The 57,671-nt window shown below is 35.4% G+C and carries 58 protein-coding genes, 1 other RNA gene and 2 other annotated features (2 of these 61 only partly in view); of the genes, 50 read left to right on the top strand and 9 right to left on the bottom strand.

Features of this window, described 5'->3' with window-relative positions; translation table 11 throughout:
- The 4 genes from recJ to dtd all read left to right on the top strand — a co-directional run.
- Positions 1 to 1,096, top strand: the 3' portion of a protein-coding gene (recJ, locus tag GMB29_RS20240) for a single-stranded-DNA-specific exonuclease RecJ (RefSeq protein ID WP_136351904.1). Its footprint begins 1,262 nt before the window's first position; the window shows 1,096 of its 2,358 coding nt (coding positions 1,263-2,358); its start codon lies off the left edge, out of view; its stop codon occupies positions 1,094 to 1,096.
- Between the two features lie 16 nt (positions 1,097 to 1,112).
- Complete coding sequence (locus GMB29_RS20235; protein WP_136351903.1) at positions 1,113 to 1,625, top strand: adenine phosphoribosyltransferase; 513 nt, start codon at positions 1,113 to 1,115, stop codon at positions 1,623 to 1,625.
- A 337-nt stretch (positions 1,626 to 1,962) separates the two neighbouring features.
- The gene (locus tag GMB29_RS20230) at positions 1,963 to 4,170 is read left to right on the top strand and encodes a RelA/SpoT family protein (RefSeq protein ID WP_136351902.1); all 2,208 of its coding nucleotides are present in this window, start codon (positions 1,963 to 1,965) and stop codon (positions 4,168 to 4,170) included.
- A 13-nt stretch (positions 4,171 to 4,183) separates the two neighbouring features.
- A complete protein-coding gene (dtd, locus tag GMB29_RS20225; protein ID WP_136351901.1) occupies positions 4,184 to 4,624 on the top strand; it encodes a D-aminoacyl-tRNA deacylase in 441 nt (146 codons plus the stop codon).
- 351 nt (positions 4,625 to 4,975) lie between these two features.
- Here the strand turns inward: dtd and GMB29_RS20220 are convergent, their stop codons facing one another.
- On the bottom strand, positions 4,976 to 6,757 hold the full coding sequence (locus GMB29_RS20220; RefSeq protein WP_136351900.1) for an N-acetylmuramoyl-L-alanine amidase family protein: 1,782 nt from the start codon (positions 6,755 to 6,757) through the stop codon (positions 4,976 to 4,978).
- 137 nt (positions 6,758 to 6,894) lie between these two features.
- Here GMB29_RS20220 and GMB29_RS27115 point away from each other — a divergent pair, with 137 nt between their 5' ends.
- From GMB29_RS27115 to GMB29_RS20200, 5 genes are all read left to right on the top strand, one after another.
- Positions 6,895 to 7,068 (top strand): hypothetical protein, encoded by a 174-nt coding sequence (locus GMB29_RS27115; RefSeq protein ID WP_168733775.1) that lies wholly within the window; start codon positions 6,895 to 6,897, stop codon positions 7,066 to 7,068.
- A gap of 75 nt (positions 7,069 to 7,143) precedes the next feature.
- Positions 7,144 to 7,377: a binding site (T-box leader), on the top strand.
- Positions 7,378 to 7,538: 161 nt separating this feature from the next.
- The gene (gene hisS / locus GMB29_RS20215) at positions 7,539 to 8,810 is read left to right on the top strand and encodes a histidine--tRNA ligase (RefSeq protein ID WP_136351899.1); all 1,272 of its coding nucleotides are present in this window, start codon (positions 7,539 to 7,541) and stop codon (positions 8,808 to 8,810) included.
- A 22-nt stretch (positions 8,811 to 8,832) separates the two neighbouring features.
- Positions 8,833 to 10,599: an aspartate--tRNA ligase gene (gene aspS / locus GMB29_RS20210; RefSeq protein WP_136351898.1), complete on the top strand. Its 1,767-nt coding sequence runs from the start codon at positions 8,833 to 8,835 to the stop codon at positions 10,597 to 10,599.
- A gap of 195 nt (positions 10,600 to 10,794) precedes the next feature.
- Positions 10,795 to 10,983: non-coding RNA, 6S RNA (gene ssrS / locus GMB29_RS20205), on the top strand.
- 172 nt (positions 10,984 to 11,155) lie between these two features.
- Positions 11,156 to 11,923, top strand: coding sequence for a tRNA threonylcarbamoyladenosine dehydratase (locus GMB29_RS20200; RefSeq protein WP_136351897.1), 768 nt, complete (start codon positions 11,156 to 11,158; stop codon positions 11,921 to 11,923).
- A 329-nt stretch (positions 11,924 to 12,252) separates the two neighbouring features.
- Here GMB29_RS20200 and GMB29_RS20195 read toward each other — a convergent pair whose 3' ends face one another.
- Together GMB29_RS20195 and GMB29_RS20190 are read right to left on the bottom strand one after the other, a co-directional pair.
- Positions 12,253 to 12,873 (bottom strand): RsfA family transcriptional regulator, encoded by a 621-nt coding sequence (locus tag GMB29_RS20195; RefSeq protein WP_136351896.1) that lies wholly within the window; start codon positions 12,871 to 12,873, stop codon positions 12,253 to 12,255.
- Between the two features lie 275 nt (positions 12,874 to 13,148).
- On the bottom strand, positions 13,149 to 14,399 hold the full coding sequence (locus GMB29_RS20190; RefSeq protein WP_168733789.1) for a replication-associated recombination protein A: 1,251 nt from the start codon (positions 14,397 to 14,399) through the stop codon (positions 13,149 to 13,151).
- A gap of 272 nt (positions 14,400 to 14,671) precedes the next feature.
- On the opposite strand from GMB29_RS20190, the gene GMB29_RS20185 reads away from it, so the two are divergent.
- The 20 genes from GMB29_RS20185 (at position 14,672) to GMB29_RS20090 (ending at position 34,929) form a co-directional block, all read left to right on the top strand.
- Positions 14,672 to 15,355: a YczE/YyaS/YitT family protein gene (locus GMB29_RS20185; protein WP_136351895.1), complete on the top strand. Its 684-nt coding sequence runs from the start codon at positions 14,672 to 14,674 to the stop codon at positions 15,353 to 15,355.
- 10 nt (positions 15,356 to 15,365) lie between these two features.
- Positions 15,366 to 15,785 (top strand): cysteine metabolism transcriptional regulator CymR, encoded by a 420-nt coding sequence (gene cymR, locus GMB29_RS20180; protein WP_136351894.1) that lies wholly within the window; start codon positions 15,366 to 15,368, stop codon positions 15,783 to 15,785.
- Positions 15,786 to 16,118: 333 nt separating this feature from the next.
- Positions 16,119 to 17,258, top strand: coding sequence for a cysteine desulfurase family protein (locus tag GMB29_RS20175; protein WP_136351893.1), 1,140 nt, complete (start codon positions 16,119 to 16,121; stop codon positions 17,256 to 17,258).
- A gap of 21 nt (positions 17,259 to 17,279) precedes the next feature.
- Positions 17,280 to 18,392, top strand: coding sequence for a tRNA 2-thiouridine(34) synthase MnmA (gene mnmA / locus GMB29_RS20170; protein ID WP_136351892.1), 1,113 nt, complete (start codon positions 17,280 to 17,282; stop codon positions 18,390 to 18,392).
- A gap of 106 nt (positions 18,393 to 18,498) precedes the next feature.
- Positions 18,499 to 19,155, top strand: coding sequence for a tetratricopeptide repeat protein (locus GMB29_RS20165; protein WP_136351891.1), 657 nt, complete (start codon positions 18,499 to 18,501; stop codon positions 19,153 to 19,155).
- Positions 19,156 to 19,194: 39 nt separating this feature from the next.
- Entirely contained in the window at positions 19,195 to 21,573 is a 2,379-nt protein-coding gene (recD2, locus tag GMB29_RS20160) for an SF1B family DNA helicase RecD2 (RefSeq protein ID WP_136351890.1), read from the top strand.
- A 188-nt stretch (positions 21,574 to 21,761) separates the two neighbouring features.
- The gene (locus GMB29_RS20155; RefSeq protein WP_136351889.1) at positions 21,762 to 22,235 is read left to right on the top strand and encodes a PRC-barrel domain-containing protein; all 474 of its coding nucleotides are present in this window, start codon (positions 21,762 to 21,764) and stop codon (positions 22,233 to 22,235) included.
- A 21-nt stretch (positions 22,236 to 22,256) separates the two neighbouring features.
- Positions 22,257 to 22,448 (top strand): hypothetical protein, encoded by a 192-nt coding sequence (locus tag GMB29_RS20150; RefSeq protein ID WP_066334501.1) that lies wholly within the window; start codon positions 22,257 to 22,259, stop codon positions 22,446 to 22,448.
- Between the two features lie 14 nt (positions 22,449 to 22,462).
- Positions 22,463 to 22,594: a YrzQ family protein gene (locus GMB29_RS20145; protein ID WP_136351888.1), complete on the top strand. Its 132-nt coding sequence runs from the start codon at positions 22,463 to 22,465 to the stop codon at positions 22,592 to 22,594.
- 179 nt (positions 22,595 to 22,773) lie between these two features.
- Complete coding sequence (locus GMB29_RS20140; RefSeq protein ID WP_136351887.1) at positions 22,774 to 23,835, top strand: AI-2E family transporter; 1,062 nt, start codon at positions 22,774 to 22,776, stop codon at positions 23,833 to 23,835.
- Positions 23,836 to 23,874: 39 nt separating this feature from the next.
- Positions 23,875 to 24,112, top strand: a binding site (T-box leader).
- 178 nt (positions 24,113 to 24,290) lie between these two features.
- Positions 24,291 to 26,930: an alanine--tRNA ligase gene (gene alaS, locus GMB29_RS20135; protein WP_136351886.1), complete on the top strand. Its 2,640-nt coding sequence runs from the start codon at positions 24,291 to 24,293 to the stop codon at positions 26,928 to 26,930.
- A 76-nt stretch (positions 26,931 to 27,006) separates the two neighbouring features.
- Positions 27,007 to 27,270, top strand: a complete 264-nt coding sequence (locus tag GMB29_RS20130; RefSeq protein ID WP_136351885.1) for an IreB family regulatory phosphoprotein — start codon at positions 27,007 to 27,009, stop codon at positions 27,268 to 27,270.
- Between the two features lie 181 nt (positions 27,271 to 27,451).
- Positions 27,452 to 27,868 carry a Holliday junction resolvase RuvX gene (gene ruvX, locus GMB29_RS20125; protein ID WP_136351884.1) on the top strand — a complete coding sequence of 139 codons (417 nt, stop codon included), beginning with the start codon at positions 27,452 to 27,454 and terminating at the stop codon, positions 27,866 to 27,868.
- Between the two features lie 78 nt (positions 27,869 to 27,946).
- Entirely contained in the window at positions 27,947 to 28,234 is a 288-nt protein-coding gene (locus GMB29_RS20120) for a DUF1292 domain-containing protein (protein ID WP_136351883.1), read from the top strand.
- A 486-nt stretch (positions 28,235 to 28,720) separates the two neighbouring features.
- Positions 28,721 to 29,845, top strand: coding sequence for an endolytic transglycosylase MltG (mltG, locus tag GMB29_RS20115; protein WP_136351882.1), 1,125 nt, complete (start codon positions 28,721 to 28,723; stop codon positions 29,843 to 29,845).
- Positions 29,846 to 30,057: 212 nt separating this feature from the next.
- Positions 30,058 to 30,702 (top strand): O-methyltransferase, encoded by a 645-nt coding sequence (locus GMB29_RS20110; protein ID WP_136351881.1) that lies wholly within the window; start codon positions 30,058 to 30,060, stop codon positions 30,700 to 30,702.
- Positions 30,703 to 30,777: 75 nt separating this feature from the next.
- Positions 30,778 to 31,413 carry a uridine kinase gene (gene udk / locus GMB29_RS20105; protein WP_136351880.1) on the top strand — a complete coding sequence of 212 codons (636 nt, stop codon included), beginning with the start codon at positions 30,778 to 30,780 and terminating at the stop codon, positions 31,411 to 31,413.
- Positions 31,414 to 31,725: 312 nt separating this feature from the next.
- Positions 31,726 to 32,199: a transcription elongation factor GreA gene (gene greA / locus GMB29_RS20100; RefSeq protein WP_136351879.1), complete on the top strand. Its 474-nt coding sequence runs from the start codon at positions 31,726 to 31,728 to the stop codon at positions 32,197 to 32,199.
- A gap of 53 nt (positions 32,200 to 32,252) precedes the next feature.
- Positions 32,253 to 34,001, top strand: coding sequence for a peptidoglycan D,D-transpeptidase FtsI family protein (locus tag GMB29_RS20095; protein ID WP_136351878.1), 1,749 nt, complete (start codon positions 32,253 to 32,255; stop codon positions 33,999 to 34,001).
- Positions 34,002 to 34,260: 259 nt separating this feature from the next.
- Positions 34,261 to 34,929 carry a YrrS family protein gene (locus GMB29_RS20090; protein WP_136351877.1) on the top strand — a complete coding sequence of 223 codons (669 nt, stop codon included), beginning with the start codon at positions 34,261 to 34,263 and terminating at the stop codon, positions 34,927 to 34,929.
- Between the two features lie 191 nt (positions 34,930 to 35,120).
- Here the strand turns inward: GMB29_RS20090 and GMB29_RS20085 are convergent, their stop codons facing one another.
- A complete protein-coding gene (locus GMB29_RS20085; RefSeq protein ID WP_136351876.1) occupies positions 35,121 to 35,327 on the bottom strand; it encodes a DUF2536 family protein in 207 nt (68 codons plus the stop codon).
- A gap of 1,004 nt (positions 35,328 to 36,331) precedes the next feature.
- Here GMB29_RS20085 and mtnN point away from each other — a divergent pair.
- The 3 genes from mtnN to GMB29_RS20070 all read left to right on the top strand — a co-directional run bounded on the left by mtnN (position 36,332) and on the right by GMB29_RS20070 (position 38,026).
- Positions 36,332 to 37,024: a 5'-methylthioadenosine/S-adenosylhomocysteine nucleosidase gene (mtnN, locus tag GMB29_RS20080; protein WP_136353353.1), complete on the top strand. Its 693-nt coding sequence runs from the start codon at positions 36,332 to 36,334 to the stop codon at positions 37,022 to 37,024.
- Between the two features lie 161 nt (positions 37,025 to 37,185).
- On the top strand, positions 37,186 to 37,416 hold the full coding sequence (locus GMB29_RS20075; RefSeq protein WP_136353352.1) for a YrhC family protein: 231 nt from the start codon (positions 37,186 to 37,188) through the stop codon (positions 37,414 to 37,416).
- Positions 37,417 to 37,879: 463 nt separating this feature from the next.
- Positions 37,880 to 38,026, top strand: coding sequence for a YrzI family small protein (locus GMB29_RS20070; RefSeq protein ID WP_136353351.1), 147 nt, complete (start codon positions 37,880 to 37,882; stop codon positions 38,024 to 38,026).
- Between the two features lie 152 nt (positions 38,027 to 38,178).
- Here GMB29_RS20070 and sigK read toward each other — a convergent pair whose 3' ends face one another.
- Positions 38,179 to 38,901 (bottom strand): RNA polymerase sporulation sigma factor SigK, encoded by a 723-nt coding sequence (gene sigK / locus GMB29_RS20065; RefSeq protein WP_136353350.1) that lies wholly within the window; start codon positions 38,899 to 38,901, stop codon positions 38,179 to 38,181.
- Between the two features lie 215 nt (positions 38,902 to 39,116).
- Between sigK and GMB29_RS27110 the strand changes: the two genes are divergently transcribed.
- Positions 39,117 to 39,272, top strand: a complete 156-nt coding sequence (locus tag GMB29_RS27110) for a hypothetical protein (protein WP_168733830.1) — start codon at positions 39,117 to 39,119, stop codon at positions 39,270 to 39,272.
- Positions 39,273 to 39,463: 191 nt separating this feature from the next.
- Here GMB29_RS27110 and GMB29_RS20060 read toward each other — a convergent pair whose 3' ends face one another.
- Positions 39,464 to 39,604, bottom strand: coding sequence for a sporulation histidine kinase inhibitor Sda (locus GMB29_RS20060; RefSeq protein WP_136353391.1), 141 nt, complete (start codon positions 39,602 to 39,604; stop codon positions 39,464 to 39,466).
- 366 nt (positions 39,605 to 39,970) lie between these two features.
- Between GMB29_RS20060 and GMB29_RS20055 the strand changes: the two genes are divergently transcribed.
- Genes GMB29_RS20055 through GMB29_RS20020 form a run of 8 tightly spaced genes read left to right on the top strand, consistent with a single transcriptional unit; the run spans position 39,971 to position 45,005 of the window.
- Positions 39,971 to 40,486 (top strand): YqeG family HAD IIIA-type phosphatase, encoded by a 516-nt coding sequence (locus GMB29_RS20055; protein WP_136353349.1) that lies wholly within the window; start codon positions 39,971 to 39,973, stop codon positions 40,484 to 40,486.
- 4 nt (positions 40,487 to 40,490) lie between these two features.
- The gene (yqeH, locus tag GMB29_RS20050; protein WP_136353347.1) at positions 40,491 to 41,597 is read left to right on the top strand and encodes a ribosome biogenesis GTPase YqeH; all 1,107 of its coding nucleotides are present in this window, start codon (positions 40,491 to 40,493) and stop codon (positions 41,595 to 41,597) included.
- A gap of 19 nt (positions 41,598 to 41,616) precedes the next feature.
- Positions 41,617 to 42,459, top strand: coding sequence for a shikimate dehydrogenase (gene aroE / locus GMB29_RS20045; protein ID WP_136353345.1), 843 nt, complete (start codon positions 41,617 to 41,619; stop codon positions 42,457 to 42,459).
- The gene (gene yhbY, locus GMB29_RS20040; protein ID WP_136353343.1) at positions 42,453 to 42,746 is read left to right on the top strand and encodes a ribosome assembly RNA-binding protein YhbY; all 294 of its coding nucleotides are present in this window, start codon (positions 42,453 to 42,455) and stop codon (positions 42,744 to 42,746) included. The genes aroE and yhbY overlap by 7 nt, the downstream gene beginning before the upstream one ends.
- 19 nt (positions 42,747 to 42,765) lie before the next feature.
- On the top strand, positions 42,766 to 43,338 hold the full coding sequence (locus GMB29_RS20035; protein ID WP_136353341.1) for a nicotinate-nucleotide adenylyltransferase: 573 nt from the start codon (positions 42,766 to 42,768) through the stop codon (positions 43,336 to 43,338).
- Positions 43,328 to 43,900: a bis(5'-nucleosyl)-tetraphosphatase (symmetrical) YqeK gene (yqeK, locus tag GMB29_RS20030; protein WP_136353339.1), complete on the top strand. Its 573-nt coding sequence runs from the start codon at positions 43,328 to 43,330 to the stop codon at positions 43,898 to 43,900. The genes GMB29_RS20035 and yqeK overlap by 11 nt, the downstream gene beginning before the upstream one ends.
- Positions 43,900 to 44,256: a ribosome silencing factor gene (gene rsfS, locus GMB29_RS20025; RefSeq protein WP_136353337.1), complete on the top strand. Its 357-nt coding sequence runs from the start codon at positions 43,900 to 43,902 to the stop codon at positions 44,254 to 44,256. The genes yqeK and rsfS overlap by 1 nt, the downstream gene beginning before the upstream one ends.
- Positions 44,253 to 45,005 carry a class I SAM-dependent DNA methyltransferase gene (locus GMB29_RS20020; protein WP_136353335.1) on the top strand — a complete coding sequence of 251 codons (753 nt, stop codon included), beginning with the start codon at positions 44,253 to 44,255 and terminating at the stop codon, positions 45,003 to 45,005. The genes rsfS and GMB29_RS20020 overlap by 4 nt, the downstream gene beginning before the upstream one ends.
- A 120-nt stretch (positions 45,006 to 45,125) precedes the next feature.
- On the opposite strand, the gene comER is transcribed toward GMB29_RS20020, so the two are convergent.
- Entirely contained in the window at positions 45,126 to 45,959 is an 834-nt protein-coding gene (gene comER, locus GMB29_RS20015) for a late competence protein ComER (RefSeq protein WP_136353333.1), read from the bottom strand.
- Positions 45,960 to 46,048: 89 nt separating this feature from the next.
- Here comER and GMB29_RS20010 point away from each other — a divergent pair, with 89 nt between their 5' ends.
- From GMB29_RS20010 to GMB29_RS20000, 3 genes are all read left to right on the top strand, one after another.
- On the top strand, positions 46,049 to 46,684 hold the full coding sequence (locus GMB29_RS20010) for a helix-hairpin-helix domain-containing protein (RefSeq protein ID WP_136353331.1): 636 nt from the start codon (positions 46,049 to 46,051) through the stop codon (positions 46,682 to 46,684).
- 240 nt (positions 46,685 to 46,924) lie between these two features.
- The gene (locus GMB29_RS20005) at positions 46,925 to 47,476 is read left to right on the top strand and encodes a ComE operon protein 2 (RefSeq protein WP_136353329.1); all 552 of its coding nucleotides are present in this window, start codon (positions 46,925 to 46,927) and stop codon (positions 47,474 to 47,476) included.
- Between the two features lie 317 nt (positions 47,477 to 47,793).
- Positions 47,794 to 50,112 (top strand): DNA internalization-related competence protein ComEC/Rec2, encoded by a 2,319-nt coding sequence (locus tag GMB29_RS20000; RefSeq protein ID WP_136353327.1) that lies wholly within the window; start codon positions 47,794 to 47,796, stop codon positions 50,110 to 50,112.
- Positions 50,113 to 50,229: 117 nt separating this feature from the next.
- Here the strand turns inward: GMB29_RS20000 and GMB29_RS19995 are convergent, their stop codons facing one another.
- Positions 50,230 to 50,364, bottom strand: a complete 135-nt coding sequence (locus tag GMB29_RS19995; RefSeq protein ID WP_136353325.1) for a YqzM family protein — start codon at positions 50,362 to 50,364, stop codon at positions 50,230 to 50,232.
- 391 nt (positions 50,365 to 50,755) lie between these two features.
- Here GMB29_RS19995 and holA point away from each other — a divergent pair, with 391 nt between their 5' ends.
- Positions 50,756 to 51,775, top strand: a complete 1,020-nt coding sequence (gene holA, locus GMB29_RS19990) for a DNA polymerase III subunit delta (protein ID WP_136353323.1) — start codon at positions 50,756 to 50,758, stop codon at positions 51,773 to 51,775.
- A gap of 31 nt (positions 51,776 to 51,806) precedes the next feature.
- Here the strand turns inward: holA and rpsT are convergent, their stop codons facing one another.
- Positions 51,807 to 52,073 (bottom strand): 30S ribosomal protein S20, encoded by a 267-nt coding sequence (gene rpsT, locus GMB29_RS19985; protein ID WP_136353321.1) that lies wholly within the window; start codon positions 52,071 to 52,073, stop codon positions 51,807 to 51,809.
- 316 nt (positions 52,074 to 52,389) lie between these two features.
- Between rpsT and gpr the strand changes: the two genes are divergently transcribed.
- The 5 genes from gpr to hemW all read left to right on the top strand — a co-directional run.
- A complete protein-coding gene (gene gpr, locus GMB29_RS19980; protein ID WP_136353319.1) occupies positions 52,390 to 53,508 on the top strand; it encodes a GPR endopeptidase in 1,119 nt (372 codons plus the stop codon).
- Positions 53,509 to 53,609: 101 nt separating this feature from the next.
- Complete coding sequence (gene spoIIP / locus GMB29_RS19975) at positions 53,610 to 54,809, top strand: stage II sporulation protein P (protein WP_136353317.1); 1,200 nt, start codon at positions 53,610 to 53,612, stop codon at positions 54,807 to 54,809.
- A gap of 21 nt (positions 54,810 to 54,830) precedes the next feature.
- Complete coding sequence (locus tag GMB29_RS19970) at positions 54,831 to 55,178, top strand: YqxA family protein (RefSeq protein WP_136353315.1); 348 nt, start codon at positions 54,831 to 54,833, stop codon at positions 55,176 to 55,178.
- A 209-nt stretch (positions 55,179 to 55,387) separates the two neighbouring features.
- Positions 55,388 to 57,211, top strand: a complete 1,824-nt coding sequence (gene lepA, locus GMB29_RS19965) for a translation elongation factor 4 (protein WP_136353314.1) — start codon at positions 55,388 to 55,390, stop codon at positions 57,209 to 57,211.
- A 108-nt stretch (positions 57,212 to 57,319) separates the two neighbouring features.
- A protein-coding gene (hemW, locus tag GMB29_RS19960; RefSeq protein ID WP_136353389.1) for a radical SAM family heme chaperone HemW crosses the window boundary here: on the top strand, positions 57,320 to 57,671 show its 5' portion. The gene runs 791 nt beyond the window's last position; only the first 352 of its 1,143 coding nucleotides appear in the window; it begins with the start codon at positions 57,320 to 57,322; the stop codon falls past the right edge of the window.

The following is a 57,671-nucleotide window of genomic DNA, read 5'->3' as shown; positions in this document are numbered from 1 at the left end:
GATGACACTTGAATTGGAAAATGTAGACTTATTAAGAACACGTTTAGTGAAAAATGCAGAGAGTATTTTATCAGATGATGACTTTACACCAATTACAAAGGTCGATATAAGCTGTAATCTGGAGGAAATTACCTTAAAAGCTATTGAGGAAATGCAACAGCTCGCACCTTTTGGGATGTACAATCCAAAACCTGTTATTAAAGTCGAGAATGTAACATTAGCGAATGTGCGCAAAATTGGGGCAGAACAAAATCATCTAAAGCTCGTCTTTGAGCAAGAAGAACATCAATTAGATAGTGTTGGCTTTGGATTAGGACATATTCATGATGAATTATCACCAGCTGTTACCTTATCTGCAATTGGGGAATTATCGATCAACGAATGGAATAACTTTAGAAAACCGCAATTAATGCTTCAGGATGTAAAGGTAGATAGCTGGCAGCTGTTTGACTTCAGAGGAACTCGAAATGTTGAAAAATTATTAAAAACAGTTGCATTAAACGAAAACACTTTGATTATTACGTATAGATTTTCTATATTTGAGAAATTGAAAAAACAAGGTTTTCAAAAGAATACGGTCTTTGTTGACTCAATGTCTAATGCTCAGCAAATGGACGTGAAAAATAAAAATCTTGTCCTATTAGATATTCCTTCTTCACTTGATCTACTTGAATCGTTATTTACTCATGGAAAACCTGATAGAATATATTCTGTGCTCCAACAAGAAGCAGATCACTTTTTTTCGACAATTCCAACAAGAGAACATTTTAAATGGTATTATGGTTTTCTCTTAAAAAAAGGCCCATTTAAGCTAGAAGAACATGGTGAGCAACTTGCAATGCATAAAGGATGGTCAAAAGAAACAATTGAATTTATGTCACAGGTGTTTTTTGATCTAGAATTTGTTACAATAGAGAATGGTGTTATTACGACAAAATCTTCGTCTCAAAAAAGAGACCTGGCAGAATCGAAAACATATGCTCAAAAGCAAATGCAAATCGAACTAGAAAAAACGTTATTATATACATCTTACATGCAGCTTAAAGAATGGTTTGAAGAAAGATTTACAGCTACGAATCCGCATGTATTTGTATAAGGAGGATAAAAGAAAAATGGATTTAAAGCAATTCGTTACAGTCGTACCTGATTATCCAAAACCAGGTATCCAATTTAAGGATATTACAACATTAATGGATAATGGTGATGCGTATAGATATGCTACAGATCAAATTGTTAAATATGCTCGTGAAAAACAAATTGAACTTGTAGTTGGTCCTGAAGCACGTGGTTTTATTATTGGATGTCCAGTTGCATACTCACTTGGCGTTGGTTTTGCTCCTGTCCGCAAGGAAGGAAAATTACCGCGTGAGGTTGTTCGTGTTGAATATGGTCTTGAATATGGGAAAGATGTTTTAACCATTCATAAAGATGCCATTAAACCTGGTCAACGAGTATTAATTACGGACGATTTACTTGCAACAGGAGGCACAATCGAGGCAACTATCAAGCTTGTTGAAGAACTTGGTGGAGTTGTTGCGGGAATTGCTTTTCTAATCGAATTATCCTATTTAGATGGACGAAAATTACTAGATGGATATGATGTATTAACATTAATGGAATTTTAAGAAACTCGGGAAAGAGGGCTTTATTTTAGCCCTGCACATTAAACACACATGAATAGTATTTTTAGATATGTATTCATGTGTGTCTACATCCCAGGGATGTAGGCTAAGTTTGGATTTATTTCATTTTTTATTTCAATTGAAGCACTCTTAAAGGGTGCTTTTTTTATAAGCAACAATGATTCCTCTTTACATCTACTATTTTTTTATTGATAATAGTTACAATATAGTAAAACTTCTAACAATTATTTATTTCATTATTAAATATTATTACTCAAGACAAAAATGTTTTGAATAGTGTAGGTCATATTAAAGTTTTTATAATAAAAAAGGTGATTCCATGGCAAACGAACAAGTATTATCTTCCGAGCAAGTGATTGAAAAGGCACAGCGCTATCTTTCAGCTGACGATACCGCTTTTATTCAACGCGCCTATGACTTTGCTGAGGAAGCACATCGTGAACAATTTCGAAAATCAGGTGAACCATATATCATCCATCCAATTCAAGTTGCTGGGATATTAGTTGAATTAGAGATGGATCCATCTACTATAGCAGGTGGATTCTTACATGATGTAGTGGAAGACACTGATATTACCCTCGACGACCTACGTGGAGAATTTGGTGATGAAGTAGCCATGCTCGTCGATGGTGTTACAAAATTAGGAAAAATTAAATATAAATCACAAGAAGAACAGCAAGCTGAAAACCATCGAAAAATGTTCGTGGCGATGGCACAAGATATCCGTGTAATTTTAATTAAGCTTGCAGACCGGCTTCATAACATGAGGACATTAAAGCATTTACCACAGGAAAAACAGCGTCGTATTTCAAATGAGACGCTAGAAATCTTTGCTCCACTAGCACATCGCTTAGGGATTTCTAAAATAAAATGGGAACTTGAAGATACATCGCTACGTTATTTAAATCCTCAACAATACTATCGAATTGTTAATTTAATGAAGAGGAAGCGACAAGAACGTTTAGAGTATTTAGATCAAGTAATTGAAGAAGTTCGTGACCGCGTTGCAGAAGTGAACATCGAAGCTGAGTTTTCAGGGCGTCCAAAACATATTTATAGCATCTATCGGAAAATGGTCCTTCAAAACAAACAGTTTAATGAAATATATGATTTATTAGCTGTTCGGATTGTCGTAAATAGTATTAAAGATTGTTATGCTGTGTTAGGAATCATCCATACATGCTGGAAGCCTATGCCTGGCCGATTTAAAGATTATATTGCTATGCCAAAGCCTAATATGTATCAGTCGCTCCATACAACAGTGATCGGACCTAAAGGTGATCCACTTGAGGTTCAAATTCGTACGTTTGAAATGCATCAAATCGCTGAGTTTGGTATTGCTGCCCATTGGGCATATAAAGAAGGCAAAGAAATTGATGATAAATCAACATTAGATAAAAAATTATCTTGGTTTAGAGAGATATTAGAATTCCAAAATGATGCTACAAATGCTGAGGAATTCATGGAATCGTTAAAAATTGATTTATTTTCTGATATGGTTTTTATTTTCACTCCTAAAGGAGATGTCATTGAGTTACCATCAGGATCTGTACCGATTGATTTTGCCTATCGCATACATTCAGAAATAGGAAACAAAACAATCGGTGCGAAAATAAATGGAAAAATAGTGACATTAGATTATAAGCTGAAAACAGGAGACATTATTGAAATATTAACGTCAAAGCATTCCTATGGACCAAGTCAAGATTGGTTAAAACTTGCGCAAACATCTCAAGCAAAAAATAAAATTCGTCAATTCTTTAAAAAGCAGCGCCGTGAAGAAAACGTTGAAAAAGGAAAAGAATTAGTTGAAAAAGAAATCAAGAACCTTGAATTCGATGTAAAAGAAGTCATAACAGACGAAAACTTACAGCGTGTAGCTGAAAAGTTTAATTTCTCAAATGAAGAGGATATGTATGCGGCTGTCGGATATAACGGTATCACTGCCTTACAAGTTGCAAATCGTTTAACAGAAAAGATGCGTAAAAAACGCGATCAAGAAGAACAGGCTAAAAATATCAAAGAAGTGATAAATGAAGCAAAACATATTTCTTCATCATCTGCTAGAAAGCGTGATGCAGGTGTTCAAGTAAAAGGCATTGATAATTTACTTATACGCTTATCTAAGTGCTGTAATCCTGTACCTGGTGATGATATTGTCGGCTTTATTACAAAAGGACGAGGGGTTTCTGTTCACCGTGAAGATTGTACAAATGTTCACACTGAGGATGCGAAAGAGCGATTAATTGATGTCGAATGGGAAAATCAACCATCATCAAGTAAAAAAGAATACAATGTGGAAATCGAAATCTTAGGGTATGATCGTCGTGGATTACTAAATGAAGTCCTACAAGCAGTAAATGAGACGAAAACAAATATTTCCTCAGTATCAGGTAAATCTGATCGAAATAAAGTTGCAACAATTAACATGGCCATTTCAATATCGAATATAAATCATTTGCAAAAAGTGGTCGAACGAATTAAGCAAATCTCAGATATTTATTCTGTACGAAGAATGATGAATTAAGGTAGGGTAAATTGTGAAAGTAGTTATACAACGAGCAAAGGACGCTAAAGTAATAGTAGAAGAAAAAGTTGTTGGTCAAATTGAAAATGGTGTAATGGTCCTGGTAGGAATTACACATGATGATACACAAGAAGATGCTGAATATCTTGCAGAGAAAATTGCAAATGTAAGAATCTTTGAAGATGCTTCAGGTAAAATGAATGATTCGTTATTAGATGTAAATGGACAAGTCTTATCTGTTTCACAATTTACATTATACGGCGATTGTCGAAAAGGAAGACGCCCAAACTTCATGAATGCTGCAAGACCAGACTTTGCCAACGACCTCTACGAGGTATTTAATGCGAAATTAAGGCAAATCGGTTTACACGTGGAAACAGGAAAATTTGGAGCGATGATGGATGTTCAATTTACAAATGCTGGTCCTGTGACACTAATTATAGAGAGCAAATAAAAAGGTTAGGTCTCACCTATTGGAGGTGAGACCTAACCTTTTTTATACGAAGGCTGTTTTCGCATACTTTGTTGCTATTTACCAAGTAATGCGGTGTGGTTAATTTCCGCTCCAGATGCTCGCTTTCCGCGGGGCGGGCGGTGAGCCTCCTCGGCGCCTGCGGGGTCTCACCTGTCCCGCTGCTCCCGCAGGAGTCTCGCACTTTCGCTCCAATCAACCTTAAATAGTTTTCGTTTTAAAAAACAACAATTTGTACGAAAATAGCCTATACTAAAGATAGTGTTCGTTTTATCTATTTATTTTGTGCCCCGCTAAGAGCTTTTTCCTTACAATAGCTTCTTATGTATTTTCTTATTTGAAATACTGTGTTAAGCCATTAAATATCCCTTGTGAGACCCGTTCTTGATAACTAGAAGTATTTATTGTTATTTCCTCAGTACGGTTACTTAAAAATCCTAGTTCTAAAAGTACCGCAGGTTTTTTATTTTCTCGTAATACATGGAAGTTTCCGAATTTTTTACGGCGGTTTTTTAGTTTTGTTTGTTTTACTACTTCTGTATTCATTGTAGATGCTAATGGCCCGTCTTTTAATGTATTGTAATAATATGTAGTTGTCCCATTAGCGCTTCTATCAGCTGTACTATCATAATGAATGCTTATAAAGGCTTCAGCATTTCGATAATGTGAAGTGCTTACTCGAGAATTTAGACTAATATATGTATCATTTGAACGTGTTAGAGAAACATTTGCACCAGCTGATTTTAGCTTATTATAAACTAATTTAGCAGTCGTTAAAGTTAGATTTTTTTCAAGTGTACCTCGGCTTCCCACAGCACCACTATCTTGTCCTCCATGCCCTGGATCAATTACAATTGTTTTGCCTTTTACATATTGTTCAGATCCAGGTTTAGTAACAGGGGATTGAACACCGCTAGCTTCTACAACCCAGCCTGCTATATAACCTGTATTACTATTTCCGAGCTTTATTTTATACCAATCTCCAACAGTTTCAATAATCTCAAATAAGTCTCCACTATTAGCCCTTTTTACTACACTATAATTTGTTGAGGCTCCTGAACGAATGTTTGTACCATCATAAATAATTTTTACTTTCTTTTTACTGTCGTTATTGGAAGGATTATTACTGGAATCAGCAGTTTTTGAAATGTACCTGCTAGAAACCCAGCCTGATTTATTCGTACCATAATTAATTTTATACCAATCATTCTTTTCCTCTATAATGGTTACCTTTGTCCCTTTACGAACAGATCCAACAACCTTACCGCTTAAAGCTCCGCTATTTCTAACAGTGAGTGAAGTAGCTGTTACAGTACCGCTTGTATTTAATTTATTTGAGTTAGTTGACGATGAATCTTCAGAAGGTGTTTTAGCTGAATCAATAGAATCGAATTTTAAATAATCACTATGCACCCAGCCTTGAAGACTATTGGTTTTGATTTGCATCCAATTGCTTTGTTCTTTGACAACTGTCACAGTAGCATTCTTTTTTAAACTGCCCACTCGAACACCAGATGCAGAAGGTGTCTTTCTTACATTCAAAGAAGTTGCATTTACACTAGCTTTTTTATTCATACTTGATGCTGTATTTGAATTTTGATTAGAAGTGTTTAGCTTCACATAATCAGAAGATACCCAACCTTGTTTTCCTGAATAGGAGATTTTAATCCATTCTCCACTCTTTTCTAAATAAGCTGCCGTTTTTCCTTTTTCAAATACCCCGATAACACCAAATGAAGTTCCCGGTCCCGAGCGAAATCTTAATCCGGTTGCATTTGAAACAACTGTGCCACTGCCGCTAGTAATGGATTGAGTGGAGGAAGATGTGGCTGACGTTTTTTTCTGAGTAACAAGCCATCCTGCTACCCATCCGGTTGAATTTCTCGATAACTTGATTTTTATCCAATCATTCTTCTTTTCGACAACATCATATACTTGTCCCTTTTTTACCTTTGCGGTAACAGACGAAGTAAGAGCTGCATTGCTTCTCACATTTAATAGATCAACATTGATAATGACCTGATCATTTGCTGCAGATCCTTTTTCCGTATGTAGAAATGCAGCTACAAAGAGAAGAGTCATACATATGTATATGATCATTCCTTTCTTAATCAAATATAAATCCTCCTTTTTATAGTTGCTAATTAACCATTTCTCTAGTAATATCGACAATCCTGTAAAAAGTTGAAATAAAATCTTCCAAATTAGGAAAAACTATTGCTAATGACCTTTTTGACAAGGAGGAAAAGTTGATGCGTAATAGTGAAAAAGGGGAGCTAATGCACTCTCGTAAAGATGTTTATGGAGTTGATTTTCATGATTTTATGGTAAAAGAACAGAATGATACGTCCTTGGAACTTGCATCAGAATTTGGTATTTCACTTGAGCAAGTGAGGAGTTTGAAAAAACATTTAAATCGTTCTTGACATTGTACGTCAATAACTCGTATGATAAGATAAAATTCGATACGTACTGATTCAATTATCATTCATTACATAGACTTTGAACCATTGAGGGAGAAAAGTAAATAAGACTACACATGAATAGAGAGGAAATGTCCTAGGCTGAAAGCATTTCTACATGATGACTTATTGAAAAACACTCCTTAGGTTTCTCTTCGAAAAACCAATTGTTTAGTAGATGAGAACGTTACAGGCGTTAACTGTTCAAGTGGAAGTGGCAAGTATGGCTATTTCAACTAGGGTGGAACCACGGGTATAACTCTCGTCCCTACATTATGTAGAGACGGGAGTTTTTGTGTTTGAAGGAACTTTTTGTAATGCTTAAGGTCTACAGGTCGAGTAATAGCTGTCTTTGTGATTAACGTAGCGAGATTGACTTTGCATAAAAGGGCTGTTGTTAATGCACCTAAGATTTTAGAAGAGGAGGAGAAAGTATGTCATTCCAGATTCCTAGAGGAACTCAGGATATTTTACCTGGAGAAGTTGAGAAATGGCAGTTTATTGAAAATACTGCACGTGATTTATGTAACAGATACCAGTATAAGGAAATTCGTACGCCGATCTTTGAACATACAGAGTTATTTTCTCGAGGTGTTGGTGAAAGTACAGACATCGTTCAAAAAGAAATGTACACGTTTTTAGATAAAAAAGGAAGAAGCATAACGTTACGACCTGAAGGAACAGCTTCAACCGTTCGTTCTTTTGTGGAGAAAAAGCTATATGCTAATCCATCACAACCAACTAAACTCTATTATATTGGGCCAATGTTCCGTTACGAACGTCCGCAAACTGGGCGGTATCGCCAATTTGTCCAATTTGGTATTGAGGCACTTGGAAGTAATGATCCTGCAATTGATGCAGAAGTTATTTCTCTTGCAATGTCATTATATCAATCGTTAGGTTTAAAAAGCTTAAAGCTTGTCATTAATAGCTTAGGTGACGGCGATAGCCGCAATGCACATCGCCAGGCATTAATTGAACATTTTGAGCCAAGAATTGGTGAGTTTTGTTCTGATTGTCAAAATCGATTAAAGCAAAATCCTTTACGAATACTGGATTGTAAAAAGGATCGCGACCATGAATTGATGAAAACAGCTCCATCTATTCTTGAGTTTTTAAATGAAGAATCAAAAATTTATTTTAATAAAGTGCAACAATATTTAACTGCAAATGGGATTTCTTTTGAAGTGGATCCTGGTCTTGTAAGAGGCTTGGATTATTATAATCATACAGCTTTTGAAATTATGAGCAATGCTGAAGGGTTTGGCGCGATTACGACACTATGTGGAGGCGGTCGCTATAATGGTTTGGCACAAGAAATTGGTGGACCTGAAACACCTGGAATTGGGTTTGCATTAAGTATTGAACGTCTTTTAGCAGCACTTGAAGCAGAGGGAGTCAATTTACCAATTTCATCTGATATCGATTGCTATATCGTGACAATGGGGGATCAAGCAAAGGACCGTGCTGTCTCATTACTTTTTGAAATGAGAAACGCTGGGTTACGGGCTGAAAAAGACTATGAAGATAAGAAAATGAAGGCTCAATTCAAAGCGGCAGATCGCCATCATGCAAAATATGTTGCGGTTTTAGGTGATGATGAGCTCGAAAAGAATGTCATAGCTGTAAAAAATATGGAAACTGGTTCACAAGAAGAAATCGCCATAGATCAACTAATTACTTACTTAAAACAACAAACTATTTAATAGAGCAAAAGGAGAGGATCCCATGTTTGGCCGTACATATTATTGTGGAGAAGTACCAGAGTCAGCAATTGGAGAAAAAGTCGTATTAAAAGGTTGGGTAGCAAAAAGACGTGATCTAGGAGGAGTCATTTTTATTGATCTTCGTGATCGCACAGGTGTTGTGCAAATTGTTTTTAATCCTGAAATTTCCGCAGAAGCATTAGCAATAGCAGAAAGAGTACGAAGTGAATATGTATTAGATATAACTGGGAAAGTTGTATTACGTGATGAAGAAACAGTTAATCCAAATGTCCCAACTGGAAAAATTGAGGTTTTAGTTGAGAATGTAACGATCATTAATGCAGCAAAAAACCCGCCATTTATGATTGATGACAAATCAGAAGAAGTATCAGAAGATGTGCGCTTAAAATATCGATACCTTGATTTAAGAAGACCAGCATTGTTTAATACGATTCAAATGCGTCATAACGTAACAAAATCAATGCGTAATTTCCTTGATGAAAAGGGATTCTTAGACATTGAAACACCTATTTTAACAAAAAGCACACCAGAGGGTGCACGTGATTATTTAGTTCCGAGCCGTGTGCACGAAGGTGAATTTTATGCCTTGCCACAATCACCACAAATTTTCAAGCAATTGTTAATGGTGTCTGGCTTTGATAAGTACTATCAGATTGCTCGTTGCTTCCGTGATGAAGATTTACGTGCTGACCGTCAACCTGAATTTACACAAATTGATATTGAAGCTTCATTTATGAGTCAAGATGATATTATGTCAATGACAGAACAAATGATGGCAAGAATTATGAAAGAAACAAAAGGCGTTGATATTGAGCTTCCTATTCAAAGAATGCCTTATGATGAAGCAATGGGCCGCTTTGGTTCAGACAAGCCTGATACACGCTTTGGCTTAGAGCTTGTTGATGTAGGTGAAATTGTAAAGGACAGCGGATTAAAAGTATTTAGCTCGGTTGTCGCGAACGGTGGTCAAGTAAAATCGATAAATGTTAAAGGCGCAGCTGATAAATACTCTAGAAAAGATATGGATACTTTAGCTGAATTTGTTGCACCTTATGGAGCAAAAGGACTAGCTTGGCTTAAAGTGGAAGAAGATGGATTAAAAGGACCGATTATTAAATTCTTTACAGAAGATGAACAAAAAGGGCTGCTTACAACAATGGATGCGACAATCGGAGACTTACTTGTGTTTGTTGCAGATAAAAAATCAGTCGTTGCAGATGCACTTGGAGCACTTCGTTTAAAGCTTGGGAAAGATTTGCAATTAATTGATGAAAGCAAATTTAACTTCCTTTGGGTTATTGATTGGCCATTACTTGAATATGATGAGGCTACAAAGCGTTATTATGCTGCACATCATCCATTTACAATGCCAGCCAGAGAAGATTTAGGTTTATTTGATACAGATCCGGGTAATATGAAAGCACAGGCATATGATATCGTTCTGAATGGTTATGAGCTTGGCGGTGGTTCAATCCGTATTTTTGAAAAAGACGTACAAGAAAAAATGTTCAAACTCTTAGGCTTCACCGAAGAAGAAGCAAAAGAACAATTTGGATTCTTACTAGAAGCATTTGAATATGGTACACCACCACATGGCGGTATCGCACTTGGTTTAGACAGACTTGTAATGTTATTAGCTGGTCGTACAAACCTAAGAGATACAATTGCATTCCCTAAAACAGCAAGTGCAAGCGATTTGTTAACAAATGCCCCTAGTGCTGTAAGTGAAGCACAATTAGAAGAATTAAATATTGAATTACGTGACTAATTGAGGGAACATTCTCTTTTGTCAAGATCTTGAAATGAGTTTTTCGATATGATATTATTTTAAAAAATAACGATCAAAAGCGTAAGCGACTTGAACAGCCCCGACAAGCAAAAGACCTCAAGGGACTAGTCGCTGGAGCTGGATGTCGAAGTGTTTTCCTTAGTAAAAGAATTTTATTATTTCCAAACCGAAAACACAGTCCTGATGTGTTCGTTGTACACCTAGTTTTGACCTAACATTTTTTATACGGGAGCTTGGGTTTCTGGACCTGCGTAAATGCCTCTAACTCGTACTTGAGGACTTACAAACCTCTGGAATAAAGCACCCACCTGCTAAGGGCGGGATCAAAACGAGGGAAACGGCGACGGCACGATTGGGACTACTACATAAGCTTTAATTTAGGGTCTGACATCTCTTATTGAGGAGTCAGACCTTTATGTTTTTCTTGTAAAAAAACTTGCTTTTCTAAGTATGTATGTTATATTCGTTTTCGGGTAAAAATACTGTCATTATTTATGTTTGTGAATTTAATTGGATTGTAAATGGAGTGAGGTAATTGCTACATCAATTTTCTCGTAATGAATTAGCAATAGGAAAAGAAGGATTGGATATCCTTAAAAATAGTACAGTAGCTGTTCTAGGAGTCGGCGGGGTTGGTTCATTTTCTGCTGAAGCCCTTGCAAGATCAGGAGTAGGCAGAATTATTTTAGTTGATAAAGATGATGTTGATATAACGAATGTTAATCGCCAAATTCATGCTTTATTATCAACAGTTGGCAAGCCAAAAGTTGATTTAATGGAGGCGCGTATTAAGGACATAAATCCTGATTGCGATGTTATCTCTCTTAAGATGTTTTATACAGAAGAAACGTATGAGCAGTTTTTTCATTATAAAATTGATTATGTCATTGATGCTTCGGATACGATTTCTTATAAGATTCATTTAATGAAAGAATGTTTAAATCGAAATATACCGATTATTTCTAGTATGGGTGCAGCAAATAAAATGGACCCAACCCGATTCCAAGTGGCTGATATTTCAAAGACGCATACAGATCCAATTGCTAAGGTGATACGTACACGGTTGCGTAAAGACGGCATTCGCAAAGGAATAAAAGTTGTTTTCTCAGATGAAAGTCCAATTGTCATTCGTGAAGAGGTCAGAAAAGAAGTAGGCAATGATGCTGCACAAATTCGAAAGGCTAAGATGCCGCCATCCTCTAATGCCTTCGTTCCATCAGTTGCTGGGTTAATTATGGGTGGGTATGTTATTACGGATTTATTAAAAACAATAAAAATTGTTCGAGTGAAGGATGAAAAATAAGAAAGAGGCTATTTTTAGTCTCTTTTTTATTTTGTCTTGGAATTATAAACTGTTGGCTCTTTTCTAAGAGATTGTTGCTTTTAAAACGAAAACTATTTAAGGTTGATTGGCGTAGATTACGAGACTACTGCGGGGAGTAGCGGGACAGGTGAGACCCATAGGCGATTACGGTCGAGGAGGCTCACCGCCCGCCCTGCTAAAAAGCGAGCATCCTCTCGCTGCAATCAACCACGCCGCATTACTTGGTACATAGCAACAAAGTTTGCGAAAACAGTCTAACTGTTAAATTTCTAGATACATTAAAATATAAAAGTGTGTATATTATGTTCCTAATGTATGTTATGGCAGGATTCTTCTGCAAGTTCAGACATATTTTTTGCTTGGTTGAGAATACTCATGAGCAATTTATAATCATGTTCAATTTTTTGGCTATGCTGCATACTTTGCTCGTATTTTAATCTCAGTTCTTCATTTTTTTTCTTTAGTTTTTGATTTTCCAATTTTAAACGCTTGTTGTCATCCCTTAATTCCAGGTTATTTCTATCTGGATAATTCTGCAAGAAATCGATACAATCATCTAAGGTGAGAGTTCGAATCGTCTCTTGCCTGATAGGAATTTCCTCGTTCTTATCTGATTTACGTTTCAATGTTTTTAGTTTTTCACCATTTTTTTTGGCGTTTTTTTGTACTTGTTCAAGTTTCATATTTTTACTTTGAGCCAAACGCTTTTTTTCTTTTTTTTCTTTTTTTGCGTGCTCAACAGCTTGTAAGTATTGACCACGCACTTCAGCGTTCCACCGATAGCCACATGCTGCAGAGGTTCGATTTAATTGATCACCGACCTCATCAAAAGCAGCAACCTGTGTACTGCCATCACGAATATGTCGCAGCACAGTTTCTGCAAGAAGTAAATCATCATCATGTGTCCAAGCATCTTGTCTACTCTTCATGATATCCTCCTATTATCCCAATCGTGACGTGCACTAGCACCTCTGCCTCAAGATGAGTCTGAAGTAAAAAAGAAAGGTGGAGGGAGTTTTGTCCGTAAGATTCGACGACTTAGTCAGGCGAAAGCCACAAAATGTGGCACTTGTGAATAGGATAAGGGTACCACTCACAGATGGAAGTCTCCTAAAAGTATACTCTGACAGTCATTTAATTCTAGCGTCTCCGAAACTCTCCCTTTTATTCAAGTTAGTAGTTTCATATTGATCAAGGATGCTAATTACTTTCTTTGTTGGTTTAAAAGCTTTTCATAAACCTGACTAAGTGTTAACTCAAATTTACCCGTCTTTTTTGGTTCATAGTAAACTTTATTTTTTAAACGGTCTGGTAAATATTGTTGTTTTACCCAGCCATTATCATAGTCATGAGGATATAAGTAATCTATACCTCGGCCTAACGATTTTGCCCCTTGATAATGTGCATCCTTTAGATGTTGTGGCACTTCTCCAATTTTTCCAGCCCGAATATCTGCAATGGCAGTATCTAATGCTTTATATGCACTATTTGATTTCGGTGAAAGGCATAATTCAATAACTGCATTCGCAAGTGGAATTCTAGCTTCAGGAAACCCTAATCGTTCAGATGCTTCTATTGCTGCTAATGTTCGTTGGCCTGCTTGTGGGCTTGCAAGTCCAATATCTTCGTAGGCAATGACTAATAATCTTCTATTTAAACTAACGAGATCGCCTGCTTCAATGAGTCTTCCTAGATAATGTAGGGCTGCATTTACATCAGAACCTCTAATCGATTTTTGAAAGGCAGAAATGACATCATAGTGGGGATCCCCGTCTTTATCATGTACTAAGCTTTTCTTTTGCAGACATTCCTCAGCGATCGATACATCAATATTTATTACGCCATTCTCATCTGCTTCTGTCGATAATACAGCTAACTCAAGAGCGTTTAATGCAGAGCGAACATCTCCTCCACTGCTTTGAGCAAAATAATTTAGAGCACTTTCTTCAATGACAATATTTTGTTTGCCTAAGCCATTTTCCTTATCATCTATGGCTCTATGTAATGCCTCTTTAATATCTTGCTCATTTAGAGAATGTAGTTCGAAAATTTGACATCTACTCCGAATGGCTGGATTGATTGCATGGTAAGGGTTACTTGTTGTAGCCCCAATTAAAATAATCATTCCGTTTTCTAAATATGGTAATAAAAAATCTTGTTTTGCTTTATCAAGGCGATGTACTTCATCTAAAATTAAAATGACTTTTCCAGACATTTTCGCTTCTTCAACAACAATTTCCATATCTTTCTTATTGTTTACTACTGCATTCAGCTTTCGAAATGCTGTTTTGGTACTGCCTGCTATCGCTGTAGCGATCGAAGTTTTTCCTACACCAGGCGGACCATATAAAATCATTGAAGACAAATGCTTGGCTTTTACCATTCGATGAATGATCTTGCCTTCATTAACTAAATGCGTCTGTCCAATAATATCTTCTAATCGTTTTGGTCTCATTCGATATGCTAAAGGTTGTTTCAAAATAAACACTCCAAACGGATAAAAATGACTTTGTTATGTGGAATAGATAAATAGGTAAGTAATGAAAAATCACATTGAGAACAATATGTCCTAGCAGTAAAGTTGGTTTAAGTGCCTAATAAGTTAATAATATGCTATAATGGCTAATGTTCAAAGAAAGAACTCAAAAATGACCGCACATTCTTAGATGATCCATATTTGGGTTTAGTAGCACCTAGAGTTTTCAACTTATGAATCGAGGGATCTTCATGGAGAAAATGAAAAGTTGTTATACTCATTTAATAAAATGGAGTATATATTTTATTGGGCTTTTAATCATGACATTTGGTGTCGTATTAACGATTAAAGCTGATTTAGGGGTTTCCTCATGGGATGTCCTGCACATTGGCCTTTATTATCAATTCGGATTAACGATTGGAACATGGTCAATTATTATTGGTGCACTGGTACTTATATTCACAACATTATTAACGAAAAAGCCTCCACAATTAGGGGCATTTATTAATATGATATCGGTTGGGATCTTTATGGATCTTTATTTAATGATTCCCTTTCTTCAAACGCCTGAATCATTTATCGGACAATTGATTATGCTGATGGTAGGAATTGTCGTATTAGGCTATGGAATGGGATTGTACCTTTCTGCTAAAATTGGTGCAGGTCCTCGGGATAGTTTAATGATGGCCTTTGTTGCAATAACGGGAAAATCAATCTCTCTAATAAGAGGCAGTATCGAAATCATTGTACTAATAATTGGTTGGTTTTTAGGTGGACCAGTATTTATTGGAACGATTATTACAACTGTAACAATCGGATATATAGCAGGGATTATGATTCCGTTTTGTCAAAAAACAACAGACCGAATATTAAACAAACAATATCGTGAAAGAGGGAATTTACCGAGAGGCGAGTTCCTAGATCAGAACATATAGGAGTGTTTGGATGAAAATATCTACAAAAGGACGTTATGGGTTAACAATTATGATAGAGTTGGCACGTAAGTTTGGAGAAGGGCCAACATCTTTAAAAAGTATCGCACAATCACATGATTTATCTGAGCATTATTTAGAGCAATTAATTGCTCCGTTACGTAATGCAAGGCTTGTAAAAAGCATAAGAGGTGCATATGGCGGTTATATTTTAGGAGACGAACCGAAAAACATTACAGCAGGTGATATTATACGTGTTCTTGAAGGACCTATTAGTCCAGTTGAAGTGTTAGAGGATGAAGAGCCTGCGAAAAGGGAACTTTGGATACGAATTCGTGATGCGGTAGTAGATGTCATAGATAACACAACACTAGAAGACCTTGCAAGCTACACAGAAGATGGCGGCCAAGAACCTTATATGTTTTATATTTAAAATGGTATTTATCAGAAAAGCGGAAGCGCCTGTTTAGCCCCGGCAAGCAGATATTCAGAAATAGAAGGTGTATTTTACCTTCAATTTCTGAATGGCTTATGACCTCGAGGGGCAGCTGGAGCTAGACAATCAGAAAAGCGGAAGCTGCTGTTTAGCCACGACAAGCTTAAGACAGTAAAAACACGATTTCCTGTCTATACTGCAACTCGCACTTCTGCTTACTATGTTTTAGGTAACATCGTCTTGTGTTATTGAATAGAAAAACGGGGGCATCCTAATGTAGCCTCTATCAAATAGTATGTTTGATTGATATTAAGAAAGAAGGCGTTTTTGGTGAGACGAATTTATTTAGATCATGCTGCAACTTCCCCGCTTCATCCAGAAGTCGCTGAGAAAATGATGCCGATTATGATCGAAAACTTCGGTAATCCATCAAGTATCCATTCATTCGGTAGAGAGGCTAGACGTATTTTAGACGAATCAAGAAGAACGCTAGCTGGTACGATCGGAGCGAAACCAACTGAAATTATTTTTACAAGCGGTGGTACAGAGGCTGACAATCTCGCAGTTATTGGTACTGCATTAGCGAATAAGCATGCAGGAAATCACATCATTACAACTCAAATTGAGCACCATGCTGTTCTTCATGCTTGTAAGTTTCTTGAAGGTAATGGATATAAAGTAACATACTTGCCTGTTAATGAGCATGGATTAATTACTCCTGAGCAAGTTAAGAAACACTTAACAGATCAAACGATCCTTGTTTCAATTATGTATGGGAATAATGAGGTTGGTTCCATACAGCCAATTCGGGAGATTGCTGAATTATTAAAAGATCATCATGCAATTTTCCATACTGATGCAGTACAAGCTTATGGCTTAGAAAAAATAAATGTGAATGAATTAGGTGTTGACCTTTTATCGGTTTCAGCTCATAAAATAAATGGACCAAAAGGTGTCGGTTTTCTATTTGCAAAATCCGGAATTAAGCTTCAACCATCTCTATATGGTGGAGAACAGGAGCTTAAACGCAGAGCAGGCACTGAGAATGTTGCAGGTATTTACGGGTTTAGTCAGGCTGCAGAGCTTGCATTAAATACACGTGAACAAAAAACAAAACAATACAAATCATATAAGAAGAACATGATTGCGATATTCGATGAACACAACCTACAATATGAGATCAACGGTTTATTGGAAGGATTACCTCATGTATTTAATCTATATTTCCCAAAAACACATATTGAATCATTATTAGTAAATTTAGATTTAGCTGGGATCGCAGCTTCAAGTGGTTCAGCATGTACAGCAGGTTCTGTTGACCCATCACATGTATTAGTTGCTATGTTCGGTAAAGAATCTGATCGAATTATTTCTTCTATCCGGTTTAGCTTCGGTTATGGACTAAATTCTGGAGATATTCAATATGCAGCACATGAAATCGCAAAAATTATTAAAAGAGTTACAGCTTAGAGTATTTGGGAGGTGAATAGGATGGAAAAAGATCCTAAAGATATTAGAGTCGTAGTTGGGATGTCAGGTGGAGTTGACTCCTCAGTTGCGGCCCTTCGTTTAAAAGAGCAAGGCTATGATGTAATTGGAATTTTTATGAAAAACTGGGATGACACAGATGAAAATGGTGTATGTACAGCGACAGAGGATTACAACGATGTGATAGAAGTATGTAATCAAATCGGTATTCCATACTATGCAGTAAATTTTGAAAAACAATATTGGGATAAGGTATTTACGTATTTCTTAGATGAATACAAGGCGGGAAGAACACCTAACCCAGATGTTATGTGTAATAAAGAAATCAAATTTAAAGCATTTTTAGATCATGCGATGTCACTCGGAGCAGATTATTTAGCAACAGGTCACTACGCAAGAGTGGAATATCTTGATGGTGAATACAAAATGCTTCGCGGTATAGATGAAAACAAAGATCAAACATATTTTCTTAATCAATTAGGACAAGAACAGCTTTCAAAAGTTATGTTTCCATTAGGAGATATTGAAAAACCTATGGTTCGTGAAATAGCAAAGAAAGCTAATTTAGCAACTGCTACTAAGAAAGACAGTACTGGGATTTGCTTTATTGGTGAACGGAACTTTAAAGAATTCTTAAGCGGTTATTTACCAGCTCAGCCTGGAAATATGCAAACACTTGATGGTGAAATTAAAGGAAAACATGAGGGACTCATGTATTATACAATCGGCCAACGACATGGTCTTGGTATTGGCGGTAGTGGTGATCCATGGTTTGCTATTGGAAAAGACTTAAAAAATAATGTGTTATATGTTGATCAAGGTTTTCATAATGAACTTTTATATTCAGATTCGATCATTGCTACAAATGTTAGTTGGGTTTCTGAAAAACCTGTTTCTGAATTAACTTGTACTGCTAAATTTCGCTATCGTCAAGAAGATAATGAAGTTGTCGTTCATATGATTGATCCAACAACAGCAAAGGTGACATTTAAAAAACCAATTCGTGCAGTTACACCAGGTCAAGCTGTCGTCTTTTATGATGGTGAAGTATGTCTTGGAGGCGGAACAATTGATGATGTCTTCAAAAATGGTGAAAAGCTGTGGTATGTAGGGTAAAGGTAAGTTATGATCGTAAAAGGGGGTGACGAGTTGTTTAGTCAGCCCCTTTTACATATGAAAAGATAAGATATTATTTCGAAATTTTGAAAGAGGGTTATACATAATGGATACGAATCAACGTGGAATCGAAGCAATGCAAAAGGGTGATTTTGAGAAAGCAGCAACGATTTTTTCGGATGCAATTGAAGCAAATCCTGATGATCCTATTAGCTACATCAATTTTGGAAATTTGCTTTCTGCTGTAAATGAACTTGAAAAAGCATTAAAGTTTTATGAGAAAGCACTTGAATTAGAGCCTAATGCAGCAACAGCTTATTATGGAGCAGGAAATGTTTATTTTAATCTAGAAAATTATGAAGAAGCGAAGAATATGTTTGAAAAAGCGTTGAAAAAAGGGTTGGATCAAGGTGATTTACATTTTATGATAGGGATGAGTTTAGTTAATCTTAATCAAAACCGCTTTGCACTGCCTTATTTTCAACGTGCTGTGGAATTGAATGAACAAGATAAAGATGCAAGATTTCAATATGGGTTATGTTTAGCACAATTGGATTTAGTAGATGATGCATTAATCCAATTTCAAGAAGTTGTGAAATTAGATGATCAGCATGCAGATGCTTATTATAATCTTGGTGTTGCATATGCTTTTAAAGAAGATGGGGATCAAGCGAAACAAATGCTAGAAAAAGCGTTACAAATTCAACCTGATCATTTATTAGCTGGTCATGCCTTGAAAATTATTACAACAAATAACGAATAGGACAATCGATTTTTCGAAGGTAGAGAGGAGAACAGATTCATGCAGGAAAGTGCGGATTTATTTGGGGAAAATGAACGATATGTAAAGGGATTAGTAAAGGTTGTCATTTTTCACAATGAGCAAAACTTATATTCTGTGTTAAAAGTAAGAATACATGAAACAAGTGAAGAGATTGAAGATAAAGAAATAACCGTCACTGGTTATTTTCCGCACCTGCATGAAGATGAGACTTATACCTTTTTTGGCTCACTAACAAATCATCCAAAGTTTGGTCAACAATTTCAAACAGAACATTTTCGAAAAGAAGTCCCAGAAACAAAGGAAGGGATTATTCAATACTTGTCAAGTGATCTTTTTAAAGGGATAGGCAAAAAGACAGCAGAGGCGATCGTTGAAAAGCTTGGAGAATCAGCCATTACTAAAATCCTTCAAAATCCCCAGGTGTTAGATACTATACCAAAAGTAAATAAAGATAAAGCAAAGCAATTAGTTGATGCGCTTATTTCACATCAAGGGCTTGAACAAATCATGATATCTTTAAATCAATTTGGATTTGGACCACAGCTTGCCATGAAAGTCTATCAGGCTTATCAGGATCGAACGTTAACAATCATCCAAGAAAATCCCTATCAATTAGTAAATGATGTAGAAGGAATTGGTTTTATACGTGCTGATGAGTTAGGACAGCAAATTGGAATATCAGGGAAAAGTCCTGAACGTATTAAAGCAGCATGTCTCTATAGTATTGATTACCAATGCTTACAGGAAGGTCACGTTTTTTTAACCTTGGAACAGTTAATTGTCAAAACAAAGGAATTACTTGATCATTCCAAACAAGAGACCATTCATGAAACTGAAATTGCAAATGAAATCATTGCTCTAGGAAATGAAAAGAAAATCATTGTTGAAGAAGAAAGAGTGTATCTTCCCACTTTTTATTATGCGGAACAAGGATTGGTTAAAAATATTAAGAAAGTACTAGAGCAAACTGAATATCAGGATCTTTTTCCAGAGTCTGAATTTTTACTATCACTAGGTCATTTAGAAGATAAAATGAAAGTTCAGTATGCCCCCACTCAAAGAGATGCTATCCAAAAGGCTTTAATGTCACCTATGCTTTTATTAACAGGGGGACCTGGTACCGGTAAAACAACTGTTATCAAGGGGATAGTCGAATTATATGCTGATTTGCACGGATGTTCACTTGATCCACAGGATTATAAGAAAGAAGAGTCATTTCCTATCTTGCTTGTTGCACCAACAGGGCGTGCGGCAAAACGAATGAGTGAAGCAACTGGTATGCCAGCCGTAACAATTCATCGCTTATTAAAGTGGAATGGGGCAGATGGATTTGAGCATGATGAAAATAATCCTATTGGAGGAAAACTTCTTATTGTTGATGAAGTTTCAATGGTTGATATATGGATTGCAAACCAATTGTTTAAAGCTTTGCCTGAGAATATTCAAGTTGTAATGGTAGGTGACGAAGACCAGCTCCCATCTGTAGGACCTGGACAAGTTCTTCGTGATTTATTAGCATCAGATATCATTCCTACAGTTCGCTTAACAGATATATATCGTCAAGCTGAAGGCTCATCGATTATTGAACTTGCACATGATATCAAACAAGGAAGATTGCCGCAAAACATTACAGCACCCACATCAGACCGTTCCTTCATTCAATGTTCTCAAGCACAAATGAAAGAAGTTATTGAAAAGGTCATTAAAAGCGCAATTAATAAAGGATACACAGCAAAAGATGTGCAAATATTGGCTCCTATGTATAAAGGTCCAGCTGGGATAGATCAGTTAAACAAATTACTTCAGGAGTTATTTAATCCAAAAACACCAGGTAAGAGAGAAATGCAGTTTGGTGAGGTGATGTATCGAAATGGGGATAAAATTCTTCAGCTCGTGAATCAACCTGATAGCAATGTCTTTAATGGTGATATAGGGGAGATTGTTTCTATTTTTTATGCGAAGGAAAATACTGAAAAACAAGACATGATTGTTGTCTCCTTCGATGGAAACGAGGTTACATACACAAAACAAGATTTCAACCAATTTACTCATGCTTTTTGCTGTTCTATTCATAAATCACAAGGGAGCGAATTCCCGATTGTTGTCATGCCAATCGTTAAAGGTTATTATCGCATGCTGAGGCGCAACTTAATCTATACAGCTATTACAAGGAGTAAACGTTCTTTAGTTATATGCGGAGAAAAAGATGCCCTGCAGTGGGGAATTTCTAATAGTGATAGTTCAGAAAGACAAACGAGTCTTATGCAAAAACTATGCGGATCTTCAGAAGTCGATGAAATCGATGAACTACAGAAGGAACTTCCATTTCCTATTGAAGATGCAAATATCGGCATGGAAAACATAACACCATATGATTTTATGGAGATTGTCGAATAAAACGCATAAAAACGATCTTTGTCATGATCATTATCGAATGGTTAATACTGGTCAAAATTGATTTTTACGAAGCTAGAAATGTTTATAAATTTAGGTTTTATTCATTACCTTCAATGGAAAACGTTACACCGTATGACTTTATGGCTGTAGGCTAAAGATAGTAATGTTCGGAAAGGTGGGGATTTTCTTTGCGAACATTTTCAAAGCTAAAAGGCCTACCGGTATATAGTAATCATGATGGGAACATTTTAGGTTATGTTACAAATTTATGTTTATCTTCCAATGGCTTTGTTCACGGTTTGATGATCGAAGGGAAAGGACTGTTTCAGCGTGATCGATTTGTTCCTATTCATTCGATCCATGCACTTGGAGAGAACGGTGTTATGGTTGATGATAAGAACAAGTTACTCTCGATACAAGAAATGAGAGGGAACTACACATACAGCACATATGATGATATCCATTTTAAAACAGTTCTTACGAAAGACGGAGAACGACTTGGATTATTAGAAGATGTATATTTTTCCGAACAAATGGGCACAATTGAGGCATACGAATTGACGGATGGTTTTTTTGCTGACATTGCTGAAGGAAAAAAAGTGGTTAAAGCTTCAGGAGAACCACTAACAATAGGCAAAGATACAATCGTCATCGACCTATGAATATAAAAGAGGTGTGCCCGTTTGTTATCGTGTCCAAATTGTAAAAGCAAAGACCTAGGGAAGATCGGTGTGAATCAATACTACTGCTGGAGCTGTTTTATTGAACTTTCTGTCGCGAAAGGGAAGATTCTAACACATCAAGTTGAAGAGGATGGAACGTTAAGTTCGCTTGATGATTTATTTTCTGATGATGAACGATCAATAAGCATGTAAAGGGGAGATAGGTCTTGAATCGTACTGTAACCTCAATAGTATCTATGGGTGTAGGTGCTGCAGCATATTATTTTGCTCGTAACTCTAACATGACATCAAATCGTTCGATGAAGAAAATGAGAAGACGCATTATGAAAATGTTTTAAAAAATAAGAAGCTGACAAATGTCAGCTTCTTATTTTTTGTGAAAGTTTAAGTCCGTAACTTTTTTGAGTGCAAAGGATTCCATTTAGTAGCTAATTATCTTTGTTAAATGGCAGTTGACTTTTATTATGTATAATATTCCAATTACCTTCCACAATAAACGGAAAGAGGAGTGGAATTTATGAGAGATCGGCAAATAAAATGGTTGTTTAGAATTACAATATTATTACTGGGTTTACTGACCATTTATGTGTTTTTTATGCTGCATTCTATTTGGGATCCTTTTTTTCTAATGTTCAAAGCAATCTTTATTCCATTTTTAATAAGTGGGTTTATCACATACTTGCTACACCCTGTTATTGAAAAGCTCCATCATACTGGACTGCCGAGATCACTATCGATCCTTATTATATATTTATTGTTCTTTGGGATTATTGGATATGGTTTTTATCGAGGTGTCCCTGTTTTAGTCAACCAACTTAGAGACCTGTCGGAAAATTTCCCTCAGTTTTCATCAACATATAATCATTGGATTGATTCCATCCATGATCAAACAAATCAATGGCCAGAAGGGATCCATGAACGAATTGAAGGTATGTTTCAACAAACAGAAGAATGGTTGGCAATAACAATTGAAAAATTAATTAACAGCTTAAAAGGTATTTTTGATTATATGTTGTTAATTGCGATCATTCCTTTTTTAGTTTTTTATATGTTAAAGGACTATGATCAATTAAAAAAGGCTGCATGGTATTTGACTCCTCGGAAATGGAGGAATGATGCCGTTCAGTTTATTAAAGAGCTTGACCATTCTTTAGGAAATTACATTAGAGGCCAGTTATTTGTATGTATCATTATAGGAAGCTTAGCTTCTTTATCTCTTTGGATATTTAAAGTTAAATATCCTTTAATATTAGGCTTATTAATCGGAGCTACAAATATTATTCCGTACTTTGGACCTCTCATTGGGGCTGTTCCAGCATTAATTATTGCAGCAACAATGTCAACTAAAACAGTTATGATCGTTATCGTTCTTATTCTCTCTCTGCAATTTATCGAAGGAAATATATTAGGGCCATTAGTTGTTGGAAAAAGTCTTCACATGCATCCAATCGTCATCATGCTTGCTCTGCTGGCCGGAGGAGAAATCGGAGGTGTGATAGGCTTGATGATTGCCGTCCCGATTGTTGTTATTTTACGTGTCATGATTATTCATTTTGTACAATTAAAAAGGCGCCATTGACAATTATACACGGCTTGTCTATAATCACGATAGAATATTGCTAAATCAATGATGGAACAAAGTATGTTGTGACCGCTTTTATAGAGAGGAATTTCCTTGGCTGTAAGAAATTCTAGAGTAGGACAACAGAAAGCTATTCCTAAGTGCAGGCAAAAACTGCCGTTTAATCCACGTTACGGTCTAATAAAGGTGATGGACATTTACCATTAAGCGCAAACATTCCGCATTTCATTGTCCATAATCAGGGTGGTACCGCGAGCTAACTCTCGTCCCTGTGGAAAGAGGAATTCTTTACACAGGGACGAGAGTTTTTGTTTTGTTCAATTTACTGGCAAGTACTTTTAAGACGATTGAGGATAGTAAAAGTTAACTAATTCTCAATATCCCGTATGGGGGTAACATCCAGACTGAGTGGTTGACTTTATAAAAATGCTTACAAAATAAGGAGGATACATATGAGAAATTTACAATCAGCCCAAGTACGTCAAATGTATTTGGACTTCTTTAAAGAGAAAGGCCATGCAGTTGAACCAAGTGCATCACTTGTACCACATGAAGATCCTACATTGCTATGGATTAATAGTGGTGTAGCCACTTTAAAAAAATATTTTGATGGACGGGTTATACCTGATAATCCAAGAATTTGTAACGCACAAAAATCTATTCGAACAAATGATATTGAAAATGTAGGTAAAACGGCAAGACATCATACATTTTTTGAAATGCTTGGAAACTTTTCAATTGGAGACTATTTCAAAGTAGAAGCAATTGAGTGGGCATGGGAATTTTTAACGAGTGAAAAGTGGATTGGCTTTGAACCAGAAAAATTATCAGTCACGATTCATCCAGAAGACAATGAAGCTTTCGATATTTGGAAAGATAAAATTGGCATTCCAGAGGAGCGTATAATCCGTTTAGAAGGAAACTTCTGGGATATCGGTGAAGGTCCTAGTGGACCAAACACAGAGATTTTTTATGATCGTGGTGATGAATACGGCAATGATCAAGAGGATCCTGAGTTATATCCCGGCGGTGAAAATGACCGCTATTTAGAAGTGTGGAATCTTGTATTTTCACAATTCAATCATAACCCAGACGGTACCTATACACCGCTTCCTAAGAAAAATATCGATACAGGAATGGGTCTTGAGCGTATGGTCTCTGTTATTCAAGACGTACCTACGAATTTTGATACAGATCTTTTCATTCCAATCATACGTGCAACAGAGCAAATTGCAAATGTTGGTTATCGACAAGATAAAGACAAAGATATTGCGTTTAAAGTAATTGCCGATCATGTCCGTACTGTAAGCTTTGCAATCAGCGATGGAGCACTTCCTTCAAATGAAGGTCGCGGGTATGTTTTAAGAAGACTTTTAAGAAGAGCAGTACGTTATGCAAAACAAATTAATATCAATCGTCCTTTTATGTATGAATTAGTACCAGTAGTAGCGGAGATAATGGTTGATTTTTATCCTGAAATCAAATCAAAAACTGAGTTTATTCAAAAGGTAATCAAAAATGAAGAAGAACGCTTCCATGAAACATTGAACGATGGATTAGCGATCCTTAGTGAAGTTATCAATGTACAAAAAGAAAAAGGACAAAATGTTATTCCAGGTGAAGATGTATTCCGATTATACGACACATATGGTTTCCCAATTGAACTAACGGAAGAGTATGCTGAAGAGGAAGGCATGACAGTTGATCATGAAGGCTTTGAACAAGAAATGGAAAGACAACGTGACCGCGCTCGTGCGGCGATTCAAAAAGTTGATTCCATGCAGGTTCAAGGTGGTGTGTTAGGTGAAATTAAGGATAAAAGCGATTTTGTTGGTTATAATCAGTTAACAGTGAACAATGCTGAAGTTGTTGTTTTAATAAAGGATGGAGAAATGATTAAGGAAGCAAGCGCTGGTGATGAAGTACAGCTAATTCTTGATAAAACACCATTCTATGCTGAGAGCGGTGGACAAATTGCAGATGAAGGTGTGCTAACAAGCGAAAAAGCGCAAGTACGAGTAAAAGATGTCCAAAAGGCTCCTAATGGACAAAACCTTCACAATGTCATAGTAGAAAGCGGAATACTTCAAGCAGGTGATCGCTTTACTGCTATCGTTTCAGAAGAAAATCGCAATGGTATCGTAAAAAATCATACCGCAACACATTTATTGCATCAGGCATTAAAAGATGTGCTCGGTACCCATGTAAATCAAGCAGGATCTTTAGTAACAGCTGACCGTCTTCGTTTTGACTTCTCTCATTTTGGACAAGTTAGTCATGAAGAATTAACACAAATTGAACATATTGTAAATGAACAAATTTGGAAGAATATTGATGTTGCTATTGGGCTGAAATCGCTTAAAGAAGCGAAGGATATGGGAGCAATGGCTCTCTTTGGTGAAAAATACGGTGAAATTGTTCGTGTTGTACAAGTTGGTAATTATAGTTTAGAACTTTGTGGAGGATGTCATGTTGATAACACTGCAACAATTGGTCTTTTCAAAATTGTAACTGAAACTGGAATTGGTGCAGGTACAAGAAGGATTGAAGCAGTAACTGGGAAAGCAGCTTATCAAATGATCAATGGTCAACTTGAAAAACTTCAAGAGGCAGCATCATTATTAAAAGCAAATCCTAAGGATCTTGTGACAAGAATTGATAGCTTATTACTTGACTATCGTGAACTTCAACGAGAAAATGAATCATTAACTGCAAAGCTAGGAAATCTTGAAGCAAACAGTATTGTTGATAAGGCAGTTAAGGTTAATGGTGTAACGGTTCTTGCTACAAAAGTAAATGCAAAAGATATGAATAGTTTACGGGGAATGATGGATGACTTGAAAGACAAACTTCAATCAGCTATTGTTGTACTTGGTTCATCAGAGGATAATAAAGTTAACCTAGTTGCAGGTGTGACAAAAGATCTTGTTGAAAAGGGATACCACGCTGGAAAATTAATTAAGGAAGTTGCAGAACGTTGTGGCGGAAAAGGCGGCGGTCGTCCTGAGATGGCTCAAGCAGGAGCAAAAAATCCTGAAAAACTGACAGAAGCACTAAAGTTTGTCGAAGAATGGGTTGAATCCGTTTTATAATTCATAAAAGTAGTGTAAAATGTAGGTAAGCTTTGACAAGCGGATTCTTTTTAGAATCTGAGAAAGAGGTGCGATGGTGAGCTCATTTGACAAAACGATGAAATTTAATTTCTCTGATGAATCGGTTGAAACAAATGTAAATGAGGTTTTGTATACCGTTTACGATGCGTTACAAGAAAAAGGCTATAACCCAATCAATCAGATTGTTGGCTATTTGCTGTCTGGTGATCCGGCCTATATTCCACGTCATCGTGATGCAAGGAATTTAATTCGCAAACTGGAAAGAGATGAATTAATTGAGGAGTTAGTTAAATCCTACCTAGAAAAACGATCTTTATAGATTTGTGATAAGTGGGATCCAACCTTTTTCCTACATTCAATAATACTTTTGGTGCATACTATCATAAAAAGGGTATGATGGCACTGCACTATTGGGTAAAACTTATTTTGGCATTCTGTTTTGGAAAGGTAGAGTGGGGTTCAACCTTTCCTTTAAAACAAAAATATTTGTGAGGCAAAACATGCGTATATTAGGTTTAGATTTAGGCTCGAAAACACTTGGTGTAGCAATAAGTGACGAGTTGGGTTGGACAGCCCAAGGAATTGAAACAATAAAAATTAACGAGGAAAACCGAGATTATAACCTAAAAAGGCTTTCTGAAATCATTCATGAACATGGTGTAGAAAAGATCGTACTTGGAATGCCCAAAAATATGAATGGAACAATCGGGCCAAGGGCTGAAGCAAGTCAGAAATTTGCTGAGATGTTAACAAAAAAATATCAACTTCCAGTCATTCTTTGGGACGAACGTCTAACAACAATGGCAGCGGAACGAATGCTAATTTCTGCGGATGTTAGCCGAAAGAAAAGAAAACAAGTGATTGATAAAATGGCTGCTGTCATGATTTTACAAGGATATTTGGACAGCTTAAATTAATATTGATCTGTGAAGATCTATGAAGATCTATGAGGCTGCGTTTAGTCTTGCCTTTAAAAAATATAAGAGGTGAACAATATGGAACATGGTGAAAAGCAAATTACAGTTATTGATGAAAACGGAAATGAGCAGCTTTGTGAGGTATTATTTACGTTTGAATCAGAAGAGTTTAAGAAATCTTACGTTCTTTATTACCCATTGGGTGCAGAAGAAGACGATAGCGAAGAAATTGAAATTCATGCTTCAAGCTTTAATGCGAATGCGGATGGTGAAGACGGTGAGCTAGAGCCTATCGAAACTGAAGAAGAATGGGATTTAATTGAAGAAATGTTAAATACATTCCTTGATGAAGAAGAACAAGAATAAAGTGAGACTTCTATTAGAGCGGGATTACTGCCCAGTCTTGTGGGATAAATAGAAATCTAAGATGCAAAAAAGAATTTTTTCTTTTTTGCATCTTTTTTTTAGGCTCTTTTCTAAGAGATTGTTGTTTTTAAAACGAAAACTATTTAAGGTTGATTGGAGCAGATTGCGAGACTCCTGCTTAGAGCAGCGGGACAGGTGAGACTCATGCAGGCGTTTACGCCGAGGAGGCTCACCGCCCGCCCCGCGGAAAGCGAGCATCTGGAGAGGAAATCAACCACACCGCATTACTTGGTAAAAAGCAACAAAGTATGCGAAAAGAGCCTTTTTTATGAAATAGGATGATTGATAAATTGGTAAAATTGCAATAATAACAAGAAATATGGCTTAAATAAAAGAGAAAGTTTGAAATTCCTTAAGAGACCTACAAAAATTGCCGAAAAAGAAAGAACATTGTAGTATAATAGTTGGGATGAGAGGAGGAAACGTATGTCTGCAGTGGATTCAAACAAGGATGCATTCCGAAAAAAGCTTCTGGAAAAACAAAAAGAGGCAAAGGTAGTTAGAAAAATTGTATTAACTGTTTTTATTATATTAACTATTGTCTTTTCAGGCCTTATTGGAGGCGGTTATCTATATATTAAATCATCTTTAGAGCCAGTAGATCCAGATGATCAAACATTCAAAAATGTGACTGTACCGATTGGTTCTTCTGTTTCCGCGATTTCAAATATTTTAGAAGAGAATGGAATCATTAAAGATGCTCGTGTTTTTAAATATTACATTAAGTTTAAGAATGAATCAGGATTTCAGGCGGGTAATTATCAACTAAGCAAATCGATGACCTTCCAGGATATTATTGAAAGCTTAAAGCAGGGAAAGCTAATGGATGAAGTTGCTTTTCAAATAACCATTCCAGAAGGAAGACAGCTGAAAGAAATAGCGTCAATCGTTTCAAAGAAAACGGATTTTAGTGAAGAGTTAATTTTAGAAAAACTAACAAATAAGACTTTTATTAACGCAATGAGAGCAAAATATCCAGATTTACTAACAAATGATATTTTTGGGAAAAATGTAAATTATGCGCTAGAAGGGTATTTATATCCAGCAACATATCCATTTTATAAAAAGGATCCAACACTTGAGGAAGTTTTGGAACCAATGATTAAAAAAATGAATGATGAGGTTAAAAAGTATATACCTACACTACAGGAGAAGAAAATGAGTGTACATCAGTTTGTGACAATGGCTTCACTGATCGAAGAAGAAGCAACTGACCAAGCTGATCGGGAAAAAATATCAAGTGTGTTTTATAATCGACTCGATCAAAATATGCCATTACAAACAGACCCTACCGTCTTATATGCACTTGGAGAACATAAAGATCGTGTGTTTTACAAAGATCTTGAAGTAGATTCACCGTACAATACCTATAAAAATAAAGGTCTTCCACCTGGACCGATTGCTAGTGCTGGTGAAGTTTCCTTTGCAGCTGCTTTATCACCAGAGAATACAGATTTTCTCTATTTCTTAGCGACAAAAGAAGGAGAAGTTATCTTTACAAAAACGTTAGATGAGCATAATAAGGAAAAGAATAAACATATTACAAACTAAAAAAGGATAACAATTAGGAATAGAATTAACTATTCGCATTCCCTATCTTTTTGTGGTAAAATATATCAAGTTATTATCAGACATCTATTTTAATCATATTTATCTAAGAAAAGAGTTCTCATTCATGAGGCTCTTATTTTTAGGTATATCTTATTTTAAATTATATTGAAATAATATTTTCGACAAATGTACACTATCTGCAGGAGGCAATTATGTTAAATGAAGACGTGCTAACGTATATAGAAAATCTAATACCTGACAGACCACAATATATAAAGCAAATGGAAGATTTTGCTGTCGAACATGATGTGCCAATTATGGAAAAAACAGGTATTGAAGTATTACTTCTTCTTCTTTCTATGCAGAAACCAAAAAAAATACTTGAAATAGGAACGGCTATTGGCTATTCAGCGATTCGAATGGCATTAAAAGTACCAACAACAGAAATTATGACAGTTGAACTTGATGATGTTCGCTATCAACAAGCAAATGAAAATATTATACAAATGGGCCTTCAATCGCGAATTCATACCCTGCATGGCGATGCGCTTGAATTATCAGAAGAAATTCGTAAGAATGGCCCATATGATGCAATATTTATTGATGCCACAAAAGCTAAATATACAAAGTTCTTTGCGTTGTATGAACCAATGCTTACGGAAAACGGCATAATTTATACTGACAATGTATTATTTAAAGGGACTGTTGCTCGTGATCGTTCAGAGTTAAAAACAAGAAGACAACGAACACTAGTTAGAAAGCTTGATGAGTACAATCACTTTTTAACTACATTAACAAATTATGAAACAACCATTATCCCTGTAGGAGATGGGATTGCAGTAACAAAACGCAAATAATGATATCCCCTGCATTGAAAAAAATATTTAACGTACAATTTCATTTTTAACTTATTCGAAAGGGGTTCTAATTGAATGGAAAAGAAGCCCGTTGTAATTGGAGTAGCTGGAGGATCCGGTTCTGGTAAAACGAGTGTAACAAAATCAATTTATGAGCATTTTAAAGGACATTCCATTTTAATGCTTGAACAAGATTATTATTATAAAGATCAAAGTCATATACCATTTGAAGAAAGATTAAATACAAACTATGATCATCCATTAGCATTTGATAACGATTTATTGATCGATCATTTAAAATTATTACTCAATCACGAAAAAATCGAAAAACCTGTGTATGACTACAAATTGCATACTAGGTCCGATGATGTTATAGTTGTTGAACCGAAGGATGTTATTATATTAGAAGGAATTTTGATTTTAGAGGATGACAGGTTACGTGATTTAATGGATATTAAACTTTTTGTAGATACAGATGCTGATATTCGTATCATCCGTCGTATTCTCCGCGACATTAAAGAAAGAGGGCGATCAATTGATTCCGTTATTGAACAATACATTTCAGTTGTACGACCAATGCATAATCAATTTATTGAACCAACTAAACGATACGCAGACATTATTGTTCCAGAAGGTGGCCAAAACCATGTTGCAATTGATTTAATGGTCACAAAAATTCAAACAATTCTTGAACTAAACGCAATTTTGTAATAACATAGCATAGATAAAGTATACTGTGATCATATTATGTATAAGAATAAATTACTTTCATAGCTTTTTTTCAATAGGCATTGCTTAAATGAAGAAGTAAAGGGCACAATGATGTTGCCCTTGCTTTTTTACATACAGCGCTGTCAAATGATGATAAAAGTTGTCTCTTTTCATTGGTCACAGGTTAAAATGAAAAGATGACCAAATGCTTAACATCATATTTAAGGATGTTTTCGGACTATACTTATACATACTTATTTTATAATTAATATTAACGACGGGGAATAGTCTACTAGAAGGAGTGGAACAAACATGGCACAAGAAAAAGTTTTTCCAATGACAAGAGAAGGAAAAGAAAAGCTTGAGCAGGAACTTGAATACTTAAAAACGGTAAAACGTAAAGAGGTAGTTGAAAGAATTAAAATTGCACGAAGCTTTGGTGACCTTTCAGAGAACTCTGAATACGATTCAGCTAAAGAAGAACAAGCATTTGTTGAAGGTCGTATTACAACTTTAGAAAATATGATTCGTAATGCGAAAATTATCGAAAGTGAAGCTGACACAAGTTCAGTATCACTTGGAAGAACTGTGACATTCACTGAATTACCTGATGGTGATGAAGAAACATATACAATTGTTGGTAGTGCAGAAGCAGATCCATTTGAAGGTAAAATTTCAAATGACTCTCCAATTGCAAAAAGCCTTCTTGGCCGTAAAGTTGGAGACGAAGTAACTGTACAAACTCCAGGTGGAGAAATGCTTGTGAAGATTGTGAAAATTAGCTAAACACATGTTTATATAAGGAACACCTCGTCGAAAATGAAGACGAGGTGTTTTTTATGAAGAGAAGGGTAATCATTGTAGGTAGTTTTTTTCTGTTAGCGTTATTTTTTATAATGTTTCGGTTAGCTGATATACAATTGATTCATACAGAATCATTTACTGAAAAGGGGGTAAATCTTGTTCAAGAAAGTGTCAATCAACGAACCCAAGAGGTTGTCATTGACGATGGACGAGGTCGCTTTGAAGATCGTAATGGCCATTCACTTCGAAACCATGCCGAGCCGACACTTGTACTATTTCCTTTTTTGAAAGAGATTACTTGGCCTGTTGAAGATCTTTCTGAAATTGTTGATGTTTCAAGTGAAAAACTAAAACGACTTATTGAAAATACAAAAGAACCACTTGTTCTTTCTAGTGAAGATGGTGTTAAATTATCAAGCTCTGATTTAGAGAAAATTAATCATTTAAGCATTCCTGGTGTGTTCGGAATATATCGCCAATCGCCAATTGAACAATCAATTGGCGAGCATTTGATTGGAATTACTGGTGAGAATGCAGAGGTACTCCGTGAGAAGTACCCCGATAGGCAGGATTTATCGTATAAAACACAAATTGGAATTACTGGATTAGAGGAGACATTTGATGAATTTTTGCTCCCTGATGCAGAAACGAAGCTTCTTTATCATGTCGACGGGGATGGAAATCCTCTTTTTGGGGTTAACGTAAAATATATTGCAGACTCGAATCCTTTTTATCCCATAACGATTAAAACAACCATCGATAAAGACATACAGGAAATGGCTGAAGATGTGTTAAGTGATCAAAAGGTAGACAATGGCGGTCTTGTTTTACTTGATATTGAGACCAATGAAGTATTAGCAATGGTTAGCAAGCCTGATTTAGATCGATCGAATAATAAAACCTTAACAAATTATATGGTACAACCGCTTTTTCCAGGTTCAGTATTTAAAACTGTCATTTCTGCAGCAGCTATTGAATATGGTTTAGATGATGCAACAAGAGAATTCAATTGCAATCTAAATCTATATGGTGAGAATGATGGAGGACAGGATGATGGGATGCTTACATTAGCAAGAAGTTTTGCAAAAAGTTGTAATTATACATTTACAACTTTAGCAGAAGAATTAATGGAAAAGGATCCGAATGTGATCGAGGACACAGCTGAAAAACTTGGATTACTAGGACCCGTTGCTTGGAGCGGAAAGATTTTTCATTATCAAAATTTTAAGCAGCTTCCAGAAGAAAAAATAGGAAGTATTTGGGGAGATGAAAAGGATAAAAATGTGTTGAGAGCCATTGATCAGACTGCTATTGGGCAGAAAGATGTAAAGGTTACTCCTCTTGGTGTTGCTAATATGATGGCAACAATAGCTAGAGGCGGACATAAACAACAAGTGAAAATCGTAGAAAATATATTATATAAAAATGGAACAAATATGTTTTCATTTACGTCTAAATCATTAGAAGGAGAAAAGATATCATCCTATACTGCAGCAAAACTGCAAAAGTTACACCGCTTAGTAGTTACAGATCCTGAAGGAACAGGAAGAAGGTTTCAAAACTCACCACTAGAAGTTTCAGGGAAATCAGGAACCGCTCAAACGGGTAAAAAAAATGATAAAGGGCAAATGCTCTATAATAAATGGTTTGCTGGCTATTTCCCTTCAAAAAATCCAAAATATGCACTTGTAGTCGTTGAGATGGATACAACTAGCGCTGAGGCTGGGACTAATGCAGTATTTTATGATATTGTCGATAAGTTAGCTGAAATGAAAGGGAAGTAAGTCCTATTGTGAAAAAAAGATGGAATAAAAGATGTAAAAGTAGGGTATACACCATTTAGGCTAATAAAATCTTCATAATGAAGGAAGCAGCATTAGAAATAAATTTGTTTATCAATTGTCAAAACATGTCCTTCTTATGATACGATTAACCCAGAAAAGGGAAAGTGGTTAAATTTTAGAAAGATAAAACAACTAGATAGAATGACATTCTAATGCTAGAATAAGACAGAAGGTATGAGGGACAAAGGAGTGTAGGACATTGAGTAATTATCATGTAGACTCTCGCTATGAAAAAAGAGATAAGCGCAGAAAAACAAATATCGTATTAAACATATTAATAGGAGTTGTTGCAGTATTAATACTTGTTATTGGTTCTCAGCTTATTTTTGGTGGAAGTGATGCGGAAAAAACGGCAAAATACAATGAACAACCTGATATAAAGTTAGCAAATGAAGAAAGTAAAGAAGAAACTGATAAAGAGAAAGACGCAGTAAAAGAAAGTGATAAATCCAATGAAGAATTAGATGAAGATGGAAATGGTATTCCTGATGAGGTTGAAAAAACCGAAGAAGAGTCGACCGAAGATCCTTTTGAACAGGCAACAATAACAGAGGGTGAACCTGGTTCTGGAGTAACTGAAACCATTGAAAACCCAGGTTGGTCACCGGTTGGTACATCACAAACAGAGCCTCATTCAGCGAATTATGATAAAGGATCACAAGATTGGGCTGAAATGACAAAAGCTTTAAGCTATGCTACAGGGATTCCTGAATCAGATATGATTATTTGGTTCCTAGGTAACAACGGCTCACCAAATGATGCAGTTGGTACAATCTCACCAAAAGATAAATCTTCAAAATATAAAGTTTATATAACTTGGATCGAAAATGAAGGCTGGAAGCCAACAAAAATTGAAAAGCTTAATTGAGTAATATGTTTAAAGCAGAGGCTTAAAGGGCCTCTGCTTTTTTTAATACCTATAAAATCTCTAAGTCAGTTGGAAAGTGAAAGCTTATCAATTATTCGTAAATGGAAGTATAGAATACTGCATGATAATTTAGTTGTTTTTCCTAGCTTTAATTGATTAAGAATCTTGCACTTTTACAAAAGAATATCGACCTACTCATTTGCTTTAAAGTGGACAACAGCACTATAAAATCTATGACCTTCTTCCGTAACATGCATTTGATGGGATACTGAGTGAACGGATAAAAGAATGGCTTGATTATGTACGATTTGATCATTTATCTTTTTTTCTAACTCTTTAAGTGTTTGAGCCTCAAATAATTCAATTTTATCCTTGATAATATCTAATTGGAAATTCATGTTACACCTCATTTTGATAAAAGTATAATTAATTTTATCGCAGATTAACGGGCAGTAAAAGCAGTTAAATAAAAAGGATGTTTAACTGCCCGTAAAGGCCCGATAAGTCTCGCTGCCCATCAGTGAAAGAACAAAAGCCACTGATGGGAGTCTCGCTTTATCGCAGATTAACGGGCAGTAAAAGCAGTTAAATAAAAAGGATGTTTAACTGCCCGTAAAGGCCCGATAAGTCTCGCTGCCCATCAGTGGGAAGAACAAAAGCCCACTGATGGGAGTCTCGCTATATCGCAGATTAACGGGCAGTAAAAGCAGATAAATAAAAAGGATGTTTAACTGCCCGTAAAGGCCCGATAAGTCTCGCTGCCCATCAGTGGGAAGAACAAAAGCCCACTGATGAGAGTCTCGCTATATCGCAGATTAACGGGCAGTAAAAGCAGATAAATAAAAAGGATGTTTAACTGCCCGTAAAGGCCCGATAAGTCTCGCTGCCCATCAGTGGGAAGAACAAAAGCCCACTGATGAGAGTCTCGCTATATCGCAGATTAACGGGCAGTAAAAGCAGATAAATAAAAAGGATAATAAACTGCCCGTAAAGGCCCGATAAGTCTCGCTGACCATCAGTGGAAGTACAAAAGCCCACTGATGGGAGCCTCGCTATATCGCAGATTAACGGTCAGTAAAAGCCTCTTAAATATGACTTTAATGAAATAAAGAAGGAGTTAAATAAAAAGGATGTTAAACTGCCCGTAAAAGCCCGATAAGTCTCGCTACCCATCAGTGGGAAGAACAATAGCCCACTGATGGGAGTCTCGCTATATCGCAGATTAACGGGCAGTAAAATCTTACTGATAGGAGTTTTGCAAAATGTTAATTGATCAAATCAGTTGGCTGATAAATCTTGCTTTGTGATCATGTAATAGGTACACTTTTAATTGGAGGCTGGAAACATTTATTCAAGCTGAATCGTGTATCGTACATATTTATTTTGGAAAGGGATTGAAAAAATGAAGATTGCAATAATCGGTGCAATGGAAGAAGAAGTAACCATTCTTAGAGATAAGCTAGAAAATCAGGAGCAAGAAGTAATTGCGGGTAGTGAATTTACAAAAGGTATTTATAAAGGTGTAGAAGTTGTTTTATTAAAGTCAGGGATTGGCAAAGTAAATGCAGCATTAAGTACAACATTACTGTTAGATCGTTATAAACCTGATTACGTTATTAATACAGGTTCCGCTGGTGGTTTCCATCCAGCATTAAATGTCGGGGATATTGTTATTTCTACTGAAGTCAGACATAATGATGTGGATGTTACTGCCTTCGGGTATGAATATGGCCAAGTACCGGGATTACCTGCTGCATATATTCCAAATGAAATGCTTGTAAATGTTGCAGAAAAAAAGGCGAATGAAATTCATGATATCCAAGTTGTGAAAGGTTTAATTGTCACAGGGGATTCTTTCTTAAATGATCCAGGAAAAGTTGAGTTTATCCGCAGTAAATTTAAAGACCTTTACGCTGGTGAAATGGAAGCTGCTGCAATTGCACAAGTTTGTCATCAATTTAATGTTCCTTTTGTCATAATCAGAGCTTTATCTGATATTGCAGGAAAAGAATCGAACATTTCATTTGATCAGTTTTTAGATAAAGCTGCAAAACATTCAGCAGATTTAGTGTTGAAGATGGTTGAATCAATCTAGGTGAGTATTTGTTAGGATCGGAAATGAACCGATCCTATTTATGTTAGTGTCATAAGCGATAAACTTCATTTGCATTGTTGGTGAAATTTACATGGTTAATAGTCTCCTAGACTGTGTTAAGGTAAGGATATAAAAAACACAGCTAGTAGGTGGGGAACAATATGAATAAAAAGAAACTACAATCACTTATCTTAGACTTTAAAAACTATGCGTTTATTTTAATGGCTGTAAGTGTGTTCTTATATATTGGCGTTATTTTACCTGATCAAGGAAAAGAAGAAATATACGATATGATTCTTATGATTACAACTGTTTTATTTTTATTAGCGTCATTTGTATGCTTTAAGACATCGTTGAAGTATAAAAAACAGTTAGATAAACATGAAAGCTAACATATAACTTCTACTAAACGGTCCATTTTTGGGTCGTTTTTTTTTGTTTGAAACAAATAATTGTCGGAAAATAAAAACAATAAGAAAATAATCAAAAACTATTTACATAATTGGAAAATGTGGATATAATTACCAAAGAAATAGTAAAATAAAAATAAAGGAGGTCGATGAAGATGAACAAATGTAGATTAGAAAATAAAGTTATGCAAAACTTAAAAATTAAACATCTTCTATTCGACCAATATCGTGTATCATACTTTTTAGACTAATATGTCTTGCTAAGTGTATCCACGCCACAGGTTGATTAGAAAGCTTGTGTCGTTTTATATGAAGTATCTCGTCACAGGCTGCCCTGTGGCGTTTTTTTATACTTAAATTCGATATGTATTTTGGGTAAAAAAGATTTGGCAGCCTGTGTAAGAACAACCTTCGAGGTGCGAAGTACTTAAAGGAGGTGATACACATGACAATCAATCTATTTTTTATTACTTTGACTCTTTCAGTAACTAAGCGGAAAAATTCAAAAGAAGAAATTGAAAAAAATCTAGAAGTACAAAGAAAAATGGAACAATCTAGAGAAAAAGTTTTTAATGAATTTCATAACATGTAATGGTTATGACAAAAATAATAGGAGGCGATGACAATGTTGAAAATTGAATTATTATTACATTTAATTGTGGAGAAGGATACTGCCTAGCTAAACACGGAAAAGAAAAATTCTTTAGACAAAAAGAGAAGAGTGCCCAGCACTCTTCTCTTAGGTTATTCCTTTTTCCGATTACGTTTTTCTTTTTCAGCCCGATAAAATTCATGAAACATCTTCATGAGAGCCCGTTTTTCTATCCGAGAAACATAACTCCTAGAGATCCCTAATTCTTTTGCGATTTCCCGCTGTGTTTTTTCCTTTTTTAGATCAAGACCAAAACGTCCAACGATCACTTCTTTTTCTCTTCCATCCAAAATATCGATGTATTCCTTCACCTTTTCCAGTTCCATATTTAGTTGGATTGTTTCAATGACATCTTCATTTTCAGATTTCAATACATCAATTAAACTAATTTCATTTCCTTCTTTATCTTGACCGATAGGATCATGTAGTGAGACATCCTTCTTTGTTTTCTTAAGAGCTCGTAAGTGCATAAGAATTTCGTTTTCGATACAACGCGCTGCATATGTTGCGAGTTTTGTTCCCTTTCCTTGTGAATAGCTTTCAATTGCTTTAATCAATCCTATAGTACCAATTGAAATAAGATCTTCGGAGTCTTCCCCAGTGTTTTCAAATTTTTTCACGATATGGGCAACGAGTCGCAAATTATGCTCTATTAATAAGTTTCTCGCATACTCATCACCCTCTGACATAAGGTGTAAATATTTCTTCTCATCAGATGCAGACAAAGGCTGTGGGAAGGCATTGTTTTTTACATAAGATACTAAGAAAACTAATTCTTTTACGAAAAAACCTAGTGCTGTTAAGAGACCTGACATACCTCCACCTCCACTTAGACTTTATGTAGGCAAATGCCTATACGTCATGTTTATGTGTGAAGGTGCTGGTTTGTGCCTGTACAGTGAAAGAAGATATCATTCAACAGTATTTTTATATGAAGTTTTAGTGATAGAACCGAAAAGAGGTTATAAGCCTATACGTTTATATGGGAATATACATATTTATATATTAAAAAATAAGGAGGATTGACCCAATGTCTTGCTATTCACCTTATGGTCCAGGACCATACCCATATTATCCAACATACGGAAGTTTAGGTTACGGGTATTGGTATGCATTTATTGTGGTGTTGTTAATTTTGCTGCTCGTAATTGGAGGAGGATACTATTACTATAACCATTATCGTTAAAAGATAAATGAGGCTGACCAACAGGCAGCCTCACATTATTTCTAGTGGTGAGCGTTAACAAATGATATAATAACATTCATTAATTAGTTGATACATATACGTATTACCGGAAATACTAAAAAACAATATCTGTTTAATAAGCTGTATGGGTGTTTTTAGGAATAAAAAAAAGCCGTTAGACGGCGAATAAGTTAAGAAGAAACTTTCAACATATGTCCTAAAGATCTGCGTTTAATTTCCTTTGTGATAAGCTCAATAAATTCGTCATTTAAATTCATTTCTGTAGCTTTAAAATAAGATTCGATTAATAATTCGTCAGAAAGTTTTCGCATCATGATGGCCAAAAATGGCTCAACACCTCCTAACAGTTTTTTATTAAGGATTTCCTAAATATGTTATATTTTGTTATTGATTTAAATCTAACATGAATAATGAAAGAGAACAACCGTTCTGTTATCCACAGATGTTAGTGGATAAGTTGTGGGTATATTGTTTATAAGGTGTGAAAAGTAAGATTTACTGGGGTGGATAATGTGTATAATATTATCCACAACTGTTGAAGGTTCTCGAATGCTGTCGAAAACTTTTAATGATTTATTGAATCTGTTCTGCATATACTATAAGTTTCTTTTGAAAGTATACAATAAATTGGTTATGATGTAAGTTGGCTAAAAAATGAATAATGAGGTGTTAAACTCATGCTACAACAATTTTTACCTGGAGATTATGTGAAAAGTATCTTTCATATATCACCTGAAAAATTAAAAGAGAGTGGAATAAAAGGAATCATTACAGATTTAGATAACACACTTGTTGAATGGGACCGTCCAAATGCAACACCACAATTGGTGGAGTGGTTTAAAGATGTAAAGGAACAAGGAATCGATATTACCATTGTTTCTAATAATAATGAGAGAAGAGTAAAGGCTTTTTCTGACCCTTTAAATATTCCATTTATACACAAGGCTAGAAAACCAATGGGAAAAGCATTTTTAAAAGCTGTAAAAAACATGAACTTAAAAAAAGAAGAAGTTGTTGTGATTGGTGATCAACTACTAACAGATGTGTTAGGTGGAAATCGCAGCGGCTTTCAGACGATATTAGTAGTTCCTGTAGCTTCGACAGACGGGTTTTTCACTAGGATTAATCGGAAAATTGAACGGAGAATTATGGAAAGCTTAAAACGAAAAGGGATGATTCAGTGGGAGGAATAAAATCGTGTCAGAACAGCAATTTTCATGTATAGGGTGTGGAGTTACGATTCAAACAAATGACCCTGAAAAATTAGGTTTTGCCCCTGAAAGTGCATTAGCAAAAGAAGATATTATATGCCAGCGCTGCTTTCGATTAAAAAATTACAATGAAATACAGGATGTTTCTTTAACAGATGATGATTTCTTAAAAATACTCCATGGTATTGGTGAAACGAAAGGATTAATCGTTAAGATTGTAGATATTTTTGATTTTAACGGTAGCTGGCTTCAAGGAATTCAGCGTTTTGTAGGTGGAAATCCAATTTTATTAATCGGAAATAAAAGTGATATCTTACCTAAATCAGTCAAACATCAAAAGCTTATCAATTGGATGAAGAGAGAAGCAAAAGAGTTAGGTTTAAAACCAATTGATGTTTGTTTAGTTAGTTCAGCAAAAGGTCATGGTATAAGGGAAGTTGCAGAGCTAATTGATACGTATCGTAATGGACAGGATGTATACGTAGTAGGGTGTACCAATGTTGGAAAGTCTACATTCATCAATCGTATGATAAAAGAAGTAGCTGGTGTTAATGATGTCATCACAACCTCTCATTACCCTGGTACAACCTTGGATTTAATTGAGATTCCGCTTGAAAATGGGGCTTCACTTTATGATACTCCAGGAATTATTAATCATCATCAAATGGCCCATTTTGTTGATAAAAATGATTTAAAACTGCTAAGTCCAAAAAAAGAATTAAAACCAAAGGTATTTCAATTAAATGAGAATCAAACTCTATATTTTGGCGGACTTGCTCGTTTTGATTATGTTGATGGTGGCAGAGAATCTTTCGTTTGTTACATTCCAAACGAATTGATGATCCATAGAACAAAGCGAGAGAATGCAGACTCATTATATGAAAAGCATGTTGGAGAATTACTACATCCGCCAAGAAAAGAAGATGTTGATACCTTTCCTAAACTAATACCTCATGAATTTACGATCAAAGAAGGGAAAACTGATGTTGTTTTTTCTGGTTTAGGCTGGATTACAATTAATAATCCTGGTAAAAAAATCGTTGCATTTGCACCTCAGGGTGTAAACGTAACAATTAGAAAATCGTTAATTTAGATAGAGAGAGGGAAAGTAAATGGGGAATTTATATGGCGTGATAGGATCTCCAATTAAACATTCAATGTCACCGGATATCCATAATGATGCCTTTAAGGAAATGAATCTTGATGGATATTATCATGCTTTTCACGTTGAACCAAATCATTTAAAAGATTCAGTACATGCACTTAAAGTCTTGGGGGTGAAGGGATTTAATGTCACAATCCCTCATAAAGTTAATATCATTCCATTTTTGGACGAGCTCGATGAAACGGCAAAGATTGTTGGTGCAGTAAATACAGTCGTTAATGAAGAAGGCCGTTTAATTGGCCATAATACAGATGGAAATGGATATATCGAATCATTAACAAATGTATTAAAAAAGCCGCTGCAAGATAATCGAATGCTAATCATCGGTGCAGGTGGTGCAGCAAAGGGTATTTATTATACATTAGCTTACCAAGGATGTATGGATATTGATCTTTGCAATCGAACTGTTGCAAAAGCAGAGGAATTGATAAAGCAATGTCCTTATGAAAATAATAGCAGTGCACGATCGATTGAAATGGCGGAGCTAAACTTAAAGAACTACGATATCATTATTCAGACAACGGCAGTTGGGATGCATCCAAATATTACAGATACACCATTATCATTAAAAAATGCAAAACCATCAGCAATTGTCAGTGATATTGTTTACAACCCTATTAAAACTACATTTTTGAAGGAAGCAGAAGAGTTAGGGTTAACCATTCTTGAGGGTGTTGGGATGTTTGTTTATCAAGCAGTACTAGCATTCGAGTTATGGACGAAACAAAAACCATCTGCAAAAAGAATGTCATCGATAGTCTACGACAAACTAGGAGGTACACAATGTTAACAGGTAAACAAAAACGTTTTTTACGTTCAGAGGCACATCATCTAAATCCAATTTTTCAAGTTGGAAAAGGTGGAGTGAATGAAAATATGATTAAGCAAATTTCAGATGCATTAGAAGCTCGTGAGTTATTTAAAGTATCTATTTTACAAAATTGCGAAGATGACAAAGACACAGTGGCAGACGAATTAGTTAAAGGTACAGGTGCAGAGCTTGTTCAAGTGATTGGTAATACAATTGTTTTATATAAAGAATCAAAGGAAAATAAAAAGCTTCGATTACCTAATTAATGGAAATGTGAGGGATAGAATGTCTAAAAAAATCGGGATACTTGGTGGAACATTTGATCCGCCTCATTTTGGCCATCTATTAATTGCAAGTGAGGTCCGACATGCGATGCAATTATCTGAGATATGGTTTATACCTAATCAAATTCCTCCTCACAAGCAGGACGAGCACTTTACAGATAGTAAGCATCGGCTTAATATGATAAAGCTAGCTATCCATGATCAAGCACATTTTAAAATTGAACAAATTGAATTAGATCGAGAAGGTCCTTCCTTTACATATGATACACTGCGTATATTACGTGAACAATTTCCTACCTATTCTTTTTATTTTATTATAGGTGCAGATATGATTGAGTATTTACCAAAGTGGCACAAGGTTGAAGAAGTTGTAGAGCTTGTAACGTTTGTTGGTGTCAAACGTCCAGGATATAAAACAACAACGAAATATCCTGTCATTGAGGTTGAAATACCTCAGTTTGATGTTTCTTCGACCATGCTTAGAAAAAGGTTAAAAGAAAAAGAGAATACAGCTTATCTTTTGCCTGAAGATGTGAAAAGATATATAGAGGAGAATCACTTATATGGAACGTGAAACAGCTTTAAAGATTGTAGAGAAGCAGATCACTGAACATCGATATCTTCATACAATAGGTGTTATGGAGACAGCGATTCAATTGGCGCAAAAATATGGGGAAGATCCGAAAAAAGCGGAAATTGCCGCAATTTTTCATGACTATGCAAAATTTAGACCGAAAGATGAAATGAAACAAATTATTATCGATCAAAAAATGCCGATACAATTATTAGATTATAACAGTGAACTATGGCATGCCCCAGTTGGAGCTTATTTAGTTGAAAAAGAAGTTGGAATTACCGACCAAGATGTTTTAGGTGCTATTAAATATCATACTTCTGGCAGACCAAATATGGCATTGCTCGAGAAAATTATTTATGTGGCAGATTATATTGAGCCAGGAAGGCATTTCCCAGGTGTTGAAGAGGTTCGGGAATTAGCACAAACGAATCTTGATAAAGCATTACTAAAATCACTGCAAAATACCATTCAATTTTTAATGAAAAAAAATCAAGCCGTTTATCCTGATACAATTGAAACATATAATTTTTACATATTAAAAGGAGGAAGATCTAATTAATGAATGGAAGAGATATTTTAACAAAAGTAGCAAAAGCAGCAGATAGCAAACGAGCAGTAGATGTCATCGCACTAAATATGAATGGGATTTCGCTTATTGCAGATTATTTTCTTATTTGTCATGGTAATTCGGACAAACAAGTTCAAGCAATTGCAAGAGAAATTAAGGACCAAGCAGCAGAATTGGAGATCGATGTAAAACGGATGGAAGGATTTGATGAAGCTCGTTGGGTTTTAATTGACCTTGGAGATGTTGTCGCACATGTTTTTCATAAAGACGAAAGAGGATATTATAACCTTGAACGCTTATGGGGAGACGCTCCTTCAGTAGACTTAACAAGTGAGTTAAATCAATGATATATCAAGGCTTTGCCTACATTTATGACCAGCTTATGAAGGATGCTCCCTATGATAAATGGGTATCATTTTTTGAAGCAGCGATTTCAACTTATTATCATGATGCCAAAAAATTGTTAGATGTAGGTTGTGGAACAGGGGAAATTGCCATACGTTTAGCAAAGCGTGATTTGGACATTACAGGTGTAGATTTGAGTGAAGATATGCTGACGGTCGCACAGTCTAAACTCCATGAAAATAACGCGAAAGTTCTTTTTCTTCAGCAAGATATGAGAGAGCTTGGAGGATTTGTTGAACCGTTTGATGTTGTTACGATATGCTGTGATTCAATTAATTATTTAGAGACTGCTCAAGATGTTCAAGCTACCTTTAGGGCAGTATATCAACAACTTAAGCAGCAAGGCTTATTCATATTTGATGTTCATTCTCTCTATAAAATACATACTATTTTTGCTGGACATACGTTTGCTGACCAAGATGAAGATGTTAGTTTTATTTGGAATTCCTTTTTAGGGGATGAACCTAACAGCATTGAACATGATATGTCATTCTTTGTAAGACGAGAAGATGTCTACGAGCGCTATGACGAGGTTCACTACCAGCGAACATTTACAATTGAAGAATATACGTCATGGCTTGAAGCTGCATCGTTTGAGGTTTTAACCGTTTGCGGCGACTTTCAATTTGCATCACCTTCCCCTTCATCTGAGCGACTTTTTTTTATCGCAAGGAAAAAGGACAATATGTAATAGTAAAAGGTGGATTTTTATGATTCACCTTTTTGATAACATAACAAAACAGACGGTTGGATAACCGTCTGTAATTGAAAAAATATTTTCTTTGCAGGAGAATATGATTCCTCCATCGAATTATTTATTCGTGATTTTATTAAATTGTAAGGAAACCTCTTCAATATCTTCATAGTATTTTTCATGTGTTGCATTGTATACCTTATTAAACATCGCACCAATTTCTTCTTCTAATACTTCAATCCCTTTACCGGTTACTCCGCCTTTCACACAAACCTTTTCTTGTAGGGTTGGAAGAGTATAAATTCCAGTTTCAAGTAATTTTCCCATTCCAACGATCATTTCACTTGCTAATAGAACCGCTTTATCTTTGGAGATATTTGTTTCCGCAACAGCTCCTTCTACAAATTTCTGAAGTAAAAAACTAAAGAATGCAGGGCCGCAGCTAACAATATCAGAAGCTACCCGTGTGACATTATCTTCAATTTGAACTGGTTTAGAAATCTTATTAAAAAGTTTTTCAATTGTCTTTTGTGTGTCTTGATGACAAGAGTTCCCGAATGTAAGTAATGAAACACCTGAAAAGGCACGATTTGTAATGCTAGGTATAGCTCTTGCAACTTGACAATGAACAAGCCTTTCTAACTGATCAACATTTATTGGACTTGTAATAGAAATAATGCATTTATTCGGTGTTAATAATGGTTCTAACTTTTTTAATAGGGGGTGTATATCTAATGGCTTCACACAAATGAATATAATGTCAGAACGTTTGACTACCTCTCCTGCTGATTCAACTACATTTGTTTTTGGGTAAATCTCATTTATTACTTCTGCTTTCATTAGTGTTCGATTCGTCATATAGATGAATGAGGGACCGATTGCACCGGACTCGATAAAAGCTTCAACTAAAATTCTTCCCATATTTCCTGTACCAATAAAACCTACATTCAAAGTATATCCCCTCCTTAGAATGTATTTCACTCATACACAATATGTTTTAAACAAACAATTTATGATTTTTTCCAAAAGGAGTGCTATTAATGGATGTATATCAAAAATATAAAAAATGGATTATTACTGCTAGCATTTTATTCGTGATCATTGGGTTTTATTATTATTTTCATACGGATTCAGCTCCGTCTGAAGTAATGAATCCCCAAGTTGAGTTAGAAGATCCGCCCGTATTAAATGAATTAGAAAATCCACCTGCTGAAAATATCAAAAAGGATATCGCTGATTCCATGCTGGTAGTTGATATTAAAGGTGCAATAAAGCAGCCAGGTGTATATGAGCTGCAAACTGGGGCTAGAGTTCATCAACTGATTGATTTGGCCGGAGGACTACTTAATGATGCAGATGAACTTGCTATTAATTTAGCTGCACCTTTGGAAGATGGAATGGCTATTTATATCCCCAAAAAAGGAGAAGAAACAACAAATCAATTTCGTTTGCCGACAGGTCATGAAGAAGGACAAGAAAAAGGTAAAGTAAATATTAATTTAGCAACGAGTGATGAACTTCAAAGTTTAACAGGAATTGGGCCATCAAAGGCTGAGGCAATTATTGCCTATCGTGAGGAAAATGGACCGTTTACTTCCCCTGAAGGTCTATTGGAGGTTTCTGGAATTGGTGAAAAATCATTCGAAAAAATAAAGGAAGAGATTACGATAAAATAAAATGAGATTTGCTCAAATGTGGCGATTGATGGTATACGAGACTTATAACCATTCTGTGGCTTTCCAATTGACTGTTGACCTATGATGATTTACAGATTGTTTTCATCTTTTTAGAAATGCCATATGGAATAGGTGCTTACTGCCGGGATAAAATTTTAAAATCCAAAAATATTAAATTGACGAATATTCAGGATTCTCGGTACACTTAAGGAAGAAAATTGTCGAGTGGGGGAGTTATTAATGAGTCGTATTTCATGGGATCAATATTTTATGTCCCAAAGTCATCTGCTAGCTTTAAGAAGCACATGTACAAGACTAGCAGTTGGTGCAACGATTGTTCGGGAAAAACGAATGATTGCAGGTGGTTATAATGGTTCAATTGCAGGTGGTGTTCACTGCTCTGATGAAGGCTGCTATGTGATTGATAATCATTGTGTGAGGACAATACATGCTGAAATGAATGCACTATTGCAATGTGCGAAATTTGGCGTACCCACAGAAGGGGCAGAAATTTACGTTACACATTTTCCTTGTCTCCAATGCTGTAAGGCACTCATTCAGAGTGGCATTAAAACGGTTTATTATGCTGTTGATTACAAAAATCACCCCTATGCAGTAGACCTATTCAAACAAGCTAATGTCAAAATTCAGCAAGTTGAGCTTGAAAGGACTGAAGATGATAAACAAAAGCTTGAATTTATGTCAAGTTTAATTAAAAAGCTTGCCGAAACAAATATGAGTGAAGAAGAAGTACAAGCTTTATATATAAAAGCTGATAGATTGTTTTCGTAAAAAAGACTTTGCCACATCCTCGGCTTTTTCAAGACGGGCACATTACTCTTTTCAGAACTATTATCCCCGCTTAATAGGCAGTAAAACCCTACTAATAAACAGAGTAAGAGATGCATATTGGTGGGGTGAGGGGATAACTTCTGGTTAGTGTCTTGTAAGTCTCAGAGAATCATCTAGATCCTCTGTGCTTCATGTAGTATAGTGAAAAGCTAAGTGAAGAGAAAAAAACCTGTTAATACGTCATAAAAGCATGTAAGGGCTATATCAAGAGTTAATTTTATTTGGTCAATCTTTTAAGATAAGAGGTGTATTTTTAATTGAAAGGAAAGCTATTTTTACTAGCTGTTTCAGCTTGTTTTTCGATTATGCTTTGTCGGTTTCACTTTCATCCCCTTTTACTTCTCCTTACACTCACCTTTCTTATTTTCCTGCTAATCAAAAATGAACCATTTCACTTCTTATTTTGTTTCGCTGTCATCCTTATTTTTATTACTTGTTATACAATAACAGAGTTTTATAATAAAACTTCCTTAAACGAAGGACCATTAACGGTTAACGGTATTTTTTCATCAATTCCTGCTATTGATGGTAATAAATATAAAGGGGAAATAAAAACTCCTTCTGGTGAAAGGGTTACTTTTTCCTATATGATAAATTCAATAAAGGAAAAACAAGCTGTAAAAAAGATTAATCCAGGTATGAGTTGTCAATTCAAGGGGAAATTAATTCATCCCAAATCACCAACTATGCCAAATGCTTTCAATTATAAACAATATCTCCAAGACCAACATATTCATTGGCAATATGAAGTTGATGTGATAAAGGATTGTGTAACAGGAAAATCAAATTGGCTTTTAAGCCTGTTAGAAATAAGAAAACATGGTTTATCTTTTATAGAAGAACATTTTCCACATTCATCAGTAGGAATTGTACAAGCGCTAATTTATGGTGAAATCAGTTTGCTTGATCCTAAAGTAGAAAAAGCTTATCAAGAGGTTGGAATTGTTCATTTATTAGCAATCTCTGGATCACATGTGGCATTATTAGTGAGCGGTATTTATTACATATTTATTTTAAGCGGGCTGACACATGAGAAGACTAAAATCATCTTAATACTCTTGCTTCCACTATATATGATACTTACGGGGGCGGCTCCCTCTGTGATAAGAGCTTGCTTTATGGTAATGGTGTATTTTTTTATGAAGCTTTGTAAATGGAAAAATACGACACTAGATGTTATTAGCTTTACATTTATCTGTCTTCTGCTTTTAAATCCATACTATTTATTCCACATAGGTTTTCAACTTTCTTTTATTGTAACGTATGGCTTAGTCCTTTCTTTTGGTATCGTTGAAAATTTTTCGAGCAGGCTTATGAAGTTAACTGTTGTTTCTTTCATTGCCCAACTCTGCGCATTGCCATTGTTGTTATTTCATTTTTACGAGGTATCTCTTATTAGCTTACCAATGAATATGTTATTTGTACCACTTTATTCCTTTATCATTCTGCCTATATCTATTTTATCTACAGTTACAATGGCTGTTTTACCTTCAATCGGCACTCACATTATTCAAATGTTTGATGAGTTTCTACAAATAACTCATCAAATCGTCCTTTATGCCTCATCCATTCCCTTTACAACCTTAACAACAGGTAAACCTTCTTACATTATCCTTATTGCTTTAATTATCACTATTTATTATTTATTTCTCCAATTAGAGCAGCATCAAAAACTAATATTGCCTTTTCGGCCAACTGTTTATTTAACGATTGTATTAATCACTCAAATCACATTACCATATATTAATCCAAATGGTCAGGTGATGATCATTGATGTCGGACAAGGTGACTCTATTTTTATAAAGAGACCATTTAATAAAGGAAATTATTTAATTGATACCGGAGGGAGGATATCTTTTCCGAAAGAGGAATGGGAGGAAACGAGAAATCCTTTCTCAATTACAAAGGATGTGACATTGCCGTATTTAAAATCAATTGGTGTAACAAAACTGGATGCACTCATTTTAACTCATGGTGATATGGATCATATCGGTGAGGCTTTACCAATAATAGATGAGATTAGAATTAAAGAATTAATTCTCCCTAATGGTTTTGTAAGAGGTGAGTTAGAACAAAATATCATTCAGTCAGCGAATGAGAAAATGTTGAAAATAAAATCAGTAATGGCTGGTGATATCATAAATTTTCAAGATTTCTCATTTTACGTACTTTCACCACATGTTCTAACAGATAGTAAAAATGCCGATTCATTAGTTATTTGGGCTGAATTAGGCGGTTTAAAATGGTTATTTACGGGAGATGCAGAAATAGAAAGTGAAAAGAGGTTCGTTCAATTATATCCATCCTTAAAAGTCGATGTATTAAAGGTTGGCCATCATGGGAGTAAAGGATCTACATCAGAACAACTTCTTGATAAAGTCAGACCTGAGATTGCCTTGATTTCTGCAGGATATAATAACCGCTATCAACATCCACATACCGAAGTTTTAGAAAGATTAGGAAACGAAAAAATAACCGTATTTCGAACTGATTTACATGGTGGACTTTTATATCAATTTAAAGGAAAATCAGGAACGTTTTCTATCCATCCTCCATACGATGAAGTATCAGAATAAGAAATAGGAAATCGCTTTATAAAATATAATCAAAAGATAAAGACATTGGAACTGGGAACAAAAAAAGACTGCATTTTTAGCAGTCCAATCCTTATGTAATACAGAAATATCAATTAATTATGAACCAATTAATTGAATAACAGTTGCGATAATAAAAATGGTCGCGAAAAATCCAAAAGAAGCAATAAATCCAACCCCAGAATCAATAGCATCGTTACGTTTGCTTTGGACATTTTTTTCAAATTCGTTCACTGTTACCCCTCCTATTTCATACTTAGTATAAGCTAAAAAAGTAAAAAAATCTACAATATGATGATTTGTCGTTAGCAACCAAGGATCTTTTTCCCAACATTGTTAGAATTGACATCAAATAATCTTTCTAACCTTGGCTAAACTAAACATCAAATCGTGGTATCGTTTCGAATCAGGTAACCTAGGCCCTGAAACGAAACGTTCACATAGATAAAAGGGAATGGAATGCAACTACGTTTCATTCCATTTCCTTTTTTACATAGTCAATTTACCCAATATTTGTTGTAGTTGAGGCTTTTATATAGTGTCTTTATTATTTCGCACTTGCCAAACAGTTCTATTCATTTTACGATTAATGTTAGTGAATTGAATGATTGGAGAACGAAAAACCATGATTTTTGATGTATGGAAAGATATTAAAAAAAAGAAATTACAATCAACGTACCTACTTCTTGGAAAAGAAACCTTTCTTCTTCAAGAAACAGTCCAATTAATTATGGATGCAGCTTTATTGGAGGAAGAAAAGGATTTTAATCTATCGATATATGATATGGAAGAAACACCAATTGAAACAGCGATTGAAGATGCTGAAACCCTTCCGTTTATGGGAGAAAAGCGGGTCGTCATTATAAAAAATCCAAGTTTTTTAACAAGTGAGAAGAAGAAAGAAAAAATTGATCATCGCATTGATAAGCTTGAGCAATATATGAATTCGCCGGCACCATATACAATCTTAGTTATTCTTGCTCCATATGAAAAATTAGATGAACGGAAGAAAATTACAAAGCTTATAAAAAAACAGTCTGTCGTTATTGAAATAAACGCATTGTCAGATCAAGAAACAATGAAATGGATAACAGATTTAGCTGAACAAGAAGCTGTCTATTTGTCAAAGGAAGCAATGGATGAGTTATTGGTATTAACAGCTGGAGATTTAATGGTTATTTATCAAGAAATCAAAAAACTTAGTACATATGTTGGTGAGGGTGGTTCTATCACACCTGATATCGTAAGATTACTTGTTGCTAGATCATTAGAACAAAATATCTTTGAACTGATTGATAATGTCATTCATAAAAGGAGTAAAGAAGCGTTACAGATACTCTATGATTTATTAAAAAACAATGAAGAACCAATTAAAATTTTGTCATTATTGGTTAATCAATTTAGATTAATTTTACATGTGAAAGAACTCTCAAACAAAGGATATGGTCAACAGCAAATTGCGACAACTGTAAAGGTACATCCTTTTAGAGTGAAATTGGCATTACAACAAGCAAGATTGTTTAAATCTGAGGAATTAGCACATATATTAATGGAGCTTGCAGAGGCGGATTATCAAATGAAAACCGGAAAAAAGGATAAACAGCTTTTATTAGAATTGTTTCTACTAAAGTTGTTCGAAAAATAAAAAAAACGATCCAATTTGGATCGTTTCTTTATTATGCAGATAATCCATTAACACTTTTAGCTAAACGTGATTTGTAACGAGCAGCAGCGTTTTTATGAACTAAACCGCTTTGTGCAGCTTTATCAATACGTTTGTTAGCTTCAACAAGTGCAGCTTTTGCATTTTCAGCATCATTTTTTAAAACTAGAGCATCTACTTTTTTAATAGCAGTACGCATTGCAGATTTAATTGTTGCATTATGTGCATTACGCTCATTGCTAGTTTTTACGCGTTTGATTGCAGATTTAATATTTGGCATATCTTTCACCTCCTAAGAAGTAAATCGAGAATCTATTTTACTCGACCATTTCCTTTACATGAACAAAAGATATTCTATCAAACGGCTACCTAAATTGCAATACTAATGTAAAGGGAAATCCATTGAAAGTGTGTAAAAATAGGAAATTATTTATTTAATCGATCTAAAAATGTATGTACGTTGAGCTTTTATGGATGCCTGTGATTATATTTTAAAAATCAAATTGTGTAAACCTGCCTTTTTAAAAGAATTATAGAGAATGTTTCCAAGTATAAATGGCAAACATAAGTCTAGGAACTATTAGGGAGGTATTTTTATGGGAGCTTCTTTAGATTTAAGTAATTATTCAGTTCGAACAGACCTTGCTGTTGAAGCAAGAGCGATGGCGTTAGAACAAACAACAACAAAGGATCATACTGATACAAGTCATATTGCTGGTGTCATTATGAAAGAGTGGGAAGAGGAAGGGATTAAACTCTCCTTTTTAGAAATAAAAGATGAAGGCTCTAAAATTGTTGGAAAGAAGCCAGGGCGATATTTAACATTAGAGGTCCAAGGGATCAGACAAAAGGATACAGAACTTCAAGAAAAGGTTATTGAAGTTTTTGCCAAACAATTTAATCAGTTTTTATCAGATAAAAATATTCCAAAAGATGCAAGTTGTTTAGTTGTTGGCTTAGGAAATTGGAATGTTACACCAGATGCTTTAGGGCCGCTTGCTGTTGAAAATCTATTAATTACAAGGCATCTGTTCAAATTACAACCGGAAAATGTTGAAGAAGGTTTTCGTCCGGTAAGTGCGATTGCTCCAGGTGTGATGGGGTTAACTGGAATTGAAACAAGTGACATTATTTCTGGTGTGATTGAACAATCAAAGCCAGATTTTGTGATTGCAATCGATGCATTAGCAGCACGTTCACTTGAACGTGTGAATACAACCATTCAAATATCGGATACAGGCATTCATCCCGGTTCTGGTGTTGGTAATAAAAGAAAAGCTTTAAGTGAGGAAACATTTGGGATACCTGTCATTGCAATTGGGATACCGACAGTGGTAGATGCTGTTTCGATAACAAGTGATACGATCGATTATATTTTAAAGCACTTTGGTCGCGAAATGAGCGAAGGGGATCGACCATCAAGATCGTTAACACCAGCAGGCATGAGCTTTGGAGAACGCCGGGTTCTTACAGATGAAGATATGCCAAATGATGAGCATCGTCAACAATTTTTAGGCATTATAGGCGGTCTAGAAGATGAAGAGAAACGCAAGCTCATTCATGAAGTATTGTCTCCGCTTGGTCATAATTTGATGGTGACTCCAAAAGAGGTTGATACCTTTATTGATGATATGGCAAATGTGCTGGCAAGCGGATTAAATACTGCGCTTCACCAACAGGTGAATCAGAATAATGCAGGGGGCTACACTCACTAAATATAAAGTGGGTTCTGCTTCCTTTCCTCGACCAATAGGTTCTACTTCCTTATGCTTCATCATACTAATTAGTAGACAAGCATAAGGAGGGTAAATGCTAAATGAAGCGTTCACGTATTAATCGTAATATGGTCGTAACATTAAATGGGACAAGCATTAAAAAAGGAATCATTATTAGCTTCATTGTTCTATTAATGACATTTTTACTTTCGGGGATCTTAACATCACTAAAGACAGAATATCGCTTATCATCCTCTTCGATAAATAATTTAACTAAAAATATTGATAGTGAGGCATTTTTGCAATTATTAGGAGCAGAAAATCGATTTTTTATTTCTGCCTTACCAGAACAAACTGAACCAATTAAACTATCTACAATTATGTTCAAGGTTGCAACAAGCATAAATCCTGATGATCCTCGCAGTCTATTAGGGCGAGAGCTACCTGGCTTTTCCTTGTATGATAGTGAAATTGTTGTGGCAGGAAGCGGGACAAACTATACGAATATGCCATATGAATCACCACCGCCAACTGAAGTGTTAGAGCAAGAAAGAGAAGCATCAATTGATAAAAATGAGGTTATTAATCAAAGTGGTGAAGAACCTAAAGCACCTCCAACATTAACAACTGGAGATAAAAAAGTAGTTTACATTTATAATACACATAATACTGAATCATATTTACCTTTATTAAATGGTGAAAGTGATCCAAATAATGCTATCCATTCGAAAGCAAATATTACCGTTGTAAGCGAGTTGCTCGGAAAAGCTCTCCAAGAACAGGGAATTGGAAACCAAATCGAAACGACTGATATCCAAGCAAATTTAAAACAAAAGGGCTGGAATTATGCAAAATCATATACAGCCTCACGCCCGCTCGTTGAAAGCGCAATGGCTAGCAATCGTAATTTGGATTACATCATTGATATCCATAGGGATTCTCAAAGAAAAGATGTAACAACAATTAAAATTAATAATAAATCATATGCCAAGTTGGCATTTATTATAGGTGGAGACAATCCAACTGCTGACAAAAATGAAAAGTTTGCAAAGGACCTTCATACCCTGTTAGAAAAAAAATATCCTGGTTTAAGTCGAGGGATTTTTGAACAAGGTGGTAAAGGATATAACGGAGTTTACAATCAGGATTTATCAAATAATGCTTTGCTTGTTGAGTTTGGTGGAGTGGACAATAATCTAGATGAATTAAAAAATACAGTTGCAGCGGTAGCAGATGTATTCAGCGAATATTATTGGGATGCTGAAAAAGTCGATGGTACTCCTGCAAGTGAACAACAGTAAATACATTGTGAGGGAAGTAAGATGGTAAAATTTATGTTCAAGTGCTTTGTTCTATGTGCAATCCTTCTTTTTGGAATTCTGATTGGTATGCAACAGGCAAACCAAGGAATGATAAAAATGAAAGGCTATAATGATCCAGATCTTCAAAGTGCTTTTCAGGTTGAAAAAGAACATACTGGAAATGTAGAAGCTTCTATTTTAGGAAATAAAGTAACTAGTCAGGATCTACAAAAAAAGCAAGAACAACTTGAACAAATTGAAGCATTTAACTTCTTCTCCCAAATCGGTAAGCAATTTGCATCCATTATAAGCAGCGGAGTTTCCGAACTTTTAAATACGGTTGCAAGATGGGTTAATGTCATATTTTAGATAATTATTACACTGGCAGAATCTAGATCTTTTCTTTAGAGATGTAAAGAGAGAAGGATCGAGACATATTCTGCCAGTTTTTTTGATTTGTTTTCTGCCGGTCGGTACTAAACAAGGCACTTCCACTTTTCTTATATTGAATGTTGAAATCTCAATTGTTATAATGAGAAATAGTGTATTTGTAAGTTATGTAGGAGTGAAGACATAAGATGAATAGAGATGAAAAGTTAAATAGGCAGTCGAGAATTCGGAATTTCTCGATTATAGCCCATATTGATCACGGCAAATCTACCCTCGCAGATCGTATCCTAGAAAAAACATCTGCGTTAACGCAACGGGAAATGAAAGATCAGTTATTAGATTCAATGGATTTAGAAAGAGAACGTGGCATTACCATTAAATTAAATGCCGTTCAATTAAAATATAGAGCAAAAGATGGCGAAGATTACATCTTTCATTTAATCGATACTCCTGGGCATGTTGACTTTACCTATGAAGTCTCACGTAGTCTTGCTGCATGTGAAGGGGCCGTTCTTGTTGTTGATGCAGCTCAAGGTATAGAAGCGCAAACATTAGCAAATGTGTATCTGGCCCTTGACAATGATTTAGAAATATTACCTGTTATCAATAAAATCGATTTACCTAGTGCAGATCCTGAGCGAGTTCGAGGCGAAATTGAAGATGTTATTGGTTTAGATGCATCTGAGGCCGTATTAGCATCTGCGAAAGCAGGAATTGGTATTGAAGATATTCTTGAGCAGGTCGTTGAAAAAGTCCCAGCACCAGAAGGTGATCCTGAAGGACCATTAAAAGCACTTATCTTTGACTCCTTATATGATGCTTACCGCGGTGTTGTTGCCTATATACGTGTTGTTGAAGGTTCGGTAAAGGTCGGTCAAAAAATTAAAATGATGGCAACAGGAAAAGAGTTTGAAGTGACAGAGGTTGGTGTGTTCAATCCAAAGCCTGTTCAACTGAAAGAATTAAACGTAGGTGATGTTGGATTTTTAACTGCAGCTATTAAAAACGTTGGAGATACTCGTGTTGGTGATACAATTACAGACGCTAAAAATGGAGCTACAGAAGCACTTCCAGGTTATCGAAAACTAAACCCAATGGTTTTCTGTGGGCTTTATCCAATTGATACTGCCAAGTACAATGATTTACGTGAAGCGTTAGAAAAACTTGAGCTTAATGATTCGTCTCTGCAATTTGAGCCGGAGACATCTCAAGCATTAGGTTTTGGCTTCCGTTGTGGATTCTTAGGCTTATTACACATGGAAATCATTCAGGAACGTATCGAGCGTGAATTTAAAATTGATTTAATCACAACCGCACCAAGTGTAATTTATGATGTTCATTTAACAGATGGTGAAAGTTTAAAAGTTGATAACCCATCAAATATGCCTGATCCACAAAAAATTGACCATGTTGAGGAGCCATATGTTAAAGCGGCGATTATGGTACCAAATGATTATGTTGGGGCTGTTATGGAGCTTTGCCAGAAAAAACGTGGTATTTTCCTTGATATGCAATATTTGGACGAAATTCGTGTAAACATCAACTATGAAATTCCATTATCAGAAATTGTTTATGATTTCTTTGATCAATTAAAATCAAATACGAAAGGTTATGCTTCCTTCGATTATGAATTAATTGGTTACAAACAATCTAACCTCGTTAAAATGGATATTTTACTAAACGCTGAAAAAATCGATGCATTGTCATTTATTGTCCATCGGGATTCTGCATATGACCGAGGCAAGGTTATTGTTGAAAAGTTAAAAGAGCTTATTCCACGTCAACAATTTGAAGTCCCAATTCAAGCTGCGATTGGTCAAAAAATTGTAGCTAGGTCAACAATTAAAGCTATGCGTAAAAATGTCCTTGCTAAATGTTATGGCGGAGATATTTCTCGTAAGCGGAAATTATTAGAGAAACAAAAAGAAGGTAAAAAGCGAATGAAAATGGTTGGTTCTGTAGAAGTGCCACAAGAAGCCTTCATGGCTGTGTTACGAATGGATGATAATTAACCTGAAGTTTCCACTATACAAAATATTACTGAGCTTTGCATAATTATAAATGAAACAAGAAGCCGCAGCGATGACTGCGGCTTCTTAATTAGAAGGTGTAAAAGTATGATTCAATCAGCATATATCCATATCCCTTTTTGCCATCATATATGTCATTATTGTGATTTTAATAAAGTCTTTTTTAAGCATCAGCCAGTTGATGAATATATAGAAATGCTTATAAAAGAAATGCACCATGTTTCAGGACAATACCTGAAAGGAAAGCCGCTCCAAACAATATTTATTGGTGGAGGTACACCTACAGCTTTATCAGCAAGTCAACTAGATCGTTTACTCGAAGGAATTAATCTAGAACTGGAACCAACAAATGAACTAGTTGAATTTGCAGTTGAAGCAAATCCAGGTGAACTTACCTTAGAGAAGTTGACTGTCTTAAAAAATGCAGGTGTAAATCGACTAA

Origin of the sequence: Metabacillus sediminilitoris, assembly GCF_009720625.1 — a bacterium.
Classification (GTDB): domain Bacteria; phylum Bacillota; class Bacilli; order Bacillales; family Bacillaceae; genus Metabacillus; species Metabacillus sediminilitoris.
Note: the sequence above shows the minus strand (reverse complement) of the source record. Positions and strands in the feature narration are given on the sequence as shown.

Bases quoted from the DNA above. Each gene is read 5' to 3' on its own strand.
- GMB29_RS20165 (WP_136351891.1), top strand. From the start codon at position 18,499: ATGGATACGAATCAACGTGGAATCGAAGCAATGCAAAAGGGTGATTTT.
- aroE (WP_136353345.1), top strand. From the start codon at position 41,617: ATGGGGAATTTATATGGCGTGATAGGATCTCCAATTAAACATTCAATG.
- mnmA (WP_136351892.1), top strand. From the start codon at position 17,280: ATGGAAAAAGATCCTAAAGATATTAGAGTCGTAGTTGGGATGTCAGGT.
- GMB29_RS20085 (WP_136351876.1), bottom strand. From the start codon at position 35,327: ATGAATTTCCAATTAGATATTATCAAGGATAAAATTGAATTATTTGAG.
- GMB29_RS20055 (WP_136353349.1), top strand. From the start codon at position 39,971: ATGCTACAACAATTTTTACCTGGAGATTATGTGAAAAGTATCTTTCAT.
- mltG (WP_136351882.1), top strand. From the start codon at position 28,721: ATGTCTGCAGTGGATTCAAACAAGGATGCATTCCGAAAAAAGCTTCTG.
- spoIIP (WP_136353317.1), top strand. From the start codon at position 53,610: ATGAAGCGTTCACGTATTAATCGTAATATGGTCGTAACATTAAATGGG.
- ruvX (WP_136351884.1), top strand. From the start codon at position 27,452: ATGCGTATATTAGGTTTAGATTTAGGCTCGAAAACACTTGGTGTAGCA.
- GMB29_RS20035 (WP_136353341.1), top strand. From the start codon at position 42,766: ATGTCTAAAAAAATCGGGATACTTGGTGGAACATTTGATCCGCCTCAT.
- GMB29_RS20235 (WP_136351903.1), top strand. From the start codon at position 1,113: ATGGATTTAAAGCAATTCGTTACAGTCGTACCTGATTATCCAAAACCA.
- holA (WP_136353323.1), top strand. From the start codon at position 50,756: ATGATTTTTGATGTATGGAAAGATATTAAAAAAAAGAAATTACAATCA.
- alaS (WP_136351886.1), top strand. From the start codon at position 24,291: ATGAGAAATTTACAATCAGCCCAAGTACGTCAAATGTATTTGGACTTC.
- sigK (WP_136353350.1), bottom strand. From the start codon at position 38,901: ATGTCAGGTCTCTTAACAGCACTAGGTTTTTTCGTAAAAGAATTAGTT.
- rsfS (WP_136353337.1), top strand. From the start codon at position 43,900: ATGAATGGAAGAGATATTTTAACAAAAGTAGCAAAAGCAGCAGATAGC.
- greA (WP_136351879.1), top strand. From the start codon at position 31,726: ATGGCACAAGAAAAAGTTTTTCCAATGACAAGAGAAGGAAAAGAAAAG.
- gpr (WP_136353319.1), top strand. From the start codon at position 52,390: ATGGGAGCTTCTTTAGATTTAAGTAATTATTCAGTTCGAACAGACCTT.
- GMB29_RS19970 (WP_136353315.1), top strand. From the start codon at position 54,831: ATGGTAAAATTTATGTTCAAGTGCTTTGTTCTATGTGCAATCCTTCTT.
- udk (WP_136351880.1), top strand. From the start codon at position 30,778: ATGGAAAAGAAGCCCGTTGTAATTGGAGTAGCTGGAGGATCCGGTTCT.
- aspS (WP_136351898.1), top strand. From the start codon at position 8,833: ATGTTTGGCCGTACATATTATTGTGGAGAAGTACCAGAGTCAGCAATT.
- yqeK (WP_136353339.1), top strand. From the start codon at position 43,328: ATGGAACGTGAAACAGCTTTAAAGATTGTAGAGAAGCAGATCACTGAA.
- GMB29_RS20230 (WP_136351902.1), top strand. From the start codon at position 1,963: ATGGCAAACGAACAAGTATTATCTTCCGAGCAAGTGATTGAAAAGGCA.
- GMB29_RS20185 (WP_136351895.1), top strand. From the start codon at position 14,672: ATGGAGAAAATGAAAAGTTGTTATACTCATTTAATAAAATGGAGTATA.
- GMB29_RS20020 (WP_136353335.1), top strand. From the start codon at position 44,253: ATGATATATCAAGGCTTTGCCTACATTTATGACCAGCTTATGAAGGAT.
- recD2 (WP_136351890.1), top strand. From the start codon at position 19,195: ATGCAGGAAAGTGCGGATTTATTTGGGGAAAATGAACGATATGTAAAG.
- GMB29_RS20075 (WP_136353352.1), top strand. From the start codon at position 37,186: ATGAATAAAAAGAAACTACAATCACTTATCTTAGACTTTAAAAACTAT.
- GMB29_RS20120 (WP_136351883.1), top strand. From the start codon at position 27,947: ATGGAACATGGTGAAAAGCAAATTACAGTTATTGATGAAAACGGAAAT.
- GMB29_RS20190 (WP_168733789.1), bottom strand. From the start codon at position 14,399: ATGAGACCAAAACGATTAGAAGATATTATTGGACAGACGCATTTAGTT.
- GMB29_RS20110 (WP_136351881.1), top strand. From the start codon at position 30,058: ATGTTAAATGAAGACGTGCTAACGTATATAGAAAATCTAATACCTGAC.
- GMB29_RS27110 (WP_168733830.1), top strand. From the start codon at position 39,117: ATGTCTTGCTATTCACCTTATGGTCCAGGACCATACCCATATTATCCA.
- yhbY (WP_136353343.1), top strand. From the start codon at position 42,453: ATGTTAACAGGTAAACAAAAACGTTTTTTACGTTCAGAGGCACATCAT.
- cymR (WP_136351894.1), top strand. From the start codon at position 15,366: ATGAAAATATCTACAAAAGGACGTTATGGGTTAACAATTATGATAGAG.
- rpsT (WP_136353321.1), bottom strand. From the start codon at position 52,073: ATGCCAAATATTAAATCTGCAATCAAACGCGTAAAAACTAGCAATGAG.
- GMB29_RS20060 (WP_136353391.1), bottom strand. From the start codon at position 39,604: ATGCGAAAACTTTCTGACGAATTATTAATCGAATCTTATTTTAAAGCT.
- GMB29_RS20070 (WP_136353351.1), top strand. From the start codon at position 37,880: ATGACAATCAATCTATTTTTTATTACTTTGACTCTTTCAGTAACTAAG.
- GMB29_RS20195 (WP_136351896.1), bottom strand. From the start codon at position 12,873: ATGAAGAGTAGACAAGATGCTTGGACACATGATGATGATTTACTTCTT.
- GMB29_RS20095 (WP_136351878.1), top strand. From the start codon at position 32,253: ATGAAGAGAAGGGTAATCATTGTAGGTAGTTTTTTTCTGTTAGCGTTA.
- GMB29_RS20010 (WP_136353331.1), top strand. From the start codon at position 46,049: ATGGATGTATATCAAAAATATAAAAAATGGATTATTACTGCTAGCATT.
- GMB29_RS27115 (WP_168733775.1), top strand. From the start codon at position 6,895: ATGCGTAATAGTGAAAAAGGGGAGCTAATGCACTCTCGTAAAGATGTT.
- GMB29_RS20140 (WP_136351887.1), top strand. From the start codon at position 22,774: ATGAGAGATCGGCAAATAAAATGGTTGTTTAGAATTACAATATTATTA.
- mtnN (WP_136353353.1), top strand. From the start codon at position 36,332: ATGAAGATTGCAATAATCGGTGCAATGGAAGAAGAAGTAACCATTCTT.
- hisS (WP_136351899.1), top strand. From the start codon at position 7,539: ATGTCATTCCAGATTCCTAGAGGAACTCAGGATATTTTACCTGGAGAA.
- lepA (WP_136353314.1), top strand. From the start codon at position 55,388: ATGAATAGAGATGAAAAGTTAAATAGGCAGTCGAGAATTCGGAATTTC.
- GMB29_RS20005 (WP_136353329.1), top strand. From the start codon at position 46,925: ATGAGTCGTATTTCATGGGATCAATATTTTATGTCCCAAAGTCATCTG.